The sequence below is a fragment of the Cellvibrio sp. UBA7671 genome (assembly GCA_002483145.1).
Classification (GTDB): Bacteria; Pseudomonadota; Gammaproteobacteria; order Pseudomonadales; family Cellvibrionaceae; genus Cellvibrio; species Cellvibrio fibrivorans.
Genome location: DLHJ01000012.1, coordinates 319134 through 376804 on the forward strand (window position 1 = coordinate 319134; position 57671 = coordinate 376804).

Annotated in this window: 46 protein-coding genes (2 of these 46 cut by a window edge); 38 read left to right on the forward strand and 8 right to left on the reverse strand. The window is 47.8% G+C overall.

All coding sequences use genetic code 11. The annotated features are described in order from the left end of the window. Position 1 carries a 1-nt sliver of a hypothetical protein gene (locus tag B4E62_RS09765; RefSeq protein ID WP_310068743.1) on the forward strand. It extends 896 nt beyond the left edge of the window, so a 1-nt sliver of its 897-nt coding sequence is all that appears in the window; its start codon lies off the left edge, out of view; its stop codon straddles the left edge of the window (only 1 of its three bases is visible, at position 1). A 503-nt stretch (positions 2 to 504) separates the two neighbouring features. On the opposite strand, the gene yihA is transcribed toward B4E62_RS09765, so the two are convergent. Further along, the gene (gene yihA / locus B4E62_RS09770; protein ID WP_331351918.1) at positions 505 to 1143 is read right to left on the reverse strand and encodes a ribosome biogenesis GTP-binding protein YihA/YsxC; all 639 of its coding nucleotides are present in this window, start codon (positions 1141 to 1143) and stop codon (positions 505 to 507) included. A gap of 235 nt (positions 1144 to 1378) precedes the next feature. On the opposite strand from yihA, the gene B4E62_RS09775 reads away from it, so the two are divergent. The 11 genes from B4E62_RS09775 to B4E62_RS09825 all read left to right on the forward strand — a co-directional run bounded on the left by B4E62_RS09775 (position 1379) and on the right by B4E62_RS09825 (position 18343). Beyond that, positions 1379 to 2062: a c-type cytochrome gene (locus B4E62_RS09775; RefSeq protein WP_310068736.1), complete on the forward strand. Its 684-nt coding sequence runs from the start codon at positions 1379 to 1381 to the stop codon at positions 2060 to 2062. 211 nt (positions 2063 to 2273) lie between these two features. After that, positions 2274 to 2924, forward strand: a complete 651-nt coding sequence (locus B4E62_RS09780) for a thiol:disulfide interchange protein DsbA/DsbL (RefSeq protein ID WP_331351919.1) — start codon at positions 2274 to 2276, stop codon at positions 2922 to 2924. A gap of 176 nt (positions 2925 to 3100) precedes the next feature. Next, positions 3101 to 4774 carry a diguanylate cyclase gene (locus B4E62_RS09785; RefSeq protein ID WP_331351920.1) on the forward strand — a complete coding sequence of 558 codons (1674 nt, stop codon included), beginning with the start codon at positions 3101 to 3103 and terminating at the stop codon, positions 4772 to 4774. A 38-nt stretch (positions 4775 to 4812) separates the two neighbouring features. Further along, complete coding sequence (locus tag B4E62_RS09790) at positions 4813 to 5457, forward strand: methylamine utilization protein (protein WP_331351921.1); 645 nt, start codon at positions 4813 to 4815, stop codon at positions 5455 to 5457. 12 nt (positions 5458 to 5469) lie between these two features. Next, a complete protein-coding gene (locus B4E62_RS09795) occupies positions 5470 to 7797 on the forward strand; it encodes a putative bifunctional diguanylate cyclase/phosphodiesterase (RefSeq protein ID WP_331351922.1) in 2328 nt (775 codons plus the stop codon). Beyond that, the gene (locus tag B4E62_RS09800) at positions 7794 to 8687 is read left to right on the forward strand and encodes a DUF3034 family protein (RefSeq protein WP_331351923.1); all 894 of its coding nucleotides are present in this window, start codon (positions 7794 to 7796) and stop codon (positions 8685 to 8687) included. Before B4E62_RS09795 ends, B4E62_RS09800 begins: the two co-directional genes overlap by 4 nt. Positions 8688 to 8689: 2 nt before the next feature. Next, a complete protein-coding gene (locus tag B4E62_RS09805) occupies positions 8690 to 9115 on the forward strand; it encodes a group 1 truncated hemoglobin (RefSeq protein WP_310068723.1) in 426 nt (141 codons plus the stop codon). A gap of 154 nt (positions 9116 to 9269) precedes the next feature. Continuing rightward, positions 9270 to 11804, forward strand: coding sequence for a glycoside hydrolase family 9 protein (locus B4E62_RS09810; protein WP_331351924.1), 2535 nt, complete (start codon positions 9270 to 9272; stop codon positions 11802 to 11804). A 325-nt stretch (positions 11805 to 12129) separates the two neighbouring features. Next, positions 12130 to 15165, forward strand: a complete 3036-nt coding sequence (locus B4E62_RS09815; RefSeq protein ID WP_310068718.1) for a TonB-dependent receptor — start codon at positions 12130 to 12132, stop codon at positions 15163 to 15165. A gap of 142 nt (positions 15166 to 15307) precedes the next feature. After that, complete coding sequence (locus tag B4E62_RS09820; RefSeq protein ID WP_331351925.1) at positions 15308 to 16822, forward strand: tryptophan halogenase family protein; 1515 nt, start codon at positions 15308 to 15310, stop codon at positions 16820 to 16822. A gap of 12 nt (positions 16823 to 16834) precedes the next feature. Further along, a complete protein-coding gene (locus tag B4E62_RS09825) occupies positions 16835 to 18343 on the forward strand; it encodes a tryptophan halogenase family protein (protein WP_331351926.1) in 1509 nt (502 codons plus the stop codon). A 16-nt stretch (positions 18344 to 18359) separates the two neighbouring features. Here the strand turns inward: B4E62_RS09825 and B4E62_RS09830 are convergent, their stop codons facing one another. From B4E62_RS09830 to B4E62_RS09850, 5 genes are all read right to left on the reverse strand, one after another. After that, a complete protein-coding gene (locus B4E62_RS09830) occupies positions 18360 to 19877 on the reverse strand; it encodes a tryptophan halogenase family protein (protein WP_331351927.1) in 1518 nt (505 codons plus the stop codon). A 162-nt stretch (positions 19878 to 20039) separates the two neighbouring features. Further along, on the reverse strand, positions 20040 to 21548 hold the full coding sequence (locus B4E62_RS09835; RefSeq protein ID WP_331351928.1) for a tryptophan halogenase family protein: 1509 nt from the start codon (positions 21546 to 21548) through the stop codon (positions 20040 to 20042). A 103-nt stretch (positions 21549 to 21651) separates the two neighbouring features. Beyond that, on the reverse strand, positions 21652 to 24663 hold the full coding sequence (locus B4E62_RS09840) for a TonB-dependent receptor (protein ID WP_331351929.1): 3012 nt from the start codon (positions 24661 to 24663) through the stop codon (positions 21652 to 21654). 449 nt (positions 24664 to 25112) lie between these two features. After that, on the reverse strand, positions 25113 to 26213 hold the full coding sequence (locus B4E62_RS09845; RefSeq protein ID WP_310068704.1) for an acyltransferase: 1101 nt from the start codon (positions 26211 to 26213) through the stop codon (positions 25113 to 25115). Between the two features lie 234 nt (positions 26214 to 26447). Beyond that, entirely contained in the window at positions 26448 to 27182 is a 735-nt protein-coding gene (locus B4E62_RS09850) for a tellurite resistance TerB family protein (protein WP_310068700.1), read from the reverse strand. Between the two features lie 177 nt (positions 27183 to 27359). On the opposite strand from B4E62_RS09850, the gene B4E62_RS09855 reads away from it, so the two are divergent. From B4E62_RS09855 to B4E62_RS09865, 3 genes are all read left to right on the forward strand, one after another. Further along, entirely contained in the window at positions 27360 to 27839 is a 480-nt protein-coding gene (locus tag B4E62_RS09855; RefSeq protein ID WP_310068697.1) for a type VI secretion system tube protein Hcp, read from the forward strand. A 70-nt stretch (positions 27840 to 27909) separates the two neighbouring features. Further along, the gene (locus B4E62_RS09860; RefSeq protein WP_331351930.1) at positions 27910 to 28980 is read left to right on the forward strand and encodes a GTP-binding protein; all 1071 of its coding nucleotides are present in this window, start codon (positions 27910 to 27912) and stop codon (positions 28978 to 28980) included. A gap of 142 nt (positions 28981 to 29122) precedes the next feature. Next, entirely contained in the window at positions 29123 to 31540 is a 2418-nt protein-coding gene (locus B4E62_RS09865; RefSeq protein WP_310068693.1) for an acyl-CoA dehydrogenase, read from the forward strand. Between the two features lie 142 nt (positions 31541 to 31682). Here the strand turns inward: B4E62_RS09865 and B4E62_RS09870 are convergent, their stop codons facing one another. Further along, the gene (locus B4E62_RS09870) at positions 31683 to 33017 is read right to left on the reverse strand and encodes a GGDEF domain-containing protein (protein WP_331351931.1); all 1335 of its coding nucleotides are present in this window, start codon (positions 33015 to 33017) and stop codon (positions 31683 to 31685) included. A 79-nt stretch (positions 33018 to 33096) separates the two neighbouring features. Further along, complete coding sequence (locus B4E62_RS09875) at positions 33097 to 33981, reverse strand: glycosyltransferase family 2 protein (protein WP_331351932.1); 885 nt, start codon at positions 33979 to 33981, stop codon at positions 33097 to 33099. Between the two features lie 187 nt (positions 33982 to 34168). Here B4E62_RS09875 and B4E62_RS09880 point away from each other — a divergent pair, with 187 nt between their 5' ends. From B4E62_RS09880 to B4E62_RS09990, 23 genes are all read left to right on the forward strand, one after another. Continuing rightward, on the forward strand, positions 34169 to 35857 hold the full coding sequence (locus tag B4E62_RS09880) for a type II/IV secretion system protein (protein WP_331351933.1): 1689 nt from the start codon (positions 34169 to 34171) through the stop codon (positions 35855 to 35857). 11 nt (positions 35858 to 35868) lie between these two features. Next, positions 35869 to 37059, forward strand: a complete 1191-nt coding sequence (locus tag B4E62_RS09885; protein ID WP_331351934.1) for a type II secretion system F family protein — start codon at positions 35869 to 35871, stop codon at positions 37057 to 37059. 30 nt (positions 37060 to 37089) lie between these two features. Further along, on the forward strand, positions 37090 to 37530 hold the full coding sequence (gene gspG / locus B4E62_RS09890) for a type II secretion system major pseudopilin GspG (protein WP_331351935.1): 441 nt from the start codon (positions 37090 to 37092) through the stop codon (positions 37528 to 37530). Between the two features lie 19 nt (positions 37531 to 37549). Then, the gene (locus B4E62_RS09895) at positions 37550 to 37927 is read left to right on the forward strand and encodes a type II secretion system protein (protein WP_331351936.1); all 378 of its coding nucleotides are present in this window, start codon (positions 37550 to 37552) and stop codon (positions 37925 to 37927) included. After that, positions 37927 to 38382, forward strand: a complete 456-nt coding sequence (locus tag B4E62_RS09900; protein WP_331351937.1) for a PulJ/GspJ family protein — start codon at positions 37927 to 37929, stop codon at positions 38380 to 38382. Before B4E62_RS09895 ends, B4E62_RS09900 begins: the two co-directional genes overlap by 1 nt. Then, the gene (locus B4E62_RS09905) at positions 38366 to 38974 is read left to right on the forward strand and encodes a prepilin-type N-terminal cleavage/methylation domain-containing protein (protein WP_331351938.1); all 609 of its coding nucleotides are present in this window, start codon (positions 38366 to 38368) and stop codon (positions 38972 to 38974) included. The genes B4E62_RS09900 and B4E62_RS09905 overlap by 17 nt, the downstream gene beginning before the upstream one ends. A gap of 22 nt (positions 38975 to 38996) precedes the next feature. Continuing rightward, the gene (locus B4E62_RS09910) at positions 38997 to 40010 is read left to right on the forward strand and encodes a type II secretion system protein GspK (protein ID WP_331351939.1); all 1014 of its coding nucleotides are present in this window, start codon (positions 38997 to 38999) and stop codon (positions 40008 to 40010) included. After that, entirely contained in the window at positions 39949 to 41040 is a 1092-nt protein-coding gene (locus B4E62_RS09915) for a hypothetical protein (protein WP_331351940.1), read from the forward strand. The genes B4E62_RS09910 and B4E62_RS09915 overlap by 62 nt, the downstream gene beginning before the upstream one ends. Then, positions 41033 to 41683, forward strand: a complete 651-nt coding sequence (locus B4E62_RS09920) for a hypothetical protein (RefSeq protein WP_331351941.1) — start codon at positions 41033 to 41035, stop codon at positions 41681 to 41683. The genes B4E62_RS09915 and B4E62_RS09920 overlap by 8 nt, the downstream gene beginning before the upstream one ends. Beyond that, on the forward strand, positions 41670 to 42215 hold the full coding sequence (locus B4E62_RS09925; RefSeq protein WP_331351942.1) for a hypothetical protein: 546 nt from the start codon (positions 41670 to 41672) through the stop codon (positions 42213 to 42215). The genes B4E62_RS09920 and B4E62_RS09925 overlap by 14 nt, the downstream gene beginning before the upstream one ends. Positions 42216 to 42390: 175 nt before the next feature. Beyond that, entirely contained in the window at positions 42391 to 44484 is a 2094-nt protein-coding gene (locus tag B4E62_RS09930; RefSeq protein ID WP_331351943.1) for a secretin N-terminal domain-containing protein, read from the forward strand. 219 nt (positions 44485 to 44703) lie between these two features. Beyond that, a complete protein-coding gene (locus tag B4E62_RS09935) occupies positions 44704 to 46059 on the forward strand; it encodes a hypothetical protein (RefSeq protein WP_331351944.1) in 1356 nt (451 codons plus the stop codon). A gap of 129 nt (positions 46060 to 46188) precedes the next feature. Then, a complete protein-coding gene (locus B4E62_RS09940; protein WP_331351945.1) occupies positions 46189 to 47754 on the forward strand; it encodes a phosphoethanolamine transferase in 1566 nt (521 codons plus the stop codon). 90 nt (positions 47755 to 47844) lie between these two features. Beyond that, the gene (locus B4E62_RS09945) at positions 47845 to 48810 is read left to right on the forward strand and encodes a glycosyltransferase (protein ID WP_331351946.1); all 966 of its coding nucleotides are present in this window, start codon (positions 47845 to 47847) and stop codon (positions 48808 to 48810) included. Between the two features lie 31 nt (positions 48811 to 48841). Next, on the forward strand, positions 48842 to 49696 hold the full coding sequence (locus B4E62_RS09950; RefSeq protein ID WP_331351947.1) for a hypothetical protein: 855 nt from the start codon (positions 48842 to 48844) through the stop codon (positions 49694 to 49696). Next, positions 49693 to 50463, forward strand: coding sequence for a sulfotransferase (locus B4E62_RS09955; RefSeq protein WP_331351948.1), 771 nt, complete (start codon positions 49693 to 49695; stop codon positions 50461 to 50463). Before B4E62_RS09950 ends, B4E62_RS09955 begins: the two co-directional genes overlap by 4 nt. Before the next feature lie 86 nt (positions 50464 to 50549). After that, entirely contained in the window at positions 50550 to 51461 is a 912-nt protein-coding gene (gene rfbA / locus B4E62_RS09960) for a glucose-1-phosphate thymidylyltransferase RfbA (protein ID WP_349681253.1), read from the forward strand. Next, positions 51461 to 52009, forward strand: a complete 549-nt coding sequence (gene rfbC / locus B4E62_RS09965) for a dTDP-4-dehydrorhamnose 3,5-epimerase (protein WP_310068647.1) — start codon at positions 51461 to 51463, stop codon at positions 52007 to 52009. The genes rfbA and rfbC overlap by 1 nt, the downstream gene beginning before the upstream one ends. Then, a complete protein-coding gene (rfbD, locus tag B4E62_RS09970; protein ID WP_331351949.1) occupies positions 52006 to 52920 on the forward strand; it encodes a dTDP-4-dehydrorhamnose reductase in 915 nt (304 codons plus the stop codon). Before rfbC ends, rfbD begins: the two co-directional genes overlap by 4 nt. A 60-nt stretch (positions 52921 to 52980) precedes the next feature. Further along, positions 52981 to 54039, forward strand: coding sequence for a dTDP-glucose 4,6-dehydratase (rfbB, locus tag B4E62_RS09975; protein ID WP_331351950.1), 1059 nt, complete (start codon positions 52981 to 52983; stop codon positions 54037 to 54039). Positions 54040 to 54042: 3 nt separating this feature from the next. After that, complete coding sequence (locus tag B4E62_RS09980) at positions 54043 to 54834, forward strand: ABC transporter permease (protein WP_331351951.1); 792 nt, start codon at positions 54043 to 54045, stop codon at positions 54832 to 54834. Between the two features lie 9 nt (positions 54835 to 54843). After that, positions 54844 to 56073: an ABC transporter ATP-binding protein gene (locus B4E62_RS09985; protein ID WP_331351952.1), complete on the forward strand. Its 1230-nt coding sequence runs from the start codon at positions 54844 to 54846 to the stop codon at positions 56071 to 56073. A gap of 35 nt (positions 56074 to 56108) precedes the next feature. Next, positions 56109 to 57671: the start of a glycosyltransferase gene (locus tag B4E62_RS09990; RefSeq protein ID WP_331351953.1), read on the forward strand. The gene runs 2187 nt beyond the window's last position; the window shows 1563 of its 3750 coding nt (coding positions 1-1563); the start codon lies at positions 56109 to 56111; the stop codon falls past the right edge of the window.

The following is a 57671-nucleotide window of genomic DNA, read 5'->3' on the forward strand; positions in this document are numbered from 1 at the left end:
AACAGATTCTTAACAGATTGGTGGTTGAACGCTAATTTGTGCCTATATATGCGCAATTTAAGATTCATAACTGATTGTTTTTAAAGGAGTTTTCTGAAGTAACAAAAAATTGTGCAAATTATTTAAAAATAGTTTGAACTAATTTGGAGAAGGCTGGGTCTCAGTTATGTGTGTTTTACGATCATGAGCTAACTCCTCCCCTAATGGCTTTTAAGCCAGCTGAGCGCGAAGTAATTTTAAAGCTAAGCCAACCCCGATTTTATCGGGGTTTTTTTTGCCTGTAATTTGGCCCGTCGTAATGGGAATTGTGCAAAAACTGTTGCAGTTACAAAGCTTTACGTTTTCTGCTGAACTTCATGGGACGCGCCAAGTCATAGCTACAACTTGTTTAATGGAGCCGTTTTTTCTCGTAGCACTTGTCTTGTCTCTCCGACCTAGCCCATCTGGCATCACCCCAAGGGTGCCAGTTCTTTTCCGATGATTTACTTAAATCATCGGATTTTTTTATTGGGATGCGCTTTCTTCGCTGCCTTGGTCCGGCACTGGCGCCAGCCAGGACTGCAATTTTGCTTTGAGCTCATCGAGCCCGGCATATTTCAGCGCAGAAAAACACTGGATGCTCACCAGCTCATCGAGCTTCGCCTGTTTTAGCTGCTTTTGCACCGCAAATAGCGCGTTGTTAGCCTGCATACGGCTGAGTTTGTCGGCCTTGGTCAGCAGAATATGCACGGGCATATTGCCGCGGATCGCCCAGTCGAGCATGGTGGTATCAAATTCTTGCAGGGGATGGCGAATGTCCATCAACAGTATCAAGCCTTTCAGGCACTGGCGTTTTTGCAGGTATTCCGACAAATCCCGTTGCCACTTTTCTTTTTGATCGCGCGATACCTTGGCGTAGCCATACCCGGGTAGATCAACCAGCCGCTGGTCGTTGCCCACATTAAAAAAGTTGATCAACTGGGTGCGGCCGGGTGTCTTACTGGTCCGCGCCAGCTTTTGGTTGGTTAATGCGTTGATAGCACTGGATTTGCCCGCGTTTGAGCGGCCGGCAAAAGCGACCTCGCAACCAGTCTCAGGTGGGCATTCGCGGATGCTGGGGGCACTCTTGGTAAAATAAGCCTTGGTAAATACGATCTCGGTCAAGATAATAACCCTTCAAAATAGTGTGTTATTAGCGCGTTGGTAATATAATGCCGCCGCTTTTACCGGCCGCCGTGCGCGCCAAAAGCAGGATTCATGCGGAATCAAGTGGAATTTAAGGTGCGATTGTAGCTTGTTGGCCTGCCATTAAGCGAACCGTCCGCCGAATTCCTACGTATACTTGCCTGTTAAAGACGCACGCATAACAATCAGATTCATCGATCAATCGGATTAGCCAATGAAACATATCGTAAGAAATGCACTTTTATCGCTGGGTTTGGTAGCAGTTGCGCAGGGCGCTATGGCTGCGGGAGATGCGGCAGCAGGCGCAACCAAGGCTGCTGTATGTGGCGCATGCCACGGTGCCGATGGCAATAGCCTCCTTGGTACCTTCCCAAAATTGGCTGGTTTGGGTGAGCGTTATCTGCTTAAGCAGCTGACTGATATCCAGGCTTGGGATCTGGAAAAAGATGCTGCCAAAAAAGCCACTACCGGCCGTGAAGTGCCAGAGATGACTGGGCAGCTTGTCAATATGAGCAAGCAAGATCTGGCCGATATAGCCGCGCACTTTGCCAGCCAAACCACTCAATTGTCTGGCTCCAAGAAAATCGAAGTACAAGTGAACTCGGGTATTAAAGTTGATGGCCTGGAATTGGGCGAGCGCATTTATCGCGCTGGCAACCCAACCACTGGTGTGCCCGCTTGTACTGGCTGCCATGCACCCGATGGCAAAGGCAACATCCCTGCCGGGTTCCCCCGGTTGAGTGGGCAGCACCCGGAATACATTGAGAAGCAACTACGTGCTTTCCGAGCGGGTGATCGTACTAACGATGGCGACCAAATGATCATGCGTTCAGTAGCCGACAAGCTGAGCGATGCTGAGATCATCGCCTTGGCCAACTTTATTGCTGGGTTAAATTAATCATCGCCAAAGGATGATTAATGAAGACGAAAAAGGCGACTTCGGTCGCCTTTTTTGTATCTTTGCTTTACAGATCTAACGGCGCGCTGGAGAATCCGGCTTCAGATTGGGAACTTGGATAACATTTACAGGACTAATGCCGCAGGCATTCAACCGAATTCATGATTCACACACATTATTTATTCACAATAAAAGTACTGAGGAGCGATTTATGCGTATTTTGGTAGCCCTGTTGGGTTTGGTTTTTTCCCTGAGTGCATGTGCTCAAGAGGCGTCAGGTGAGTATCAGGAAGGCAAGCATTACGAGGTATTAGAGCAGGCAGTGCGCACTACTGACCCGAGTAAAATCGAGGTGGCCGAGGTATTTGCTTATTCCTGTTCGCACTGCTTTGACTTTGAGCCGCTGTTACAAGCTTGGGAAAAGAAACAAGCTGTAGATGTTTATCTGGCTCAAACCCACGCTATGTGGAATCCGCAAATGGAACCATTGGTCCGCGGTTACTACACTTCGATTGCATTGAAAGTTAAAGAAAAAACCCATATGGCAATTTTTAATGCCCTTCATTTAGAGCGCAAACAAATCGTAACTGCCGAGCAATGGGCGGACTTCTTTGCTACCTACGGTGTGGATAAAGCCAAGGCATTGAGCACATTTAATTCCTTCGGTGTCACCAGCCAAATCAAACAAGCCGAAGCGCGCGCGCGCGGCTATAAAGTAGCTGGCACTCCTGAGATGGTTGTTGAAGGTAAATACCGTGTCAGCTCCCGTTTGGCTGGCGGCCACGCTGAAATGCTGAAAGTGGTCGATTTCCTGGTTGCCAAAACACGTGCAGAGCGCGGAACTAAAGCACCGGCACAGTAATCGATAGGATATCTGTCTAAAAAGCCCGCGCCGGGAATCCGGGGCGGGCTTTTTATTGGTGGCAGGTTTTGCGCTTGGGGTTATTTTGGGTCAGGGAAAAGGTGAATCAGCGATGACTGGCTATACTCAGGAATAGTTTTTTCCGACAGCCCTAGCCCATAGGTTACAAGCGCGTTATGACAGTCAATTCTGGTGATAAAAACAACTGGCGAGAGAAGTATCTCAATGCGCTGGATGAGCAGGAGCAACTAGAGAAGCAGTTTGCCAGCCAGCAGGAATTGCTGCGCAGTGCATTGGTGCGGCTCAGTATTGCTGCCGATGGTCAGGATGAAACACTAGACCAGATTATGGCCAAGCTGCGCGAACAGCTGCGCAGCAAAATGAGCGCGACAGAATTCAACAGTATTCTCGCCCAACTGGAAACGGCAGCACTGGCATTTGAGCAAAACCGCGAACAGGGTGCTCAGGATATTCGCCAGGCGATTATGGATGCAGCCAAACCGCTGCAACATTTCAAATTATCGCGCGGAGTTAAAAAAGAACTCAGTGATTATCTTGCGCAGTTGCCGCAGCGCAGTAAAAAAGTGCGCCTCTATCCTGCGCTCCTGCAACAACTCGCCAAAATCCAACAACAGGCGTTGGGCGAAATCGAGCAACCCAAAACCGGTTTGTTCGATAAAATTCTCGGCAGTAAAACCAATCCAAAAATGGCCGACGCTGGCGGCGAACAGGATGAATACGCAATCGCCGATTTACCGCCGATGATCGATTCCCCATCCGCTAGCGTAGAGCCTATCGTTAGTCATTTAACAGAAGAATATTCCGCGCAAATTATTCGCGTGCTCAACCAGTTTTTTACCAGCCTTGAAAATGAAACGGCGATTAAAAACAAAGTAGAGGTGATGCGCCGGAAACTGGAGCAAGGCGTGAGTGTGGACAGTTTGGTTCCGCTGCTCGACAGCGTACGCGATCTGGTGATGGAAGCCTACCTCGCAGCCAACCAAGCCTTTGCTACCTATTTAAAAAACGTTAATCAGGAACTGGCCGAAATTTATATGCTGCTCGGCGGCGCAGTAAAAAATACGCAAGACGAACGCGCTGCATCGCGCAAACTGCAAGATGACGTGATGCGCGAAATGAACGATCTGGAAGTCACCGCCACCAGTGCTACCGATATCAACCAACTCAAGGATACGGTGAAATCCCAGCTGGGTAATATTCGTCAGGTGATCGATCACTATCAGCAAACCGATCAGGCACAACAATTTTTAGCCGAGCAATTGCAAACACTCGGCGCAAAAATTAAAACGATGGAAGTCGAAGCGGAAAAAAATCGTACTACTCTTGAAGCGCATCGCCAAAAAGCCTTGCATGATCCGCTCACCGAGTTGCCTAACCGCGAAGCCTACAATGAGCGCGCCAGTGCGGAGGTGCAGCGCTGGCAACGCTACGGCCGCCCGCTGACCATTGCGATTTTTGATATCGACCACTTCAAACGCATCAACGATACCTACGGCCACCAGGCGGGGGACAGGGTTATTAAAGTGATTGGCCGCTCTATTGCCAAACGCTTACGCGAAGTGGATTTTTTCTGTCGCTATGGCGGCGAAGAATTTGTCGCGCTTATGCCGGAAACCGATAGTGCAACGGCCTTGACTGTATTGGAAAAAGTGCGCGATGCAATTGCCAACGCTGCGTTTAATTATAAAGAGCAACCTATGTCGATCACCTTATCGGTGGGCCTGACAGAATTTAAAACCAATGACAGTTTGGAATCTGCGTTTGAGCGCGCCGATCAAGCGCTTTACACCGCTAAATCCAATGGCCGCAATCGCTGCCAACTAAGCTAGCCGGGAATTGGGCAATGAAATCCATACAGGATAGGTTTATGAATAGTAAATTTACAGGTCAACTTCTGCTGGTGGCGGCGTTATTAATGTCGCCACCTGGTATATCGGCGCAATTGGAATTAAGTGTGGTGGATGACAAAGGCAATCCACTTAAAGATGCGGTTGCAGCCCTGGTGCCACAGCAAAAAATAGATTACACCGCTGTGCCGACCGCGATTATGGATCAGCGCCAAAATATGTTTGTGCCGGGAGTGTTGGCCATCCGCGTAAATACGCAGGTGCGCTTCCCCAATAGCGATGATGTGCGCCACCATGTCTATTCATTTTCTCCGGCAAAAAAATTCGAGTTGCGTTTGTATCACGGCATGACTGCTGAACCCGTGCTTTTCGATAAGCCGGGCACCGTAGTATTGGGCTGTAATATCCACGATTCCATGGTGGCATATATTTATGTTGTAGAGACAGAGTATTTTGCGGTTGCCGATGCGCAGGGAAATATTAGCCTTGCGGCGCCTGCGGGAAAATACCAAGTGCAAATTTATCATCCGCAGATGAGCGGAAATTTTCCTGAATCGACCATTACCTTGGATGATTCACAAACTCTGAATAACAAGATCACCGTGAATAATTTGTCGGCGGCGAAAACTGCTGAAACCGTTGACGAATTTTCCAACTTATTCTAAGCAGAATCCTGCATGCCAAAATTTAGTTACCTGCTCAAACTGCTTACCTTTCTTATTGGTCTGGTTGTGATACTGGAGGCTATCTCGTATGTAGCTACCCGCGTAGTGATCAACAAAGCAGTTACCCAAAATGCGCGCGCTGAACTGTTATCAGGCGGTGAATTATTTACGCGCATCATGCAAACAAAAGTTGAGCAGCTTGCACTCTCGGTAAAGGTGCTCACTGAAGATTTTGGTTTTAAAGATGCCGTTGCCACTAGCGATGAAAAAACCATTGCCTCTGCCCTAATCAATCACTCCGCACGGGTTAAAGCTGACGTAGGCATTCTGATTGCCAGCGATGGAAAATTAATTGCCAGCGATCAGACCTTTGGCCTGCAAATTGTCGATGAATTCAATAATCTCAAAGAGCAAGCACAAGTGCGCGGGCAGGCATACGACATTATTATTGTTGATGGTCGTGCTTATCAATTTGTAATGTTTTCCGTAAAAGCGCCCGTTGTTATCGGCCTTGCTGCAATGGGGTTTGAAATCAAACAGGATTTAAGTGTTGAGCTACAACGTTTGACTGGATTGGAAGTATCCTTTGTTATTCACGATGGCAAACAATACCAATATCTCAGTGGCACACAGGATGAAAAAAGCCGTGTAGATCTATTGCAACAAATGCAAACAGAAAACAAACAGGGTGAAGTATTTGTATACGATGAACTGATTTCATTGGCGGTGCCTGCCGCGCGTCAAAACAATGATTTACTGGCGGTATTGCAAGTGCCACTAAGCCAAGTACTGGCGCCTTTCTCGCGTTTAAATGTGCAGTTGTTTTTATTGGCGCTAGTATTTTCAGTATTGGCGGGAATTGCGGCGCTCTTTCTGGCGCGCAGTGTTACACATCCAGTGAGGGTGTTGGCCGATATCGCGCGCAAAATTGCCGGCGGTTTTTATAGCACACCCATTGCCGTTACCTCAAAGGACGAGCTGGGCGATCTGGCGCGTGCATTTATCAGCATGCAACAGGCGATTGGAGAGCGCGAACAGCAAGTGCTTTATCAATCGGAGCATGATCCGCTTACTGGCTTGCCTAACCGTTTACGCATTTTCCCTGAATTGGAAGATGCAATTTCCCGTTCGCGTCCGTTAAAAGAATCGGTCTTTTTGTTAGTGATCGATATCAAAAATTTTACCCAAATCAATGATGAACTCAGTCAGGAAATTGGCGATGCCGTATTGCGCGAAGTCGGCCAAAAAATTGCCCGCATCCTGACGCACGGCGAAGTCTTGCGTCTGGGTAGCGATGAATTTTTAGCGATTCTGATGGCTGCGCAGCGCGACAGCATTGCCGAACTTGCCGAACTGATTCACGCCGCATTTAAAACGCCGTTGTTGGTTAGCGGTTTGCAAGTGAGTGTCGAGGTAAACATTGGTTTGGCAACCTATCCGCAGGATGCTGAATCGGCCGAGTCGCTGTTGCGCCGCGCAAATTTGGCGTTGAATGAAGGGCGTGGCAGTGAACAGTGCACCTGTTGGTATGAGCAGGGGTGGGATGAAAAACATTTGCGCCGTTTGCATTTGTTCCGCGAATTTGAATCGTCGCTCAATGCAGGCCACATCAGTTTGTATTACCAACCAAAAATAAATCTGGAGCGTGCTGATACCTTGGGCGCTGAAGCCCTGGTGCGCTGGCGCCATCCAGAAATGGGTTTTGTCAGCCCGGATGAATTTATCGGTGTGATTGAAAGTTCGGGGCAGATAACGATTTTAACGCGCTGGGTATTAAAAACCGCTATTGCCCAGCTACGTGTGTTGCTTGATGAAAAAATTAAAATTACCTGTTCAGTGAATTTATCGGCGCTGGATTTACTGGTCGATGATTTGCCTGCTTACGTCGCGGAGTTGCTGCAATCTCATAAAGTTCCGGCAGAAAATTTGTATCTGGAAATTACCGAAAGTGCAATTATGCGCGAAGCGGATAAATGTCTGCACAATTTGCGTCGCCTGCGCGATTTGGGTGTGACCTTATCCATCGATGATTTCGGTACTGGTTATTCATCGCTGTCGCAATTAAAAAAATTACCTGTCTCTGAATTGAAAATCGACAAATCGTTTATTTTAAATTTGGATACCAGTGCTGACGATCAATTAATTGTGCGCTCGACTATCGACCTCGGCCATACCTTGGGTTTAAGCGTAACGGCTGAGGGTGTTGAATCCGAGGCGATTAAAGCCCTGCTGAAAAGCTACGGCTGTGATACGGCGCAGGGATACCTGTACAGCAAACCCTTACCGGCGAAAGAGTTTATCCAATGGGTTCACAAGTATTTAGCGGAATTAACATCATGACTATGAACCGATTGTTTTTGGCATTGATAACTGCTGTGCTCTGTTGCACTGGCCATGCAGCTACTTTAGATCTCAATAGCGACGACCGCATTTCACGCAGCCGCTTATTAGCGACTGGCGGTGCAAGCACAATTGAAGGTGCAGCTGGTGGCGGGATTGTTCCCATGGCGGTGCTTGCCGGTTATGGTGCGCAAGAGGAGCAGAGCGCTGTTGCGTTTGGCAGTTATGTGGATACCGGTGATTACCAATTGGAAGTAGTGGGTGGCGCCTGGAGTTGGCGCAATCGGATTGAGCTGTCTTTTGTGCAACAAAAATTGACTCACGATTCACTCACTGAGGCGTTAAGTTTGCCAACGGGGTCCATCAGTCAGCGTATTATTTCCGCCAAAGTGCGTGTGATTGGTGATTTGATTTATACACCAATGCCGCAAATCAGTGTTGGTGTGCAGCATAAAAAAAATCTGGATTTTTTTGTGCCGGGCGCAGTGGGCGCAAAAAAAGATTCAGGCACCGATGTGAATCTGACGGCGACCAAATTAATTCTCGGTGGTTTTTTCAGCCGCAATTTATTGCTCAATGCCAATTTGCGTTACACCAACGCCAACCAAACTGGCTTGGTGGGTTTTGGCGGTGATAAAAATGATGACAAAGAATTGTTGCCTGAAGTTTCCGCCGGTGTGCTGTTAAATCGCCATTGGTTAGTGGGCACCGAATATCGACAAAAACCAAATAATTTATCGTTTATTAAAGAAGATGATTGGCAAACAGCGTTTATTGGTTGGTTTCCCAATAAGCGTATTGCGTTAGTAGCGGCTTATGTTGATCTGGGTGAGGTGGCGACCTTTAAAGATCAAACCGGTTGGTACTTGTCTCTGCAGGGGAGTTTTTAATTATGAAACAATTATTTATCGGGCTTTGTGTAAGTTTTCTGTTGATGGCCTGTGCAAATCAATCGTCAACAGAGCAATCGCTTTACGATGCGCTGGGGCAATACGAAGGCATTACTAAAATTACCCACCAGCTTATTTTGGTAATCGCTAAAGATGAACGCGTCAAACATCGTTACAAAGGCGCAAATATGAGCAAGTTTAAAAAAGGCATGTCGGATTATGTCTGTGCGGCGGTGGGTGGCCCCTGTGAATACAAGGGCGATAACATGCAATTAGTGCACGCTGGCCACAACTATACCAACACCGAATTTAATGCGATTGTCGATGATTTGATTTTAGCGATGGAGCAGTGCGGGATTCCGGTGACCACCCAAAACCGGCTACTCGCCAAATTGGCACCAACCTATAAGGATGTGGTTTATCAGTAACGCCGTTACACGCTGCTTATCAATTAACATTATTTAACCTATATCGACAAATTTATTATCACCTCTGTGCCCGCATAGGTTTATGCTTTTGCGCTATCTGACAATAAGTGTTTCTTATTAACAGCTCGCACAAATAACAAAACGGCATTCACCTATGAAAAGTCCTCTGAAAAGCTCTATAAAAAACTCCACGAAAAAATCTTTTTTTACCTGGAGCCTGCTTACTTCTGCTATTGCATTTTCTTCCCTCAGCTTCGCTGATGAGTTGGCAATTAACGATAAAGATTATTTTGAAATGCAGGGGCTTAATGTCACTGTGTTTAGCGATATTTATCCCGATGGACACCAGACCGGTGTAACCGTTATTCAACATGGCAGCCGTATCGCTGCCAACGGCGATCTGCGCTTGGAAATTTCACCGGGGCAGTGGTCGCCGGTGCCCGTGGGCGGCAAACAAACGGTTGATAAAAAAACGCAGACGATCACCCAATCACTTTCCTATCCTGACCCGAGTAAAGATCGCAAAGGCTTTAATCCGATTATTTATCCCGATCTGAAATTTACCTATGAAGTAAAAGTAACTGCGCTGGATAACAACCAATTTAAAATCAGCGTGGATTTGGAAAAACCGCTACCGAAGGAATGGGTGGGGAAAATCGGATTTAATTTTGAATTATTTCCCGGTGAATTATTTGGAAAATCCTGGCTGATGGATAAAAACGCTGGAATTTTTCCGCAACAACCCAATGGTCCCTTGGTTAATCCACACGGCGAATTTTTAACAGCGCCACTTGCCGCTGGCAATAAATTAATTGTGGCGCCGGATAGCGACAAACAGCGCATGACCATTGAAAGTAAAACCGGCTCCTTGGAGTTATGGGATGGCCGCGCAAATCACAACAACGGTTGGTACATAGTGCGTGGTGTTATCCCCGCCGATAAAACTATTGCCGCATTGGAATGGATTGTCACTCCTCATGTAATAAAAAATTGGATTTACGAACCTGTTATTCAAGTATCGCAATTAGGCTATGGGTCGCAGCAGCTAAAAAAAGTCGTCATCGAACAGGACAAGCGCGATACTAAAGCCTCTGAAATAAAAATTTTCAAATTAAGTGAAACAGGTAAAACGCTGGTCAAAAAAACCAAGGTTGAACCTTGGGGAAATTTTCTGCGCTACCAATATATGACTCACGATTTCTCCAGCATCACCGAGCCGGGTATGTACCAAATTAGCTACCGCGATAAAACTTCGCACGCATTTAAAATTGGCGATGATGTGTTGTCGCGTCACGCATGGCAGCCTACGCTCGAATATTTTTTACCAGTGCAGATGTGCCATATGCGCGTGAATGAAAAATACCGCGTATGGCACGGCCTGGATCATCAGGACGATGCACTCATGATGCCGCTCAATTTTAACCATATCGACGGCTATATTTCTGATGGCACAACGCGCACCACATTCAAACCGGGTGAGCGGGTGCCGGGTTTAGATGCGGGCGGTTGGCACGATGCGGGCGATTACGATCTGCGCGTGGAATCACAAATGGGCACCATCTGGTTGCTCGCGAGTATGATTGAAGAGTTCGGGCTCAGTCACGATGCAACTTTAATCGACCAACAGAAAAAATTGGTAGAGATCCATGTCGCCGATGGCAAAAATGATGCGCTGCAACAAATTGAACACGGGTTGCTAAGTGTGCTTGGCGGGTACAAATCCATGGGGCGCTTGTATCGCGGTATTATCGAACCGACCATTCGCCAATATGTATTGCTGGGCGATGCCATGGTGCAAACCGATAATCTGCCATACGACGCATCGCTTAAAGATGGCGAAGTGAAAAATGGAAAATCCGGCACACCCGATGACCGCTGGGTATTTACCGAAAATAATCCCGAGCGTGAATTATATGTTGCCGGTGGTTTGGCCGCTGCTGCGCGTGTATTGCAAACCTACAATCCCACTATGGCAAAAGAAGCATTAGAAGCGGCAAAAAACATTTATCGTATAGCTGCGCCCAATACCAAAAAACAGGATGTGCGTATTTATGCACTCGCTGAATTGATTCTTGCAACGAATGACGATAGCTATCGCAAAGAATTAATTAGTTTGCAAACAGAAGTGGTAAAAGATATAGCCGAAACCGGTTGGGCGATTGGCCGTGTTATGCCGGGCATAAAGGACGAACAATTTACCCATGCGATAAATAAAGCCGTAGAAAAGTATCAACTGGAAGTGCGCGAGCGCGCCAAAACGGAATCGCCCTACGGCGTTCCTTACAAGCCGAATATTTGGGGCGCGGGTTGGAATATTCAGGAGTTCGGTGTTAAACAATATTTCTTCCACAAATCCTGGCCGCAGTTTGCGGGGACCGATTCCTTCGTGAATGCGCTCAATTTTATTTTGGGTGTTCACCCCGGCGATAACACTCAAAGTTTTGCCTCGGGTGTGGGCGCTAATTCAGCAACCGTTGCCTACGGGGTAAACCGCGCAGACTGGTCGTACATTCCTGGCGGCGTTATTTCTGGCACGGCACTGATTCGCCCCGACTTGCCGGAATTAAAAATCTGGCCCTTCTTCTGGCAACAAACTGAATATGTGATGGGTGGCGGTGAGGCCAATTACATGTTTTTGGCATTGGCGGTGGATCATTTAAACAATGCCAAAGGCAACAAAGCTGAATAGTTTTATTCGATGCCAAAAAGAAGGGCTTCCCTTCTTTTTGGCACTTAAGCGTCTATCCCTCGTTTGCGCTTTCCATATCCTCGTCCATATTTATCCTCGAGCCCTCAGCGCTGTAACTGTTTTTTTTTGTAAATAGATTCCGCGCATTGTTCAAAATATTTTATATCTATTTGAAAAATATAAATATTTTTTAAGTGTTTCGAATCTACCCGCCGTTGACAACGTTGTCCAGTTGGCCTTAAGGTTAGCAGCGACAACGTTGTCCATTTTTTGTTCCGTCGCGTTGTTGGGGTCTATCAACATTAAAATAGTTAGAGGGATAGTCATGACAAATACACTAAGAGATGCAATCCGCATGGTGAACCGCAAAGTCATACTTTGTGGCTCAGCAGCAACCTTGGCAATGCTTGCTTCAGGCGTTCAGGCGCAAGACGATATAGAGGAAGTAGTAGTGCAGGGCGTTCGCGCTGCGCAAGAGAGTGCCGTTAATACAAAACGCAATGCAGTTTCTGTAGTTGATGGTATATCGGCAGAAGATATTGGCAAATTGCCGGATGTAACCATCGCTGACTCTTTGCAACGTATTCCTGGTGTTCAAGTAACACGCACAGCAGGGGAAGGTGGTCCGGTTCAAATTCGCGGTCTGGGCAATGTTGGCACGATGCTTAATGGTGAAACTTTCCTGAGCGCTACCACTATCGATCAGTCTGCCGCGGATTTTGGAGATTTGCCTTCAACGCTCTTCTCTGGCGCAGACATCATGAAGTCTGCCGTTGCAACCGTAAACGCATCAGGTATTTCCGGTGTAATCGATCTGAAAACCCGCCGTCCTTTTGATATGGATGATGGATGGACTTTTGCTGCGACTGGCGAACTAGACCAAGGCTCTATTAGCAAAGAAAATGATCCAACAGTAACGGCATTGGTTAACTGGAAAAACGACCGTGTTGGTTTCCTGTTAGCTGGAGCTACCACCGAGAAAAACTTGGCCTCGGATTTCAATGGTTACTTCGATACTTCTGAAAATGGCGGCATTGGCGCTACCAATAATAGCCACACCTGGGGTGAGACACCGCTGGGTGATCCAAACATTCATCACTTGGTTCCACAGGGTTTCGCCGCTTTCCATAAAGCAGAAGAGCGGCACCGTGATGGCTTGAATGCATCGTTCCAAGCCGATTTAGGTGAAGGTTTTGAATTAGTTGCTGATTACTTCTACAGCGATCAGGAACGTTGGAATCGCCGCGCGGGCGTTTCACAAAATAACCGGTGGCAGACGTTTGCACAGTACGCTACAGCTACTGAATATGGCGGTGACAGCTTCACTTACGAAGGTGCGGAATGGCGCACAGCGACAGCGTTCAGTGCGCAACCTTATCGCTTACAATCTTTTGCTCAAACAAACTACAACCACGAAACTTCTCAAAATGCCAATCTGGAGTTGAATTACGACAACGATGGCGCCCTGAGTGGTCAAGTGCGTGTAACTCGTGCGGATGCTGATGCTTCTATGCGTCACGGATATGGCGAAGGCGACCTGCTGAGTATTGATAAGGGCTCAATCGTGACTGGCCCTGGTGGATTGATTCCTGCCAGTCAATGCGATACCTCTCGTGGTGACATAGTGGTGGGTGCAAATGGTGGTTGTTTTGCCGCATACGCACCTGGCGGTATTGAAAGCCGTTTCCGTATTGGTTACGACGTGGCGGGTGATCACCCAACCTTCTCCGGTTTTGATCAGGTTGTGAATGGAGGAAAAGGTCAGCGTACCGTTGCCGAATATATGGCTGATGTGGACTCCTACCATATTGGTGCATTCTCGTCTGAAAATAACACTGACGACGTGGGAGCAATGGATACCTTCAGCACCCGTTGGAATTACGAGTTCACTGATACTCCCTTTATTTCCAGTGTTGATTTTGGTTTCCGCGATAGCAAGCGCACTGTTGAAACTGCGCAGTTCTCTTATTTCGGTAAGTTAAACGGTGGTTGTGCGGCGCAGTGGAAAGCAGTTGACCAGTTTGCAGGTTCCGCCGTTGCCTGTGATCCAGACTTGGCGCAAGGCGAGCTGGTTACCGGGGTTGATCAAACTGGCAAAGTTTACAACAACCAATTTGTCAACTACACGTTGTTACAGCCAACTCGTTTGGACGAACACAATAAAGTGATGTGGGTAGATGATTTCGGTGGTGTGAAAGGTTTACCGGGTGCGTGGGTAATTGATCCGCGTACATTTGACAACTCGCTCGCATTTCAAGAAAAAGTGTTCGGTGCTCAAGAAAAGTTCATCAATCCTGGTCAGTCATTTGGCGTTGAATTGGGTGAGTCCAGTTACTTCTTGCAAGCCAACATTGAGCAAGGAATTGTTAGTGGTAACTTCGGCTTGAAAGTGGTTGAAACTGATCTCAGCATCAAGGCCAATGAAGTGGGTGAGCAATTACCGCATTCCGGGACCAACGTTGACCTAGGTGATGTAGTAACCAATCGTAAATATACCGACTATTTGCCGTCCTTAAACTTGGCTGCTGATCTGACCGACGATGTAAAAGTTCGCGCTGCTTACAGCAAAAGGATGCAACCACTTAATCTTTTGCAATGGGGCGGCGGTAAATCGGTAGGTCGTGTGTTCAATAACGATTGTGGTTGTATGCGTGTTAACGGCGGTAACCTAAATGGTAACCCTAATCTTGATCCAACCCGCTCCGAGAACTTTGATATTTCAGCGGAATGGTATTTGGGTAGCGCTTCAATGCTAAGTGCCGGTTTATTCCTGATCGAGATTGATAGTTTTGTTGAGGGCGGTACTGTAATGCTCGACGAGCCGGATGCTGACGGTATTCGTCGTGGTCCATGGCAGTTCACCTCTTTAGTTCAGGGTAAAGGCGGCGAAGTAAAAGGCCTTGAACTTGCTGCAAAAGTGGCATTGAGTGATGTGACTGACGCGCCTGTACTGACCAACATGGGTTTCGATGTTAACTACACTATGTCTGAAAGCTCGCAGGAAGCTAAAGGTTTTGGCGGTAAAGAGTTGCCATTTAACGACAACTCTAAAAACACCTATAACCTTGTTGCCTGGTACGAAAATGAAGTGGTTTCAGCGCGTGTTGCTTACAACTTCCGCTCATCTCGTTTGATGACTGCGGGTAGTCCGGCGACTGCAATGCAATCCCTTTATCAAGATGATTACGGCCAAATGGACGTTAATGTGACCTATAACGTGAACGACCAATGGTCTGTTTACCTGAATGGTTCAAACGTGCTGGAAGAAATTCAACAAACTTACGTCGAATTTGAAGACCAAAAAGCCTTCCAAAATATCTATGAAGCCCGTTGGGCGTTAGGCGCGCGTTTCAAATTCTAAGTGGTTGTTAAAACGAATTAGCTAAATGAAACGGCGTTGAGGTAGATAAAGCCACGGTGATAACACACCGTGGCTTTGTTTTTTCCGCTAAAGTGACTTATAAGAAAGTTATCAACAGTAGAATGTTGTTGTGGAGCGTCTCGTGATCGAAAACCATCAAGTCAAATCAATCATCATTGCGGGCGGTGGTACTGCCGGGTGGATGGCCGCGGCAAAATTGAGCCAACATTTTGCAAAAACCGATATAAAAATTACTGTAGTCGAATCGACTGCGATCGGCACTGTCGGTGTGGGTGAAGCAACTATTCCAACCCTGCGTCGTTTTTATCAAGCGCTTGGCATGACCGATATGGATGTAATGCGCAAAACCAGCGCCACTATAAAACTCGGTATTGAATTTAAAAATTGGCATCAGTCCAATACATCTTTCATCCATCCATTTGGTTTGTTTGGTCACGAGGCTAACGGCATTCGCTTTCATCACTACTGGCTTAAGCTCCAGCAGTTGGGTGAGCAGAGTAAACTGGAAGAATATTCACTCGGCATAGCTCTGGCACGTGCGAACAGATTTACCTTTCCGGCAGAGAAACCTTCATCGCCGCTTTCTGTATTTGATTGGGCCTTGCATTTTGATGCGGGCTTGTTTGCAAAATTAATGCGCGATTACGCTCTTGCACAAGGTGTTGCGCATATAGATGCAAAAATAGAATCCATTAGGCTCAATTCCGATAACGGATTTATTGAATCGCTCTCGCTCGATAACCAACAAAAAATTGCGGGTGATTTATTTATCGATTGCACCGGTTTTAATGGGCTATTAATTTCAGGTGCATTGAAAACCGGATATGTTGATTGGAGCCAATGGCTGCTGTGCGACCGCGCATTGGCAGTGCAGTCGGAATTGGTGGGTGAGCCAACGGCGCGTACCGTTTCCACTGCGCACAGTGCAGGATGGCAATGGAAAATTCCATTGCAGCATAGGCAGGGGAATGGCTATGTGTATTCCAGCCAACAGATAAGTGATGAGCAAGCGCAAGATACTTTGTTGCAACATATTGATGGCAAGGTTTTACATCAACCGCGTAAGTTTTCGTTTACTGCAGGACGGCGTGCGCAAGCCTGGAATAAAAACTGTATTGCGATTGGTTTGGCCGCAGGATTTTTGGAACCCTTGGAAAGTACCAGCATTGCGCTAATTGAAACCGGGATTGAAAAAATTTGTGGCTCTTTTCCGATACCTTATTTTAACGAGGAGCGAGTGGATTATTTTAATCAAGTGACGGCGGCTGAATGGGAGCGTATCCGCGATTTTATTATCCTGCATTACAAGGCCAACCAGCGCACGGATACGGAATTCTGGCAGCATTGCCGTAATATGCCCGTACCGGACTCACTGCAACAAAAAATAAATGCCTATCAAGAGCGCGGCGATCTATTACATTTCCCTTGGGAAATTTTTCACCCGGATTCCTGGCTGGCCATTTACAGCGGTTTTGGCGTTTATCCTAAAATGTACAACCAAAATGTAGATCGTTTGAATACCGATTATTTGCGCGAGAGTTTAGCGGCTATGCGTAAATCCATTGCCGATGCGGTTGCCGGTTTGCCAACGCACCAGGAATTTATTAATGAGCACTGCAAAGTGCAACCGGCTTAAGGTAATGAGTTTATGCAAGTGACGCCAAACCCAATTCAATCGCTGTGTATTGTCGGCGGCGGTACCGCTGGTTGGATGGCGGCAGCATTGTTATCCAATATTTATAAAGGTACTGCGATTAAAATTACGCTGGTGGAGTCACCGGATATCGCCACCATCGGTGTAGGTGAAGCGACTGTTCCCTCATTTATGGCATTTCTATCCAGTGCAAAAATAAATCCCAAAGAGTTTATTGAAGCAACCGCTGGTACCTTTAAATTAGGTATCCGTTTTGAAAATTGGTACCAAAAAGATCATGCATTTTTACACCCCTTCGGAAAAATAGGGCGTTCGCTGGATGGGCATGATTTTTATCAGCTCTGGCTAAAAACGCTGGCGCAAGGTAGTACAAGCCGACTAATGGATCATTCGCCCGCTGCAATTATGGCTGAGCAACATCGGTTTATGGTGGAGGCCCAGCTACAAAATACTCCGCTTGCTAATTATGGCTATGCATTACATTTAGATGCAGTGATGGCTGCGCGCTATTTGCGAAAAATTGCCCAGCTCAATGGTGTGTTGCGAATTGAATCTACTGTCGATTCTGTTGCGCTAGATCAGTGTGAATACATTGAATCGATTACTTTGGCAGAGGGACAAAAAGTTGCAGCCGATTTTTTTATCGATTGCACCGGTTTTAAAGGGCTGCTAATCGAAGAAACACTTAACGTAGGTTATGAGGATTGGTCGAACTATTTACCGTGCGATCGCGCAGTTGCAGTGCAAACCGAAAATGCGGGTGAGCCTGCCCCTTATACCGTCGCCTGTGCGCGCGCTGCTGGTTGGACTTGGCGAATTCCGTTGCAGCATCGCACCGGCAATGGTTATGTCTTTGCGAGTGACTACTGTTCTGATGATGAAGCAACACAAACGTTACTTAACGCAGTGGAAGGCAAATTAGTAAACGAGCCGCGCATCATTCCGTTTGTTACTGGTAAACGCAAAAAAATCTGGCACAAGAACTGTTTGGCCCTGGGCTTGGCATCGGGATTTTTAGAGCCATTAGAGTCCACGGCGATTCATCTCGTCTATAAAGGTCTGGTTAATTTTATTCGCCAGTTTCCCGATAAGGATTTTGATCCCTTGTTGGAGCAGCAATTTAATGCACGTATGGATAAAGATTATTTGGAGGTGCGTGATTTTATTATTCTGCACTATTGCACTACCTTGCGCGATGACACGGATTTTTGGCGTCGCTGTAAAACTATGGAGATACCAAAATCACTCACAGAAAAACTTGCGATGTTCCGTCAGCGCGGCCAATTGTTGGTGAATGAAGAAGATTTGTTTGGTGCGTCAAGTTGGTATTCGATTTTAGAGGGTATGAATATCCGGCCGCAAAAATATCATCCGTTAGTGGACGCATTGGATGGCGCAAAATTGGCGCTCTCGTTGAATCAAGGCGCCAAGGCTATTCGTGAGGCGACTATGCGTTTACCGACACATGGTGAGTTCATTAAACACCATTGCGCGGTTAAATAAGTAACGCATTACTGCGTTACTGTTCAAAATCCGGTGCTACACAATGCTTCCGGATAAATTCTCCGTGACTCATTGCATTCCTGCCGGCCTGATCCAGCACATTTTTTATTTTGGTGAGTTGGTTAGCGATGTCCCCATCACTGACATGATCGATGCGATTGTCAGTGCGTGTGGGCACAAGGCCAAAACCGTGATAAATACTTAACCAGCTCGATTTCTCAAAGGCTTCGGGTTCGTGCTGTAATATATGGCCACTGCTTTTATATAAATCCATTTTGTGTTGCAGACTAGGTGGAACTTCCATGGCTTGGCAGTAACGCCAAAATTCAGTGTCATCGCGTTGGGTGAGTTTGTAATGCAGGATAATAAAATCGCGGATGCGTTCCATTTCATGTTGATGGCGGCGATTCACTTCGTTAATCATCGCCTGATCAAATGACATATCCGGGAAAAAGGTCAGTAAGTGGGTAATGCCGGTTTGGATCAGTGAAATACTGGTGCTCTCCAGCGGCTCTAAAAATCCTGACGCAAGTCCCAAGGCATAACAATTTTTATTCCAGACTTTTTTGCGGCGCCCTGCTTGGAACGAAAACGGCTTTGGAGTGGTAAGCGGTTTGCCGGTAATTTTTTCAAGCAGGGTTTCAGTAGCGGATTCTTTACTCAGAAAGCGACTGCTAAATACATAGCCATTACCCATGCGATGTTGCAGCGGAATTTGCCACATCCAACCAGCATCGAGTGCCGTTACGCGAGTGTAAGGTGTTGGCTCTTGGGTATTTTCACATTGCACGGCAACTGCCGCATCACACAGTAACCAGTCTTGCCAATTTTCGTAGCCGGTTTTTAATGTCTCTTCGATCAGCATTCCTTTGAAACCGGTACAATCAATAAATAAATCGCCTTCTATTATTTCTCCATTGGCGAGCAGCAGTGATTCGATAAACCCATCCGGCTCACGCTGGTGAACAGACTCCACTTTTTCATCGATATGAATTACCCCACGACCAATCGCTAATTCGCGCAGCACCTTGGCGTAAAGCGTTGCATCAAAGTGGTAGGCATAAGAGTAATCTGCCAGAGGGTTATTAGGCGTTTCCCGTGGTTGGGCAAAGTGATTATGTTTAGCTAATTGGCAGGCAATTGAATAGTCATGCAAGTTTTCGGCGGGATGATTTTTTTTCAGACGATAAAAATAGTGCTGAAATTCTATACCGTTAAAGTTAACTCCGTAATCCGCAAAGGGATGGAAAAAGCTTGTGCCCTGTTTATGCCAATTTTCAAATTGAATACCCAGTTTGAAACTGGCGCGCGTCGCGCGGATAAATTCCAGCTCATCGAGACCGATAGTATGGTTGTAATGCACTATGCTCGGTATGGTTGCCTCGCCCACACCAACAGTGCCAATCACCGTGGATTCAACCAGGGTAATGCTCATCGCTTTGCCTGCGCCAAAGCGCGATAAGCTGGCGGCGGCCATCCAACCGGCGGTACCACCACCGACAATAACAATTTTTTTAATCGGTTGATGCGACATGCGTGAAATTTCCTGCTGTTTTTATTGCTGTCGTTATGCTGTTGTAGTTACTGGTCCGTGCTTATTTTTGTGATGATTGTTGTTGCACGTTTTCTATTAGACATCATATACGATCTTGCCGCCCGCAGGGATGGGGCGGCGGCAGGGATTGATTGGAATTAACTATTGCGCTGCGGTGATATTGCGTTGAATAAACGCCAGATGGTCGGGTAGATCTTTAACCGTATTGGAGATGCTCGCCGCTATCGCCTTTAATTCCTTTTCGACTAATTGCTCATCAAAATCATCGACCACTGGGTGATAGTAGTTTGGTTGGATATTAAAGCCGGAAAACATTGCCAGCCAACTGTTGGTGCTAAAGAAATCCATGTCGTCAATTTGTGGTTGGCAGGTTTGCTTGAAGTGTTCGATACGTGCGCTGAGCGTGTCGGGAATCGCCATGGTGCGACATTCATCCCAAAAGGCTTGACTGTGACGCTGGTTGGCGTAGTAGTGCAGGATCAAGAAATCGCGCAACTTTTCCTGGCGAATACGCAGATTGTTATTCACCGTATTGACGAGCTGTTGGTTGTATTGGTTATTGGGGAAATGATTAAGCAGTAACGTCAAGCTCGATTGGATTAAATAAATACTGGTGGATTCGAGTGGTTCCATAAAACCACTGGCTAGACCTAAGCAAAAGACATTTTTATTCCATGCCTGTTTGCGCATACCAGTCGTAAACCGAATAAATTTTGGTTCGGCTAGCGCATCGCCTTCCAGATTTGTAAGCAGTTTTTCAGCAGCAAGCTCATCGGAAATAAAATCACTGCAGTACACATAGCCATTGCCTACGCGATGTTGCAGCGGAATACGCCACTGCCAACCGGCTTCCATCGCCAGTGAGCGGGTAGCAGATGCTGGAGCGAATTTGCTCGCGCAGGGCATAGCCACTGCGCGATCACAGCGCAGCCATTGATTCCAGGTTTCGTAACCGGTTTTTAATGTCTGCTCAATAAGTAATCCTTTAAATCCTGAACAGTCGATAAAAAATTCTCCTTCAATTATTTCGCCGTTATCCAATTCAAGTGATTGGATAAATCCGGTATCAGGATGTTGATTGACGTGTTGGACATTGGCCTGGATTCGTTTAACCCCGAGCTGTTGTGCTATACCACTCAGGTAGTTCGCAAACAATCCCGCATCAAAATGAAACGCATAGTTAAAGCTGGATAATTCAACATCGTTGTTTGCTTTAGGTAGGGCAAATTTATTGTGCCGCGCCATTTGTACCGCAAGACAGTAGGCATCTAACTCTTGTGCTTTATTTTGCTGGCGCATTTTGGCCCAGTAATGATGAAAGGGTATGCGTGCGATTCGCGCGCCGTAACCGGCAAAAGGGTGGATAAATTTTTCGTTGGGTTTATACCAACCATCAAAGTCGATGCCGAGTTTATAGGTCGCGTTGGTCGCGCGCATAAAATCGACTTCATTGATATTCAGGTCTTGCAGGAATTCTTTGATATAGGGAACGGTCGCTTCGCCAACGCCGATAATACCTATATCTGCAGATTCTACCAGGGTAATTTTTGTAACGCCCTGTTTAAAGCGATTGGCCAGTGCTGCCGCAGCCATCCAGCCGGCAGTGCCGCCACCGAGAATCACAATTGAGCGAATGCGCGAATCCGTCATAGCTGTACCTGGAAAATTTTTATAAAAATCGGTTTATTCATTTAGCAAAAAAAGGAGCAGATTTGCATCTGCTCCTTTCTCTTTACGGCGAGTGTAGCTTCAATTAAAACTTGTAGTTAACACCGGCGGTAATACGACGCTCAAATATATTGTAAGAATCAACAAAATCTTCCCATTGGGTGTAAGTGATGTTGTCTTCTTCCGTTAAGTTATTTACCGCCAGAGTGATTTGCAAATCTTCCGAGAGGTTGTAGGCGGTGGTCACATCAACAAACAAGGTTTCTTTTAAGTAGCGTGGCATACCTTTGTCTTTATTGGTTGGGTTCCACATCCAGCCAGAGGTTTTGCCTTGGTATTGATCGCCCAGATAGTTGGCGGCAACACGCGCTTCAAATTTGTCGTCTTGATACCAGAGCACCAGGTTCGCTTGGTCTTCTGCGGTATTGTTGAACGGTGCTACGTCGCCATTCGGTAACAATTCGCTCGAAGGGCTCTTGGTGGGTGAATAGGTATAGTTAAAGGTCATACCGGTATTAGCCAACATGCCCGGCAGGAAATCAAAACTTTGTTGGTAAGAAAATTCCCAACCTTTTACGGTTCCACCTGAGCCATTCGATACGGTTTGTTCTTCACCGCCGCGACGCACTACGCCATCGCTATCTGCCAGTGTCGGATTTTTTTCAACTTTGGTGTAAGTGAAGCTTTTCACATCAATGTTGAAATAGCCGATTGACACAATCGCGTTTTCACTTGGATACCATTCACCGGCGATATTAAATACGTTGGCCGACCAGGGCTTCAGATAAGGGTTACCGTTGTTTTGACGCGAGCTTACGCGTTGGAACGGCTCTTTAACGGATTCACCGGTCACTGGATCAACTACGGTTTCTTCTGAACTCAGATAGGTGATTGAGCCTTGTCCCAAACGATCAAGATCTTGCAATGTCATGCGCTTATCAAACGCCAACTTCACTTTAAAATCATCTGCGATGCCGAGGTTCAGGTTCAAACTGGGCAGGAAATCATTGTAAGTAATGTTGGTAATTTTATCGCCCAGATCCATGTAGGTGGTGTGGTTTGGATCGGTGCCGGCCAGGATTAATGGATTGAGTTTTTTCGGGTCGGTAATATTTTGCGTTACGGTCAAATCGGTTTTTACGTAGCGCACGCCGGTGTTACCACTAACGGTGAAAGTATCATTCAGCGCTTTATCGAAGTTAGCCTGGAAGTGGAAACTTTGTTTGCTATCGGTAATTGCGTAGGAGCGATCCGGGTTAACGATGCGTTGGCCTTTGCCGTAAATCATATCGTTAAACGCAATCGGGTCATCAATTTTGCGCGTATCGATCATCGGAATGTTAACGTTAAAACCTTTCAGTGCATCACCAAAATTGCTGACGTTACCAATGTAGCCGTTGAGTTTTGCATCAGTAATTTCGACCACTGGTAGTGGATCATAAGTCAAACCTGCCGCTGTACCTGTGCTACCCGCTTGGCCAGTGGCATAACCCACTTCATGATATTTATTTAATAATTCAACGCCATCTTTTATTACACCGGAAGGTGAGAAAAACGACATGTTGTTGAAGGTAGTGCTGCGGTCAGCAAAGCGGTAGCCGAAATCAACCGAAGTCAGACCTTCATCGGCAAATTTATAATTGCCATCAAAACGCAATACATCAAAATCAGATTCAGCGTAAGTACTTTCAATCCAACCTGAGTGTAAATACCAGGCTTCAGGATTGGCCAGTTTGGTAATCATCGCCGGATCAAGTTCCGCCAACACACTACCGCTGTTTACTTTTACGTGCATGGGATAAATCAACCCATCGTCAATTGCACCTGGATTAATATTGACGGGATCAGTTGTCGGTGAGCGCTTGACCATCATCGCATTGCTGACTTGTGCGAGCGTGAGATTGTTGTTGTCGTTATCAGCGTTACCCGATACCCAACGCGCGCTACCGGTGAAGGCATCGCCATTGTCGTATTTCAATTCCACATTGGAATTGAGTGCAGAACTTTCGCGGTAATCACCCAGTACACCGGCGCGGAAACCAGACACCATCATGTTCATATCGGTAGCGTAGAAAGGCTGGCCGCCGAGTGTGCCATCGCCGGGATTTACGATCGCCGGTTTGCCAGTGACCAAGGTGTATTCATGGAAGCCGGCGCGGCCGCCAATTTGGTTGCCCAAATAAATAAATTGGCCTGCCGCTTTTTCATCCATCGAGGTGTAAAAAATATCTGCATTTAATTCGAGTGCATCGCTCACGGCCAAATTAAAATTGTAGGCCAACCCCAAACGCTCGCGCTCAATTTCGCGCGCGGAAAATTCCGGGCTGTTCCAGCTCATGGGGTTGATAAAATCGCCATTGGTATTGCCGTTGCCATCGAGATCAGCACAGCTGCTGCTGCAACCCCAGCCTTCAGCAACGCGGTCAGCGCGCAGACGGCCCTGGTTTTCTGCGAGGGTAGATTCGCCGTAAGAAAACGCCAGCGACATCGCTGCCGTATCTTCAAAGTTCCAGCCGACCAATCCACTTAATTCCGGATCAGTGGTTTCGGTGATGCTCCCGCTACTGCCTTGCAACCGCACTGAACCGCTGAGACCTTCATCCAGTTCCAATGAGCGGCGGGTCAACACATCGATGCTGCCGCCGATACCGCCTTCCAACTGCGCTGCTGATTGCGACTTGGATACGTTCAGGCCTGATACCAGGCTCGCCGGTACATCGGTAAAGTTCACGCCGTTAGTGGTCATGCTCGCGGGCGTTAAGAAATATTCTCCGTTCATGGTGCTCAACACCTGGCCCATACCGCGCACGCTTACCACACTGCCTTGGCCACCGCTGCGCTGGATCTGAATACCGGTGATCCGCTGCAAGGAGTCGGCGATGGTGGTGTCGGGCAATTTGCCGATATCTTCAGCGGCCACTGAATCGACGATTTGCGCTGAATTGCGTTTTACATCGATGGCTTTTTCCTGCGCGCCGCGCACGCCGGTAACGATAACTTCCTCAACAGAATCGCCCTGCGCATAAGCACCGGTGGCAATGCAGGCGGCGATCATGGTGGAAAGCAATTTCCGATTAAAACTTGCAGAACTGTTCATGTGTGCGTCCTCTAGTTTTGACTTTTTATGTGGTGGTCTATGTGATGTAGATCCCTGCATTTTTGGGGTTGGCAGGTACTCAGGTAGAACAGCGGCGCGTTGGTGTTATGCCCTTGCCATCCCATGAGATGGCGGAATCCTAGATGTAATCGTTTACATTTTCAAACAATTTATGACACTTAAAACACTGGGATTGTTTTTTTATCAATCAAAAAAAGATTATTTATACGTCAAGTAAAGAAGAGTTTTAACTGGAATATGACTATATCTATATGATTAAAATAGTTTTTTTAGGCCGGTATTAGCGCGGAGCGATCTTTTTATAGGCAAGGTGATAGTTTTTGTTAGCATTTGTTTACGGCGTAAAAAAATTGTAAACGGTTACAAAATGTTACTTAAGGTGACAAGCATAAGCATGCTCGCCACCTGATTGGGGGGCGTTCCAGGGGTTAACGAATTTTCGCGAGTGCGTAGCGATATAAGCTACCCGCTGCTGCCGATGCACGTATTTGCACTGCATTGCCTGCAGTGCCCAGTGTGCGCGAAAACAAATGTTCCCAGTAGGAGGCTGGCTTTTTCTCGGCAAAAATATGGATCAGGTAGGCAGTGGCTAATACGCTTGCCAAGCACAGCAGGTAGACCAGTATTTTATTTTGTTCAGTCGCAAAATGATTGAGCACCATGTAGCCAAAATGCGCATGAATCAGATAGACCGGGTAGGTCAATCCGCCCGCCAGACGCGAGCCTGGCAATTTGAGCGATGCCCCTCTGACAGAGTTGATAAATGTAAATAATGCAAAAAAACTGACAATCACGGTGGCAATGACAGTTAGCGAGTAGTCCACATTTTTAGTGGTTTCCAGTACCAGGGCTTTTTCGAGCGTAAAAGAAATACATAGATACCCGCAGAGCAGCAGTGACCCCATTGTTGGCCAGCTCTTCTGCTCCTTGAGCATGGCAAATAGGCAGCCTGCTGCAAAATAGCAGTAATAATCACCCATATAGGGGAGGGCGGTCAGACCGGTAATTTTGGCAAGCACCATTCCCACTGGCCACAGCATAAAAATAAAGCGCAGCTGTTCCTGCAGGCCAAGAGCGAGGACAGCAAAGACTGCGAAATAAAATTTCCATTCATATTGCAATGTCCAATAAACACCATCCACAAAGGCATAGCCGAAGACGTTAGGAAACATGGTTAAGTTGGTGACAACCTGCGGTGCGGTGACTGACATCATCGCGCCGCCAATAAAAAATGCGATGGCGCTGGTAAACAATACCGCGACCCAAAAAGCGGGAAACAAACGCACCGCGCGTGAGGTAAGAAAATCACCGGCAGATTTGCGGTTGGCAGAGAAAAAGATCACATAGCCGCTGATCATGAAGAAAAATTCAACACCCAGATAGCCGTACTTTGCTATATCGATAATGGCGGGAATATGTGTGATAGAGGAGACTTTGCCATTGTTTATGCCATTGAACAGGTAGTGATAGCCCAGTACACACAGTGCGGCAATAAACCTTCCGTAATCAAGTAATTCCAAGCGTTTCATGACGGTTACTCCTTGTGGATTTCTGTGCAGCATCATGGCGCTATATGCATCAGAGTGCGGCGATTTGCGTTGGTGGCCAACCCGGAGGAATTTTTTTGGCTAAGTACGCTGAACCGGATAGCTTCGTGAATTAAGCAAGTATCTCGCCAAGCGTCATGTCCAACCCACAAATAAAAAATCGGCAATCGCCGTGAAGCGATTGCCGATTTTTTTAAGCATTTACAACGGGAATATTTAGTTACACAGCTGGATCGCTTGTTTCGCCTGAGTGGATAATTCAGTTTGCAATTCAGGCGCCAAACGCATTTGTTTTGCCAGTTCCTGCAAGTAGGCGCGCTCCATAAAATTTTCTTCATCCACCACCAAAATACTCGCCAGATACATCTCCGCGGCCATCTCTGGAGTAGTGGCAACTGCAGCAATCGCACTTGGGTCGAGCGGTTTCTTCAACTCCTGATCAACCCAAGTAATCAGTTCGTGATCCTGCGTGAGCTTACCAATTTCACCATCTATTAACTGGCGCTCGCGGTCATCCACATGACCATCGGCTTTGGCGGCAGCAATCAGTGCAATAAGGATTGCACGGCTATGCTGTTCGGCTTGCGCAGGCGGAATGCGATCAATGGTCTGCGGGCCGGCGGCGGTGGTTGCGTGATTTTGCGCTTGCCAATTACCGTAGGCTTTGTAGGCGATGGCGCCGAGTGCAGCCAAGCCACCGTAGGTCAGCACAGCGCCACCCATTTTGCGGCCCTGCTTGCTGCCGAGTAATAAACCCAATGCGCCGCCGGCGAGTGCAGCGCCGCCTTTCCCGGATAGCAACCCGGCCAAACTGCCGAGTGGAGAATTGTTCGCAGGTTGTTGCGTGTTGTTTGATTGCGGCCAGCTGCCAGATTGCTGCGTACCGCCCTTGTTTTGCAGTAAATCCGTGCCTGCTTTCAACAACTGGTTTAATAAATTGGTTGTATTCATTCCTGCTTCCTCTGTGACTTTTTCACGTTGTCTATTCAGATTGAATTCATGGGGTTGGCGTAGCCTGAAAACAAGCCTCAGGACTGTTAAGTTTTGTGGCCAGCACTACTGATTGCTACTTACCGCTGCTCCAGGTTTGCAGTCCCGCGACAGCACTCATCACCCGAGGAGATCATCATGAATAAGCACATTCGTATAATTGTTGGCAGCTTTTTGTTGAGCGCTTTTGCACCATTGGCTGCGGTTGCCGCATCTGATATGCATATAAAATTGAACGATATAAAAGGTGAATCAAAAATTGTGCATTGCCCTGGTGGTACCTGTACGGTAACGGGGTTGGCAGCAGGTACTTATCAAGTACAGGTGTGCGATAAAAATGGTGCAGCGGTAATTTCGAGCACTGCCTTGAGCCATTCAATCAAAAGCCCGCGCGATGCGGCGAGTGGACTGGCGACCGGAAAACGTCAACATAAACCCATGATTATTACCCAGCAATTGGATAAAAGCTCACCGCAATTATTCAGCTTGGTGGTGACTGAACCAGGTTCCAGTGTGACTATTCAACCGCAAGCGGTGGCAACTGATGGGGCGGCGCCGGTATCCAGCGGCGGAGGTGCAGGCAAAGTGAATGTGCAGGATATTAGTATGACTCGCTAAAGATCCTGGTTGGTCGCGCGCAACAGCTGTGTAAAATGCCCGCACTCTGTTGACCAAGGCCAGCCTGATCATGACTGACAATATTTCCGCGTCCGACGCCCCTGCCGGGCGCAAACTTATCCTCACTAATATCATTACCGGCTTTTTAGGTGTGGGGAAAACCACTGCCATAACCCACCTCCTCAATAGCAAACCTGTCGATGAAGTTTGGTCGGTACTAGTGAATGAATTTGGTGAGATAGGTATCGATGGCGCGCTGCTAAAAAATACCAACGCTCACGTGCGCGAAGTGCCGGGCGGTTGTATCTGCTGTGTAGCGGGGTTGCCGATGAAAATCGCGCTCAATATGTTGATCGCCAAAACCAGACCGGACCGCATTATTATCGAGCCCACTGGCCTCGGTCATCCCGAAGAAATCATCAACACACTGACTGGCGAATACTACGATACGGTGCTGGATTTGCGCGCGACTATCACGCTGGTTGACCCGCGCAAATTGGCTGAGAGCCGCTACGCGGACAACGCCAATTTCAAAGACCAAATCGCAGTGGCCGATGTGTTAGTCGCCAATAAAGCCGATTTGTGTTCACCGGTTGATCGCGCCAATTTTGATGATCTGGTTGCGGGATTTAGCCCGCCTAAACACGCGGCCTTTGCCGTGCAGCAGGGCCAATTGGAATTGGGCTGGCTGGATTATCCGCGCCGCACACACGTTCTGAATAATCCGGAGCATCACAGCGCCCAGCGCAACCGTCTCAATCCCCAGCGCGAACTTTACAATGCTGCGATTCAATTGCCGGACGGGCAGGATTATCTGCGCCGCGAAAATCAGGGGCAGGGTTACTACTCCTGCGGCTGGCTGTTTCAACCGGCAATCCAATTTGATTTCAACCAGATCTTCGGCTGGATGACCGGCCTGAATCTGGTGCGCGCCAAAGCGGTGATGAATACGGATCAGGGGGTGTATATGTTCAATGCGGAAAACGGCGTACTCAGCGTCAAGCCGCTTATGTTAGGCGGCGAGCAGGATGGTGAGCCAGAGCTGCTCGATAGCCGTATTGAATTAATAAACGACGATGTAATGGCAACAGATGAGTTGGAGGCGGCGCTGTTTGGTTGCCGTTTAACCATTGAGGATTAAATGAATCTTTGTGGTGCATAAAAGGCTGAATCAGAACCAATAGGACGCAGGAAATCTCACCAACTTAACGGTATTGAGCTAAGGTTAAGGGTAGAGTTCTCAACGGAAACTCACAAAAACAAAACCTTTCAGGGGTCAAAAAATGATGTTACTGCTCTCTCTGCTGGCGATATGGGTGTTGGTCGCCCTGTTAACCTATCGCCAAGTGGCGCTCGCCGCCGCCTCATCCATAGTGATTATTGCCTGGCTGGTATTGGGCGCAGTTACCCCGGCGATGTTATCGCCCTGGCTGGTTGTGCCTCTAGCGCTGGTCTTGGTGGTGTTGAATGTGGGCAGTGTGCGCCGCGCAATCCTCACCAAACCTGTGTTCGCGATGCTGAAAAAATCCATGCCGCCGATCAGCGCTACCGAGCGCGACGCGCTGGAAGCCGGTACTACCTGGTGGGAAAAAGAGCTGTTTAGCGGCCGTCCGGATTGGAATGAATTTGCGCAAATCAGCTTGCCGCAACTCACGGCGGAAGAGCAGTCATTTATTGATAACGAAGTGAGTGAACTCTGCTCACTGCTCGATGAGTGGAAAATCCAGAACGATCTTAAAGACCTGCCGCCAGAGGCCTGGCAGTACCTCAAAGATAAAAACTTTTTTGGCCTGATCATCCCCAAAGAATACGGCGGGCGCGATTTCAGCCCCTACGCACAAAGCCGCATTATGAGCAAAATCGCCAGCCGCTCCGGCACTGCGGCAGTGACCGCAATGGTGCCCAACTCCCTCGGCCCAGGTGAATTGCTGGTCAAATACGGTACCGAAGAACAGCGCCAACGCTGGTTGCCGGGTTTGGCAAACGGTACTGAAATCCCCTGTTTTGGTTTGACTGGCCCGGAAGCGGGTTCCGATGCAGGCTCGATTCCCGATACCGGTATCGTCTGTAAAGGTATGCATGACGGTCATGAAGTCATCGGCTTGAAGCTGACCTTCAGCAAGCGCTGGATCACTCTCGCGCCAGTTGCAACGGTGGTCGGTTTGGCATTCAAGGTGTATGACCCCGAAGGCCTGCTCGGCGACCCTAACAAAAAAGAATACGGGATTACCTGTGCGCTGATCCCGGCTAATCACCCGGGTGTTGAAATCGGTAAACGCCATAACCCCGGCTCACCGTTTATGAACGGGCCGATTTTTGGTACCGATGTCTTTATCCCCGCCGATTGGATTATTGGTGGTGCCGCTATGGCTGGTAAAGGCTGGCGCATGTTGATCGAATGCCTCGGCGCCGGTCGCGGTGTTTCCCTGCCTGCACTCTCAACCGCCAGCGGTGAAATGAACTACCGCATGGTGGGTGCTTATGCGCGCATCCGTCGCCAATTCAATATGGAAGTGGGCAAGTTTGAAGGCGTTCAAGAGGCCTCGGCTGATATCGCCGCGAGCGGTTATGCGCTCGAAGCCATGCGTCAATTTGTCACCAAAGGTTTGGAAACCGGTGCGCCCGCAGTAATGACTGCTATGGCGAAATACCACGCAACGGAAATGATGCGTAAATCAGTTGAGCATTCGATGGACATCGTCGGTGGCCGCGCAATTCAAAAAGGTCCACGCAACTTCCTCGTAGCTTCCTATCATTCAGTGCCGGTGGCGATCACGGTCGAAGGTGCCAATATTTTAACTCGCTCGCTGATGATTTTTGGTCAGGGCGCTATGCGTTGCCATCCTTTCCTGTTTGAAGAAATGCTCGCCATGCAGTTGGAAGATGGCAATGAAGGCCTGAAAAAATTTGACAAGTTGTTTACCAGTCATCTCGGCCACATTTGCAACAATATGCTACGCACAAAATTGCTCGGTTTCCTCGGTGGTCGCATGAGCAGCGTGCCTGCCAATGCTGATGATTTCAGCAAGCGCTGGTATCAACGTATCAACTTATTGAGCGCGGCGCTCGCTTCAATGTCTGATATCGCCTTGGGTGTGTTGGGTGGAAATCTAAAACGCCGTGAATTATTGTCGGCGCGTTTGGGTGATGTGCATAGCCAATTGTTTATTGCCAGCTCAATTTTGAAATTCCACTCAGCCCACGCGCGTACTCGCGCAGAAGACGCCCACGCCGAGTATGCATTAACTCGCTCGCTGTTTATTGCACAGGAAGCACTGCGCGATTTTTCCGATAACTTCCCGCTGAAATGGCTGGCGAAGATCGTTCGTTTTATTGCGATGCCATACGGAAAAATCGTCAACAAACCCAATGACAATTTGATCCGCGAATTGGGTGATTTGATTATGGAAGAAAATCCTGTGCGGCTAATGCTCGGCCAATATCTCTATGTAAGTCACGACCCGCAAGATGCAATGGGTCGTGTGGAAAGCACTTATCAACTGCTGTTGTCTCTGGGGCCTGTCTGGCACGCTTTCCTAAAGGCAAAAAACAGCGGCAAAATTTCCGGTGCAACGACGGAAGCGCTGGCCAAAGATGCAGCAGAAAAAAATATTATCCAACCGCACGATGTTGCGCGTGTAGTGGAATACGATGCGCGTCGCTTCGATTGTCTGTTAACGGATGCGTTTGATAAGTTGTAATGTTGCGACCTTAAACAAGCAATAAAAAACCCGCTGCGGCGGGTTTTTTATTAGGTGCTAAGCGGAAATGCAAAATTAAAAAACTGGACGTCCGGCCGCGCGAGTGACGAGCTGGATATGGGACTGACGCAAAGCAATAAACCTATAAAGTCATATTATCATCCGCAGTTACGCAGCAATTTCTTCCCTGGGCTTTGGCTTCATAAAGCGCTTTGTCGGCGCGTTTAAAGGTAGTGGCAAAATCTTCTTCATCCAGTTTGTCGCTCACTCCAAAACTGGCTGTCACTGACAGTGGGTTATCTGGTTCAAAAATGGTGTCGTAAATCATCAGGCGAATTTTTTCCGCCAATGCAATCGCAAATTCTTTGCGTGTGCTGGGCATAATGACGATGAACTCTTCACCGCCCCAGCGCCCGAGAAAATCCTGCGCGCGTATGCCCTTGCTAATAATCGCCGAAATATTTTGCAGCACGCGATCACCGGCGTCGTGGCCGCGCCGGTCGTTGATGCGCTTGAAGTGATCTATATCGATAATCATCAGCGCAAAATCCGGTGCGTTTTTATGTTCATCTTTTTCTTTGTTAAAAATCATTAGCGTAGCAACAATTTGATCGATACCAAAGCGATTGTAGGCCTGGGTAAGGGGATCAACTGTGGACAAACGACGGAATTTATCAGTCTCCAATTTGAGTTGTTGGTTGTCGCTGCTCAGTTCATTAATGATTTGTACATCGTGTTTGGTTTGTTGGCGCAATTGGATTAATTTAGTGATGGCGTAAGTAAAAATCCCCAGCATCCAGATGGCAAGAATAATTAAATACCAACGCTCCGCACTGATCCACTCGCCCACAAACTCAATTTTTTCGATCTGCACATCGTGAATACCTGGTTGCAGGCCTTCTAAAAAATCGATCCCCACCGAGACACTTTGGGTAAATTCCGGGCGCGATAAGCTGCGCGGAATGTCGTATTGCCCGAGCCACCAGTCAGCAACAAAAAACTCATCCAGATTAAGTTGAATTTCCTGGTTTAAATCTTTGGTGTGCAGGGTTACGGCATGGAATTTAGTACTGTTTGAATCATCCGGCTTGGAATACGCCGGGTTGAAATTACGGATGTACATCCGCAACTTGGTGGCGCTACCCTTGTAATTAAGCTTCAGATTAATGTGCGTGAACCCAGATAAATCCGCAGTACCAGCTTTCTCCAATGTGCCAAACAAAAAATTAAAACTGCATGCAAAGTATTCACTTTTGTCATCTTCAGGATAAACACAGCGCCATAGATTTTGCTCCTGTTGCAACCAATAGGCTGCTGGGGTCCCATCAGCCTGATTGGATGAATAAAAATAGGAGATGAAGTTGGCGTTAGGCCACGCCAGCAGGCGTTTTTTGGGGAAATACTGCTGTCCGAAAACAGCTATAAGGGTTGCTAAAATTGCCAGCAACAATATGGAGTTGAAACTCTTGTCATTCATAGGGGGGCATCATCTGCACTGGCGAAAGCTGCCCCTAAGTATTGGTCAAATCTGGAGTATTTCCATATTTATCCACGAGTTAGTTGCGCTGGATGAGACGCCGGAGCACGTTGGCGGTGGCGATAAGTCCAAATCTGCTCCAGATAGCCATAATTACCAACCAGAGTAACGGCAGCGAATAGGATGTGCGGAAGAATTTGCGGTAAAAGCGCGTCATGCCTTTGTGTTTATGCCATTCCACAAACAGTGGGCGGGATTTGCTGCACACACCCTGCGCATGAGTGATGGGGGCGGAGGGTACAAATAAGATGTCCCAACCGGCGCGGACAAAACGCATACACCAATCGAGATCTTCACAGTGTAAGAAGTATTCATCGTCCCAGAGGCCGACCTCTGTCACCGCTGCCGGTTTGACCAGCATGCAAGCGCCGGAGATGGCTTCCACACGGATGGGGGTATCGGGCAGTGGTTGTTGGTGCAAATTAAAATCTACCAGTAATTCGGGCCAACGTTTGGCGAAGTGTCGCAAACCAAGAGCGCTGACCAGGGTGCGGCCAGGTGTGGGTGTCAAACGGCGCCCACCCGCCTGCTCACTGCCATCGAGGTTGAGCAGCAATCCACCGACCATGCCGGCTTTAGGGTTAGCGGTGAGTACACGATATAACTCGGCCACACTGGCATCAGCACAAATGCAATCGGGGTTGAGAAAAAACCAGTAGGGATAGTGCGCCGCGCGCGCGCCTATATTGCAGGCAGCGGCAAAACCGAGATTGGTGTCGTTACGGATAACACGCAGGCGCCCATCGCCCGCGAATTGGGTTTCAGCCAGGGCGACGCTGTTATCGTGCGAGGCGTTGTCTACCAGAATGACTTCGCTGACTTGGTTGATAACCGATTGGATGCAGCTCACCAATCCGGCGCCGGCGTTGTAATTGACAATAATAGTGGAGATAGCGGGAGTCACAAACGAACCTGCGGCGCAATTAAACGGTGAGCGAGCATAGCCGATCAGTAGCGAGTGTGCATTAGCGCTGCATGGGCAAGTGTCGCGTTTTGCAGTAGTATGCCAAGCCGCTGCGCGGTCTCTGCGCGCCTGCAAGAAGCGCAATGATTGCCGTATAAGAGTCGCAACAGAAGAGTGAAGTGAACGCGTGAATAAACTGATCGGGGAAATGCTCATCGAGCGCGGGCTGGTGCAGCCGGACGACATCAAAAAGGCGCTGCAATTGCAGCAGTCGGTTGGTGGCCGTATAGGTGCAGGCCTGGTGCGCATGGGGTCGATATCCGAAGAGTCGCTGCTGGAGGTGCTTGCGCAGCAGTTGGAAATGCCGGTGGTGCAAGCCGGCAAAGACATGCCCGATGCCAGCGCCCTGTTCACATTCATCAAACACTCGTTGCTCGATATCAACTGGTGTATCGACAACCGTGTGCTTATCTGGAGCCCGGCCGAGCAAGTGCTGCAATACACCGGACGCGATCCACTCTCGCCCTTTGTGCGCGATGTGATCAGTTACCATTATCCCGAGCATGAAATCAAACCCTGTTTAGTCTCCGGTCACAGCCTCGATATCATCATCGACTACCTGCGCAAAGAGCTCACTGCCGAGCGTTTTTTCGCCGAGGGAAGCGAGACTAAAGGCCTGCGCGAGATGGCGGAAGAGGCACCGGTCGTCGAGCTGGTCAACAACATCTTTTCCAAAGCCGTTGCCTTTAACGCCTCGGATATCCACCTCGACCCGCAAGTGGAAGTCTTCCGCGTGCGCTTGCGTGTGGACGGTGTGCTGCAAACCCATTTGGAGCAGCCGATCGACCGCTATCCTGCAGTTGCCTCGCGGGTAAAACTTATTTCTGAAATTGATATCGCCGAGCGTCGCCTGCCCCAGGATGGCCGTATCACCACGCGCGTCAATGGCCGCGAAATGGATGTGCGTGTCTCGACCCTGCCGGGTGTGCACGGCGAATCTATTGTGATGCGTCTGTTGCCTAAAGATCGCAAAGAATTATCCCTGCAAACCCTCGGGTTGGAGCAGGATCATATGGATCTGGTCCGCGCCCTGATGCAGGAATCCAATGGCATAGTGCTGGTGACCGGCCCGACCGGCTCTGGTAAATCCACCACCCTCTATGCGGCACTGCAAGAAGCCACTGACGGCACGCGCAAAATTCTCACGGTGGAAGATCCGGTCGAATACCAATTGCCCGGCATCACCCAAGTCCAAGCGCACGCTGAAATTGGCTACACCTTTGCCAAAGCCTTGCGTGCGTTTTTGCGGCAAGATCCGGATGTGATCATGGTGGGCGAGATCCGCGATGTGGAAACCGCGCAGATTGCCATCCAGTCAGCGTTGACCGGCCACTTGGTGTTATCCACCCTGCACACCAATGATTCGCTCTCCGCCTTTACCCGTTTGATTGATATGGGCGTAGAGCCATTTCTGGTCGCTGCACCGATTAAGGCAGTACAGGCTCAGCGCCTGGTGCGCAAAGTCTGTAAACACTGCGCCAAACCTGCTCATGTACCTGAATCCATTAGCGTCGAATTCGCCAAACTCGGGCGCAACTTTCTTGGCAAGGACTTTGAGCCGAAATGGGTTGATGCAGTTGGCTGCGCGCTGTGTAACAACACCGGTTATTCGGGCAGGATGGGCGTTTACGAAATCGTGCCTATCTCCACTGAACTTCACGACATGATTATCGCCAATACCCCAGTGACCGAAATGCGCAAGTTAGCACGCCGTCAGGGGCACAGGTCGATGTATCAGGATGGCCTGATCAAAGCAGCCAAAGGTCTGACCACAGTGGAAGAAGTGATGCGCGCCACCAATATTGATGCGGAATAAGGAAGCGACCAGTGCAATTTAGCTACAAGGCACTTGATCAAAACCAAGCCGTGATCGTCGGGGTAATAGACGCCAGCGACGAGCGCGAAGCCGCGCGCCTGATTCGCGAGAAAAACCTGCAACCGCTCACAGTCACCCCGCGCGAGGAAGATCAGGCCGGTCTGCGAAAAAAGCTCAGCCGCGAAGACATTACTATTTCGCTGTTTGAATTGACCACTATGTTGGAGTCCGGTGTGTCGATTGCTGAGGCGCTGCAATCTCTGCATGAAGCCGATTCACATCCCCAGTTGCGCCGTTTTTATAAATCCGCGTCCGAACAATTGCAGCGCGGTTCCAGTTTTGGCAATGCGCTGCGCGCCGCCGACCTGAAATTACCCGCCTACTTTATCCAGTTAGTGGAAGCGGGCGAGGCCTCCGGCCAATTGGGTGCGACCATGCGTCGCGGAGTGGAGCAGATGGAGTACGATCTCTCGGTCGTCAACGAACTGCGCAATGCACTGATTTACCCGGCGATTCTGGTGCTCTCCGGCCTGAGCGCTGTGGCACTTATTTTTATTTTTGTAGTCCCAAAGTTTGCCAATTTGATGGATGGAAAACAGGAGCTGCCGATGCTTGCGACGGCAGTGCTGTCTACTGGTCTCTGGTTAAACGAAAACTTTTACTGGGTCGCGGCGCTGGTAATGGTGTTAGCGGTGATGGCGGCGATGCAATTTGCCAAACCTATTGTGCGTCAGGCGCTGCTCGATAAACTCGCCGGTTTTCCGATTTTTGGCCGCTGGTTGGCGGAATCGGATATCGCGCGCTGGTCATCGGTGATGGCAGCCATGCTCGCCAGCCATATCGAGCTAACCAAAGCCTTGGATCTGGCACGCTCCAGCGTTAAAAATACGCGCCGCAGCAAAGCCCTTTTGTCAGCGCTCAACGCGGTTCAGTCGGGCGGAACCTTGTCCAAGGCGCTGCAAGACAACCAGATCCTCAATGCCACCGCGTACAACCTGATCCGTGCCGGTGAAAAAACCGGACGCTTGGCGGAAATGCTGCAGGCAGTGGCGAAAATCTACGAGAATTCAGGCAAAAACCGCATGAAGCGATTGTTGTTAATGATCGAGCCCCTCGCCATTGTCTTTATTGGTATCGCTGTGGGGGTGATTATTTTGGGCCTTATCCAGGCTATTACCAGCGTCAACGACGTTGCGATTTAATGTTTAACTCACTTGTTACAGAGGAATAGGATGCGTACAGCTTCAGTATTAAAACAAAAAGGCTTCACCATGATCGAGCTGCTGGTGGTGCTAGTGATCCTCGGCCTGCTTGCCGGCCTCGTCGGCCCAAAAATGTTTGGCAAGGTCGATAGCGCCAAGACTAAAACCGTGGAAACCCAGATCAAGCTGCTTAAGTCAGCGCTGCAAACCTACCGCTTGGATATGGGGGAATACCCAAGCACGCAAGAAGGTTTGGGGGCGATTATCCGTTCTCCCGACAGCGCCCGCGCCCAGCAAAACTGGAAAGGCCCCTATCTGGATGAAGAGCTCCCGCTGGATCCATGGGGCACCGCGTATCAATATCGCCGTGAACCCAATGGTATGCAGGATTTCACCCTTTATTCACTGGGTGCCGACACCAAGCCCGGCGGTGAAGGTTTGGATGCCGACATAGGTCTGGCGACCAAATAAGTTCTGTTGCGAGGCACTCATGAACCCGCGCGCCGGTTTTACCCTGATTGAATTATTGGTGGTACTGATGATTCTCGGGCTCACCAGCGCGCTGGTGCTGCCGCGCTTGCCTGCAATTTACGAGCGGTTTCAGGATAAATCCAAGCAGGAGGAGCTGATCCAATCCCTTTCCACCCTCAGTCTCAAAGCCTACACGCGCCAGCAAACCCTCGCCCTCACCCAAGAATCAGCACCTAAAATATTGAGTTTGACGAATGATCTAAATATCCGCATCGATCAACCTATCGTCTACCAAGCTAACGGCGTCTGTCTTGGCGGCCAGCTGAGTTTTGAGTTGGATGGCGTAACCAGGCAGTTGGAATTACTGCCACCCTATTGTGAACCGAGACCACTCTGATGGATCTTCCTCGTTCCCACTTTGCCCGCATATCCGGCTTCACCCTGGTCGAGGCCATGGTCGCACTGGTGATTTTCTCTGCCGCAGCCATGGGTATTTATAGCTGGATCAACACCAACCTTATCTCTCTTAACCGCCTTGCGGCTGTGGCGGAGTCTGAGTTTGTGGTGGATTCAGCGGTAGAGCGGTTGAAGTTAGTGGATTTGCGTAACGAAGCGGAAGGTGTTTTTGATGTCTCCGGTTACGACGTGCATTGGCGAGCGAGCTTAGTCGAGCCATGGAAGCCGGGGCGTACACCTCGCGGTGTAATCAGTTTGTATGACCTTGCCCTTTTTGAGATCAGTCTTGAGCTAATCAAGGATGAGCGATCTGTAGGGGCTTACGAGTTTCGGCAAGTGAGTTGGTATAAGGCGCGAAAATCACAAGCAGAGGATGACGATGCGCCTGTTTTCTAAGTCAATACATCGACAACGAGCATTCACTCTTATTGAGATGTTAGTGGTGATGATTATTGTCGCCCTGGTAGTTACTCTTATTGTGCAGGGGTTTGGTTACACGCTTGGCGTTTACCAGCGGGTGGTCAAATCTCAGAACTCGGCTTATGAACAGGTTTTTGCGTATCAATGGTTTACCCGTAGTTTGCAAGCCCAGGTTGCCAAGCGACCCAAAGACCGCGCATTGGAGGGCGACGCGGCAGCGCTTTCCACTTATAGTTTTCGTCCGCTCCTAGGGCAGCAAGGTGTCAAAACATTGATCCGCTGGGAGTTACAAAATACGGCTGGTGAATTAACGCTGTCATATGTAGAGGCAGATACGAATTTTGTTGTGCAGCGCTGGTCGCAGGCGATTGGAACATTTGAGTACCTCAATGACAATAATAAATGGCAAACGCTGTGGCCGATTGAGCAAAGCGAGGAGTCACCTTTACCTCAAGCGGTGAGATTGGTGGTTAATGTCGGCGGCGATACCCTGAACTATGTGGTAAAGGTAGAAACCCGAAAGGTTGCGCATGTGACACTGGAGGAGTCGGTTTATGGTCGCGAATAGCGCATTTAGGCAGCAAGGTTTTGTGCTCGCAGCTACGCTCTGGGTGCTCGCCATCATGTTCGTCGCCGTGGGCATTTTTCACACCTATGTACAGAAAAAGCTGGCGGTCGGTATTCAGGCCAAAGCAAATTTGGAATATCGGCTTGATGCGCACTCAACACAAAGTACGCTGCTTTATCTTTTGTCCAGCTCGCGGATGACGCGCGCGGGATTAACATTTGCGCAACAAGCCGACCATGAGTTTCGTGATCAGGACGGTCAGATCAGTAGTGAGCCTATCGGCGATGAGATGCTATTGGATGGGACATCATATAGAGGCATTAATGAAGTGCATTTTTCAGTACAGGATTTTTCCGGGCTTATCTCGGTCAATGTTCAGAGTGCAGGACATTTCGCCACCCTTCTTGAACGGTATGAGTCAGACGTAGCGGAGCGCACGCGCTTATTGAGCGCGATTAATGATTATATTGACCAAAACGAACTGTTAAATCTTTCGGGTGCAGAAGCAAATGACTATTTGCAGAAAGGCTTATCACCTCCTACCAATGATTTGCTGCGCTCTGAACCGGAGTTAATACGGGTATTTGGTTGGACAGAGTGGCTCTCCCAGCATCCAGAGTTTAAAACCGAAAAATGGCTTAGTCTTAGTCGCAATCCTGCTATTAATCTCAATACGATGCCGGCTGATTTGTTGCAAAACTATTTTGCATTCAGTGACGAACTAACCAATCAGTTAGTCTTGGAGCGCAAAGCAAACCCATTTTTGTCAGTCGAAGATTTTTCTTTGCGAGCTAATTATTCGGTGAGTCTTGAAGAAGTTAAATTTCGCTTTTTTCCCGGCAATGAATACCGCCTTAAGCTTTGGGGTAGGGGGGGACAAGCTGAAGTGATTAGCCTACAATTGACTCCCAACGGGCTCGATGGGCCGTGGCTAATTAATTATGGGTACAGTGTTGAGCGTAGTGAACAAAATAATGAAGCTGTGGCGCTTGCGCAACCCCGCCTCTTTGGTGACGCCATGGATACTAACCGCTGATGGGTGTCACCCATTCAGCGATCTTTCTGACGATAGCTTAGCGTCCATCCAATTGGATTCCGCTTGCCTTGTCATCCCTCGCCACTACCTGTTCTATATATATATCGATCTTGCAGCAGTTCCTCATGCCCAGCGCAGCCTGCTAATTCAGCAGCGGATGCGGCAGGCGAGTCCATTCACTAATCCGGCAAGTTGGATTGTGCAGGAACAGGATAGTGCTCAAATCTGGTTTTGGGATGCAGAAATAATTAACTGGCGCCGCCAACAGTTTCCAGATATGCCGGTATCAGTTGTTCCCGAGTCTCTGCTCTGTGAACCGTTTGTTCAGGGATTTCGTTTGCAGCAGTGCCTCAATGGTTGGGAGCTGCAGTATTGGGCTGTCTCCCGATTACGGCATACTCGCTGGCTGCCGGATCGACCCAATAGCCGTGCACAAACTGATTTTGCCCGCACCTGTGGCTTTGGTTCTGACCAACAGCATTGGGTAGAGGTTGGCATTCAGCTATTACCTCGCCCTTGGAATGAAAAACCTTTTTGGAGCAAGGAAACTCTGATAAGTGAACCAGTTGCGACGCGGTTACTGGCTGGATTATTACTTGCTTGGGTGACGCTAGAGCTGGGAATGAATCTTGGCACTTGGATTAAGGGATCCTATTTGTCCTCTGCAGTTGCCGCTCAGAGTTCAGCCATGATGGATGTGGTGAACCAGCGCGACGGAGCCTTGCGCCAAAAAGAATTTAATCAGGCGATTAGCGATTTAACCAAGACACCTACACCGCTCTTTTTAGCGGCGCAGGTACACCAGTGCTTGGCCGGGTTGGAGTTTGTGATTCTGGACTGGCAATACCAGCGAGGTCAGCTGACCATAATCCTCCAGAAAGAAGGGCTTGATACCCGGGCACTAATTGAATCCTGTTCTGCGAACCCATCTTTTGCCAATGTGCGTGTTGAGCCTGGCATCACCCCCGAACAGACGCGGGTGTTATTTAGCCTACCTGTTGCAACTTCTGAGGTGGGTTCCGATGCTTGAAAATCTGCAAAAAACACTGCTTCCCTATTGGTTTCAATTGCAACAACAAACCAATGGTAATCCGCGTTTAAGGTGGATGCTTTGGGGCGTGCTCTATATCTTTTTAATCTATTTTGCGCTGAGTTTGGGTGAATGGCGTGCCGGGCAAGTACAGTCAATTAATCAGTTGCAGCGCACGGCTGCAAAGCTTGATCAGCTCAAATCCCAAACCGATTGGCCGCAGCGTTGGACCGCTGAGAAAGCAGTAACAACACAGCTTCGCCAGCGTTTGTGGCAAGCAGCTACTCCAGCACTGGCAGAGGCTGATTTGCAAAATTATCTGCGCAATTTAGCTAATAGCCACAGTGGTGATGCCCTTCGCTTGCGTCTCGCGCCAACTGAAATGGTTGAAGTGGGTGGTGAGACCTTGTTTAAAGTCAGTGCAGAGGTTTCAGTGATGATTCTACCTGCGCAAATCAATTCCTTTATTCGATCCATGGCAGATAATCCTCGCATGTTAGTTGTCGAGCGTTTTGGCTATGGCGCAGAGCGCTCCGGACAGTTGAATCTGTTGGTAGTCGCCTATTTTTCTGCGATTAAGCTTGAGGTAAACGACTCGGCTGAAGTCGACGTGTCAGCGGAGGCGAACAATGTTGCGCCTTAATTTCAGCACCCTGCCCTTGCATCAGCAAAAGCTTTACCTGACGATTGTACTGTTGGCTGGTGTTAGTTTTCTGTTAGGTTTGCTTTGGGTTTTGCTTGGTTTTAGCGATGATGCGCCCGTGTCAGATGATGCATGGTCAACAACCGCAATAGTTGCTCCGCCCGATACGGCGGCTCTGTACGGTCTAATTGCCACCCAGCCTCGTTGGTATCAAGGCCTGGGTAAAAAAGCAGGCGGTAACAATACAGACAATCAGTTAGTGCAAGGGACACCTGAAAGTTTCCGCTTGGCTGGGCTGGCGACCAAAGGCGGTAAACCCTACGCTCTCTTTTTGCCCTTGATTAAGTCGGGTGGGAGCAAAGATAAGCCCTATCTGATTCAGCTCTCCGAGGGTGAGGCTTTAGTGGGTGACTGGATTCTGAAAACGATTGGGGTAAATCAAGTCGAGCTCCAGCAGGGTAAAGAAAACCGAATTTTGAAAATGTATGAACCTACAGCGGCACCGAAGGTTAAATCCAAACGGTCGCGCTAAAACTACCCAAACCCTTGCGCGCGGCAGGTGACTTAATCACACTACCTGCCCATTCAAGATTGACACCTTCGTACGTCGGGAAATCACCATAATGATCAGCACTCTCACGCAGAGCAGCAGACTTAACGTTTTTGCACGAACTTATTCAAAGTATGCTGCCTTGGTGGTAGCAATAATGGCAGTTTCGGGCTGCAGTAACTTCTGGCACAAATCCACCGACGCAGAGCGCGGGCAGGAGTTGTCCCGTTTCGAGCCGCTGCGCGAAGCCAAACGCTTTGACGGAGAGCAGCAGCCTATCTCTCAAACCCAACAGCAAAATCAGAAGACCCGCATTATTCAGGGACCCGGCGTGATTATCGGGCGCCAAATTGCTGATGCACAGAGCCAGCGATTGTCCCTTAATTTGGAAGGCGAGCCGATCAGCGGTAATTATCACAATATTCCTTTGCCTGGTTTTATCAATGAGGTCTTTGGTGAACAGTTAGGATTATCGTTTACGCTCGACCCGCAGATAGAAAAGCAGCAAGACTTGGTCACTTTGCGCCTTGCTGAAGCAGTTTCTCCTAACGAGCTTTTTCAAATTGCCATCAGTGCCTTGGCAGATTACGGGGTTGTTGTATCCCAAAAGGACGGCGTATTGAGTTTTGTAATTAACAAAAATAGTGCTGCTGGCGAAACGCCGCTTCTAGTAAGTGGCCGCACCTTGCCTGAGGTTCCCCAATCTCATCGCCCTGTTTATATGTTTGTTCCGCTCAAGGTGGTTTCTAATAATAAGGTGGCTCGCTGGGTAACTGATGCGCTGACGGGTAAAGATATACAAGTAAAAGAAGATTCTTCTCGCAACGCGGTGCTGATCAAGGGCAAGCCTGATTTGGTGCAGCAAGCACTTGCGATTATTGAGGTGCTTGACCAACCATTTATGCGGGGCAAATTTTCTGCCAGCATCGAACCGGCTTACGTCAAAGTGGGGGCGCTTAGCAAAAACCTGAAAGAAGTGCTTAATGCTGAGGGATACGATGCCAGTCTTAACGCGTCAGCGGGCTCAATCATCCTGATTCCGCTGGAGGGTGCCAACCAATTGGTGGTGTTCGCCGCATCCCAGTCAATTCTTGATCACGTTAAAGAGTGGGTTGAGCAGCTAGACCGTCGCCAACAGTTGAGTATTGATCAAGGGATATTTACCTACGAAGTACGCAATACTGATGCAGCCCACATAGTCGAGTTGATGAATGCCGTAGAAAATGGCGGGCAGAGTCGAAGTGCTCGCAAAAATCAGGGGTTAGGGGATCAATCGCAGGCAGTCAGCGATACCACAAGCAATAAAACCCAGCCTGCAAATGAAGTCACCAGCGCAGGCAATTTTGTTGTCGATACCAACCGCAATACCATTATTTTTAAAGGAAGCGGTCAGTCCTGGTTAGAAATGTTGCCTGTTATTCAGTCGCTGGATAAGGCTGCACCATCAGTATTAATCGAAGTTTTGTTAGCCGAAGTGACCTTGAATGATTCTGAGCAGACCGGCTTTGAGTTTTTGGCACATGGCTCACAAACGATTAATGGAAAAAGCTACGGTACCAAAATCGGCACTCTCGATGGTCTTGGTTTGGGAGCCTCAGGATTAAGCGCCGTGCTTGATAGCGCTGGTGAAACTCGCGCGGTACTCAACTTGTTTTATGAAAATAAGCGCGCCGAAATACGTTCGCGCCCGCGTTTAATGGTTAAAAGCGGGCAGGAGGCTACTATAGATGTTGGCACGGAAGTGCCTACTATTACCTCCAGTGCCCAATCAACCGATACTGTGAATGCACCTGTGTTGCAGGATGTCGCATACCGTAAAACTGGTGTACGCCTGACTGTGCTGCCTGTAGTCCATGCCTCTGGCCATGTGGATATTCAAATTGACCAGCAGTTAAGTGAAGCGCAAAGCAACCAGAGTAGCGGCATAGACTCGCCTAGTATTTTTAACCGCCAAATCCAAACAGTAGTCACCCTTCAGGATGGTGGATCTATATTGCTCGGCGGGTTAATCTCCAGTTCAAAATCGAACGGCGATAATGGTGTACCACTACTCGGAAAGTTGCCTATACTGGGTAGGTTGTTCAAGGCGGACAATAAATCAGCTGCCCGCACTGAACTGATGGTGATGATTATTCCTTATGTAATAAATTCACCTTCGGAGGGTCAGGCTATTACCAAAAGTATCCAGCAAGCCTTTCAGAAGGTCGGTGTTGCTGAGGGTTCTGGTGTAGAGCCTGCGCTACCTGAATGAAATTCCACCAAAACCGGTGTGATTTAAGTTCAAATCGAGGCAAGTCGCTTTGCTTTTAATAACTTAGGCTTGATCTATAGGTTTGATGCAGTATATTCTTGGGCGGTCTTTAAATCATGGGATTGCTCTTGCAGACCCAAGGAACCAAGACCAATCAAAATCAACGTTGATTATAAATTCATGAAATAGGAGTTAAACCATATGGTTTCCAAGAAACTTTTGAGCGCTGCGATCGCTGCCGCTTTTATCTCTGCCCCAACGTTTGCACAAATTAATGTGACTGACGACACTGGTGCATTGGCATACGCAAAAGAAGCTTTGTTGACTACTGATGAAATCGGCACCACTGGTTACTACGCTGTATCGGATGCTGGTACTGATCTGAATGTTGAAGCTGAACTGGGCTTCGGTGTTTCTGCTGCAGACCAAGTATGGGTTCGTGTAGAACTGACCAACGCTGTATTTACTGCTGACTTGCTGGACACTGATCTGGACCTGGGTGGCGGTGTTAGTGACATCGAAATCGCACAAGGTGGTTTGGAAGAAGGTTCTTTCGTTGTATACGCAATCACCACCGATGCTAACTATGCACAAGATGCATTAGTCACCTTGGCTTTAACTAGTCTTGGTATCAAAGCAAATGCACCTGTTTCTGTGACCTATAGCCTGTACGAAAGCGGTTCTGGTGCAGCAGCTGGCGGTGCAACCGACCGTTTGGCAACTGCTTCTTATGCTTCTGCTATTACTGTAGGCAATGCGTTGGTTGTAGAATTCACTCCAGAAGATGCTACTGCTGACGTAGAAACATCTTTTCTCGAATTCACCGCAGCTAACGGTACTTTGACTGCTAATTTGGGAACTGTAGAAGTGTCTGCAGACACTGACTTCTTGGCTGTTAACAGTGACCCAGTAACTTTGGCTGACATTCTTGATGATGCCACTTCAACTGTTAGCCCAGCTGGTAACTTCTCTTTCGGTCTTGATGGCGGCGCTACTTTCTACTTTGATGCTGACGCAGCGTGCGACAGCCAAGACTTCTTAGTATTGGATGTTAACGATGAAGTTGTTGATCAGGCACTGGCTGACGTGAATGGCGCTGCACTTTGCGTTGACGTAACTGGTGATGAAGCAGATGCTTACTCAATCCCAGAGTCTACCTACACTGCTGGTCTTGATTTTGAACCAGTTGCTGATGCTGTATACCCAGTAACTACCGCTACTGGTGCTTTCGGTTCAATCGACCGTAATGGTACTGTGGTAGAAGTTCCGTTCCTCAGCACCTACGCTCCATACAATCAACGTCTGGTTATGGTTAACCGTGGTAGCTCTTCTGCAGCTTACTCTATCACCTTCACTGAAGAAGCTGGTAACGTAGCGACTGGTTTGACTGCCGCAACTGGCACTTTGGCTCCAATGGAAACCAAAATTATCAAAGCAACTGACGTAGTTTCTTTGACCGGTGCTACCCGCACTGCTGCTACTATCACTGTAGTAGCTCCAGAGAACGAAATCGACGTAGCTACCACTATCCTGAATAACGATACTGGTTCTGCTGATGTTACTGTTCATAACTAATTATCTAGTTATTTCCATGTAAAAGAATAAGGGGGCTTAGGCTCCCTTATTTTTTTGGTAAATTTTGTTGTTAGTGTATCTCTGGGAAATCTGTTTCCCAGTTCAACCTCGTACAATGGCCATTGGTTAATGTTCTCTCCCCTCCTGCTTAAATCCCTTTTGCTTCCGCTGCTAGTGCTTTTGCTTGCGGGGGTATTCGCTAGCGATCGAGAGCATGGGTTTGATTTGTTGCATATTGCATCAGTTTTATTATCTGCTTGTTTTATTTATGGCATTTTTCTTTATATCGGCGATAGAAAAATTCTGCGTCTATTCTTTTCATTTTTTCTCTGCATTGAACTCTTCACTCGGCTTGCTTACGAGAGCTCCGTCTCTATTAGCATGATCATAAGCAGTGTTAACACTTCTCCGCGTGAAACCTATGAATTTATTAATTTTCATTTTAAATATCTGTTAATCGTGTTGGTGTGTTGGTGTGCATTATCCTATTTTCCTGCACACTTATTTCGCAATTACAAAAGTGCGATTACAGTTGTCGGGGTGTTCTATCTTATTTTGCCTGCTGTTCCGGTTGCATATGCAACAGTTGCTTCCAATCAATTTGAGCAGCAAATGCGTGCCGCGCGCGCGCGTGGGCTTCCTGTAGGTTTTGCTAAAGTTGAAATAGTAATTGAAAACATCTCCGAACGCTTCTCGCCTTTGCACATGGTGAAAGGTTTTGTCGACCTCTATTTAATAACCAGCAGTAAAGTCAGTACTGATTCAACTTGGACAAATGTAACAGCTGCCACAACCCCCAGGTTACTCATATTGGCCATTGGTGAGTCCCAGCGTGCGGCTAATATGTCGCTTTACGGTTACCCAAGAGACACCACTCCGCGCCTGCTTGCACACTATAAAAATAATATTATTAATCATATTCCCCAAGCCTATGCTGCTGGCCCAACAACTTGGACCGCACTGCCCGCGACTTTAACTATGGGTGCCACAACCCCCGATTTTTCCAAATCTATTATCAATCTTGCAAAAGATGCTGGTTATAAAACCTATTGGTTATCTAATCAGGGGCGTTATGGTGCAACGGATAGATCAGTTGCAGCACTTGCCCATCAAGCAGATGTTGAATTTTTCTATAAGTCGCAAGGTTTTGAGGCGGGGTTCGATTCGGTACTTATTGATGAGCTCAATCGTGTTCTTGCGCGTGATAGTGGCGTGAAGAAAAAATTAATAGTGCTTCATCTTTATGGATCACATATGCAATTTAATCAGCGTTATCCACAAGAGTTTGATTCTTTCAAAAGTGCCAATTCACTTGTTGACCACTACGACAATAGTATTTTGTACGGCGATTTTATTTTGGATCAGGTGATAAATATTGCACGAAAAAATCATGGAGAATTTTTGTATTTTGCAGACCATGGTCTTCGTCATGCTGATCTACCCAATCCGTTGACTCATGATAATGTTGATAATCCCAATCTCGATTCTCTGCACGTGCCTCTAATTTATTCCGTGCCTTCAGCAATAAAACAGCGCACAGTATTCTCTCTATTCTATTTTGAATGCCTGTTCTCCGAATGGGCACAGGTAACAGCGGATCAATTGGCTGAAAATAATTACTGCAGTAATGAGGATGCAGCGAGCATTCATTTTTTTGATGTAAAACTCATGCTCAGAGAAGTGAAATTACAGTAAGGGATCTGCTTACGTGCCAAATGGTTACAATAGCTACAAATATCAGTAGTGCGATTGCGGAATGGCGCAATTAAATAATAGGGGGGAATTATGTTTGGTCTGTTCAAAAAATCTCCTGCTCAAAAATCCATTCTGTTCTACCGCGATCTCACCGAATACACCGGTGGTCAACAAAAAGTCATGGATTATTTTTCGCACTTGCGTACAGTTCCGGAATTTTGTGTCGATATTGCTTTTTCTGCCGCGACTCGGTGGGATAGTTGCAATCCCTGGTTTCCAGAGTATCAATCCACAGCAGTCAACTACGTCCCCGCACATTATGATTATGCGTTTGTTGCTGGCATGGACTGGCTGGTTTACCTCCCCTTGCGGCCAGAAGGGCAGCCGGTAATCAATTTGATCCAGCATGTGCGTCATGCTGACCCTGCGCACCCACTCTGTGAATTTTTAACCGAACCAGCTGTGCGCATTTGTGTTTCGCGGGAGGTTGCGGACGCGATTCGCTCAACTGGTCGAGTGAATGGCCCAGTAGTTGTTATTGATAATGGTTTGGCAATTCCCAATATTCCCACACAGCAAAAACAATATCCGCTATTTATTTTCGGCCCCAAAAATCCTGCAGTAGCGCAGGAATTAACCGATTTGATTCGGGCACAGGGCAAGGATGTTTACTGCATTGATCACTGGCTTCCGCGTTTGGATTTGCTGCACACTTTGGCAGCAAGCCGGATTTCACTGCTATTGCCTAGTGCTACGGAAGGTTTTTATTTGCCTGCGTTAGAATCCATGCGCTATAGCGAGCTCACAATAGTGCCTGATTGTGTTGGCAATCGCAGTTTTTGTCGCAATCGCGAAAATTGTTTATTTCCTGAGTACAATAGCGCTGCATTGATGAGTGCAGTGAAAGAGGCTATGGAAATTATTGAGCAGCCTGCAAAGCTCAACACTTTTAAACAGCATTGTGAATCCACACTGGCTTATCATTCGTTAGCGCGTGAGCGCGATGAGTTTTTAAAGCTCATGCAGCAATTGGATACCTTGTGGGAGCAAATGTAATTTGTTTCCGCTCTGATAAATGGAAACTGTTTTGAACCCCACAAATACTATTTTGTTAACCGGTCTTCCGCGTGCAGGCACGACTCTCTGCTGCCATATTCTGAACACCTACCCGAATGTACTTGCGCTACATGAGCCGTTGACACCAAGTGATTTTGATCCCACCTTGGGGCGTAATGCAGCGGTTTCACAAATTTCCCGTTTCGCGCAGCAAAGTCGGGTTAGCGCCTGGGTTGATGGTGTGGTAGTCAGCCGCCAGAAGGATGGGAAAGTGCCTGAAAATCCGGTGGCGCAGGTGGCGGGACGCGATGGTTTGCGCCCAATTGATGTGAGTATGGGACAAATTGATGTGCGCCATCAGCTGCAGGATGAGCACTTTACTTTGGTGATCAAACACAACGCACTATTCACTGCCTTATTGCCAGAGTTGAATAACACATTGCCAGTGTACGGCATAGTGCGCAACCCACTCGCAGTATTGGCAAGCTGGAATCAAGTGGATTTACCGGTTAACCAAGGCCACATTCCAGCGGGAGAAATGTTTGATCCTGCGCTAAAGTCGCAGCTTGCACAAATAGGCGATCGGCTGCAGCGCCAACTGCATATTCTCGAATGGTTTTGTCGCCAATATGCCGATCATTTAGCCGGGCGCATTTTGCGCTACGAGGATTTTGTTATCAATCCCCATTCTGTGGGTAACCTGTTGCAGTTATCTTCCAGCTTTCCCATAAGTCATGGGCAGCGCAGCAGCCGCAATACTGGCTACGATCTCGCACAAATGGAAGTGTTTTATCAGAATCTGCGTGGATTTGGAGATGCGTTGCCCTATTTCTACCCGCCAGCACAACTGGATGAATTGATGGATAACATCAGGGGCTCGATGTGAAGTCCCTCGCTTTTATGATTATCGGTGTGCAAAAAGGCGGCACCACTGCCCTTAGCCATTTTTTGGCGCAGCATCCCGATATCGGCATGGCGACAACAAAAGAGGTGCATCTCTTTGATGCGCCTGACTTTGATCCTGCATGGTCTGTGGCGGAGATAAACGAGCGCTATCAGCCCTATTTTTTGGGTATGGAGCAGCGTGCCATTCTCGGTGAGGCGACACCGATCTATATCGCTTGGCAGGAAATCATTCCTGAATTAAAACGCTACAACCCGCAACTAAAAGTTATTGTGTTGCTGCGCGATCCGGTAGAGCGCGCGCTTTCTCAGTACGCAATGGAGTTTGTGCGCAATAAAGAGGCTCGGCCACTATGGCTTGCTCTCTTGTTGGAAGGCGCGCGCCTGCTTCGCGATAAGTCGCGCGCACCTTTGGGGGCACGCCGCTGCCATTCCTATCGTACCAGGGGTGAGTATGTTGAGCAGTTGGAGCACTTGCGTCGCTACTTCCCCGATAGCCAGATATTGGTTATAGACAATAGCGAGCTTATCGGCCAGCACGACCAGACGCTGGTGCGAGTCTATGATTTTCTTGGCGTTCCGGTAGTGGATCTGCCCGCATCCGAGCGGGTATTTAGCGGTGATTATGATAGAGCTCGCTATCCAATGTGCCGTTGGTTGCTGGGATGTTGGTATCGTTTTGCTAATCGCCGCTTAAAAAGTCTATTAAGCGACATGGGCTATAGCCCCAACTGGCCATGGCTGCGATAATCCCAGTCCTTGTGGAGGGGAGCTGTATGGCACCCCTGTTAGTATTGCCTGACTAAGGGTAATAGTTTTTCAAAAGGTTTGAATCTATGTCGCAAGACACCCTCAATACAAAGCTGCCGCGTCGCAAAGGTATAGTGCTCGCTGGTGGCTCGGGAACACGTTTGTATCCCCTCACCAAAGCGATCAGTAAACAAATCGTGCCTATTTACGACAAGCCGATGATTTATTATCCACTTACCACCCTGATGTTGGCAGGTATTCGCGATATATTAATTATTTCCACGCCGCGCGATCTTCCTACCTACCGCGAATTGCTTGGAGACGGTGCTGATTGGGGCTTGACGATTTCCTACGCTGAACAACCTTCACCCGATGGCCTCGCGCAGGCGTTCATCATTGGCGAAGAATTTATCGGTACAGATAATTGCGCGCTGGTATTGGGCGATAACATTTATTACTCCCACGATTTTTCATCATTATTACAAAAGGCCGATGCGCGCACAGCGGGCGCCACCGTTTTTGGCTATCACGTCGATGATGCGCGTGCTTACGGCGTAGTGGAATTTGCCGATGATGGCACTGTGTTGTCGATTGAAGAAAAACCGCACAAACCAAAATCCAAATATGCCGTCACTGGTTTGTATTTTTACGATAACCGTGTCATCGACATCGCAAAATCCATTAAGCCATCTGCGCGTGGTGAATTGGAAATTACCGACGTCAATAAAAAATATTTGGAGTTAGGTGAATTAACGGTTGAACTGCTTGGGCGCGGCGCCGCTTGGTTGGATACGGGTACGCACGATAATTTGCTCGCCGCCAGCCAATTTATCCAAACTATCGAAAAGCGTCAGGGTTTAAAAGTGGCATGCCCGGAAGAAATCGCGTTTCGCATGGGATATATCGACAAAGACCAGTTAATCAATCTCGCAAAGCCCTTGCTCAAAAGCGGTTACGGTGAGTACTTGATGAATATTCTTGAAGACCGGGTGTTTTAATGGAAGTAATAGTAACAGCGATTCCCGATGTGCTCTTATTTAAGCCGAAAGTGTTTGGTGATGAGCGCGGCTTTTTTATGGAAACGTTTCGCGCAAGCTGGTTTAGCGAGCGCGATATCAACGCTCACTTTGTGCAAGATAATCACAGCTCGTCAGCGCGCGGTGTGTTGCGTGGCCTGCATTATCAGATAAAAAATCCGCAGGGGAAGCTCGTACGTGTGACAGCGGGTGAAGTTTACGACGTGGCTGTTGATTTGCGCAAAAGCTCGCCGACTTTTGGTCAATCAGTCGGTGTCTATTTATCAGCCCAAAACAAAAATATTTTTTGGATACCACCTGGTTTTGCGCATGGTTTTTTAGTGCTCAGCGAACACGCTGAATTTAATTATAAATGCACAGAATATTATGCGCCCGAACACGATAGATCACTTTTGTGGAATGATCCGGCTCTGGGAATTGAATGGCCGCTCGGCGAAATCAGTGCGCCAGTTTTGTCGGCAAAAGATCAGGCGGCGTTGCCACTTGTTCAGGCTGAGGTGTTTGCATGAGCCTGAGCGATAAGCACATGAAGGTATTGATTACCGGTGCAAACGGCCAGTTGGGTTACGCACTACAAAAAACAGCGCCCGCTGTTATCGGTGCAGAAAAAATGCTCCTGCAATTAATTCCTGTTGCACGTACAGAATTTGATTTGGCGCAACCAGAATCTTTGCTGGCAAGATTGGATACCTATCAGCCTGACGCCATTATCAACGCTGCAGCCTATACGGCGGTTGATAAAGCTGAAGCAAATCAAGAGTTGGCGCAGTGCATTAATGCCACTGCGGTAAGTGCTATTGCGCAATGGTGCGAGCAGAAAAAAATTCCACTCATTCAAGTCTCTACCGATTTTGTTTTTGATGGGAAAAAATCGTCGCCATATCAGCCAGACGACAAAACTAATCCACTTGGTGTCTACGCACAGACCAAGCTTGCTGGCGAGCTTGCTGCCTTGGAGAATTGCTCCACGAGCTATATCGTTCGCACCGGTTGGGTCTATTGTGAACATGGTGCCAATTTTGTAAAAACCATGTTGCGGTTAGCTGCAGAGCGGGAAACTTTGGGTGTGGTCGCTGATCAAGTCGGCACACCTACCTATGCGATCCATCTTGCACAAATGATATGGCAATTATTGGTGCAGCGCCCCACGCAAAAAATATTTCATTGTTCCGATGCAGGTGTTGCCAGTTGGTATGACTTTGCAGTGGCAATTTTTGCCGAAGCTAAAGCGGTGGGACTGCTGGAAAAGGTTCCCCATGTGAAACCTATTGCTACCAGCGATTATCCAACACCTGCGCAGCGCCCATTTTATAGTGTGTTAGATAAACAAATCACTTGGAGCATTTTAGGCATATCTCCCTGTCACTGGCAGAGCGCTGTAGCCTCTATGTTGGCTGCCTACAAAAAACAACAGAGATAACAGGTATAGTGGACTAACCTAATCATTTTTTAATACGAACGGCACTTAATACTGAAACCTATGAAAAATATTCTGATCACCGGCGGTGCCGGGTTTATTGGCAGTAATTTTTGCCATTACTGGGCTACACGGTATCCCGATGACAAGTTAGTCGTATTAGATCTTTTGACTTACGCTGGGCATCGTGAGCATTTGGCATCACTTGAAAAAAATAACGGGCTTGTGTTTATTCAGGGTGACATTGGTGACAAAGCGTTAGTAGAAAAATTATTTAGCAATTATATGATCAACTGTGTTGTGCATTTCGCTGCCGAGTCGCATGTGGATCGGTCTATTGATGGGCCTGACGCGTTTATCCAAACCAATATTGTGGGTACGCATAACTTACTCAAAGCAGCCAAAAAGTATTGGTTGGACGCAGGTATTACTGAGCACCACTTTCACCACGTCTCTACCGATGAAGTCTATGGTTCACTTGAGACGGATGCGCCCGCATTTACTGAATCGACACCCTTTGCTCCCAATTCGCCATACTCAGCGTCCAAGGCTGCTTCAGATCATCTGGTGCGCGCCTATCACCATACCTATGGGTTAAAGGTTACCACCAGTAATTGCTCCAATAATTATGGGCCTTATCAAGACAGTGAAAAATTGATTCCGCTTATTATCCAAAATATTTTATTGGGTAAATCTTTGCCGATTTATGGTGATGGCAAAAATATTCGTGATTGGTTATATGTTGAAGATCACTGCCGTGCTATTGATTTGATTCTGACTAAAGGTGTTGTGGGTGAGGTCTACAATGTGGGTGGTGAAAATGAGTGGCGCAACATTGATATAGTGAATTTAATTTGTGAGCAAGTCGATGCCGCTTTACTGGCAGAGCCGCAGTTACTGACGGCTTATCCCAATACACCTTGTGCCTCAGGCGGTCTCGCAAAAAGCCTAATTACCTTTGTTAAAGATCGCCCTGGACATGACCGACGCTATGCGATTGATCCAAGTAAGTGCCATGCCCAGCTTGGTTATCACCCGCAGGAAAGTTTTGAAACCGGCATTGTCAAAACAATTCTCTGGATGCTGCACAATCAAAAAAAAATTCAAGGTACATTGGGCTGATCTATGTTTACTCAGGCATGGAAACATAAGACGCTAATTTGGCAATTGCTACGGCGCGATATTCAATCGCGTTATCGCGGTTCGGTATTGGGTTTACTTTGGTCATTGGGTACACCAATGATTATGTTGGCGATTTATACGTTTGTTTTTCAGTACATTTTTAAATCGCGCTGGAATGATTCGGCAGGCGATACCACACTCAGTTTTGCGATAGTGCTATTTCTCGGCTTAAGTATTCATGGCTTGCTAGCGGAGATACTAACCAAATCGCCAGTGCTTATTACTGGGAACCCAAATTTTGTTAAGAAAATTGTTTTCCCATTAGAACTGCTCTCCTGGATTACATTGTTCGGTGCAATTTTTACCTTCCTTATTAGTTTTGGTTTGTTGCTGTTATTTATTTTGATTGAATTGCGGTCAATTCCGCTGACCGCACTATTGTTGCCCATTATATTGCTTCCTTATTTATTGCTGTTGTTGGGGCTCTCTTGGATACTCGCGGCGCTGGGCGTTTACTTGCGTGATATACAGCAAATCACAGGCACACTGGCTACGCTCATGCTGTTTTTAAGTCCGATATTTTATTCAGTTAATATTTTGCCAGAAAATATGCAGATGCTTATTTTTATTAATCCCTTGTCATTTGTGGTTGAGTCTGCTCGTGCAGTGTTGATTTATGGCAAGTTGCCTGATTTTGTTGGGCTCGCGATCTATTCTTTTGTCTCGATGGGTGTGGCTGCCTTGGGTTATGTTTTCTTTCGCAAGGTCCGCCCCGGCTTTGCAGATGTACTGTAGGTTGCGATTATGATTAGGGTGAGCAACATTTCAAAAACCTATCTTGTCTGGCGCACCCCGTTTAGCCGTTTGTTTGTGCCCTTGGTAATTCGCCTATTGCGATTATTTTTTCCTGCCTATTGTGATGCGTTATTGCAGCGCGCTTGCCAATCTATTCGCGCTTTGGAGCAAGTGGATTTTTGTGTGCAGGAAGGCGAGAGCCTCGGTATTATCGGTTTAAATGGCAGCGGCAAAAGTACCCTTCTACAAATTATCGCGGGCACTCTACAGCCTACTACCGGCAGTGTAGAGGTGAAAGGACGAATTGCTGCCCTATTGGAATTAGGTAGCGGTTTTGATCCGGAGTTTACCGGGCGTGAAAATGTATATATCAATGCTTCCATCCTTGGGCTGACGCGCCGTGAAATTGATGCGCGTTACGATGCGATTGTAGCATTTGCGGATATCGGTGATTTTATTGATCGTCCGGTCAAAACCTATAGTTCCGGTATGATGGTGCGTCTAGCGTTTGCAGTGCAAGTCCATGTAGAGCCTGATGTATTAATTGTCGATGAGGCCTTGTCGGTAGGTGATGCTCGTTTTCAAGCAAAGGCGCTCACTAAAATTGAAGAAATTTTAAGGCGTGGCACCACATTATTATTTGTGGGACACGATCTCAGTGCGGTTCGTTCTTTTTGCAATCAGGCCATGTTATTAGATAAAGGGCGAGTTATTAAGTCTGGCATTCCAGATGATGTTATCGCTGATTATTTATATATTGTACAAAAAGATCGTGTTGCAGAACTGGGCAATGGCTTGGAACTTAAGCGCAAAGGAAAAGGTTTTGTGCTGCAGGGCTTTGATATTGTTGACGCGTACTTTGTGGGTAAGGAGCAGCACGCCACGTTGGGTTTTGGTATGCAGTTGACTCTGCTGGTTGATATCCAGATGACCGCCATTATGGCGGCGCCATTTTTGATTGTCGATATTATCGACAATCGTGGCATGCAGCTCACGGGTAAGCGCATTGCTGTTCCCCAATTTGAAGGCGTGCGACAAGTTGCGATAAATATGCATTGTAGTTTTCAAAAAGGTATTTATCGCGTGCGTCTGCGTTTGGTAAATGCGCCAAGCCTTGAGCAAACATTGTTAATAGGCCGTTACGAAGATTTGTTGTCGATTGAAATGATTGAAGATGTGCGCGATCAATTTACTGGATTATTCCCCATACCGATGGATGTCGTTTGGGTAACACGTTAACCTGATATCATCGTTTTTTATTGCCGAGATTGCTTGTGATTAAAGCCAAGAGATTAATTGTTTTGTTAGGCATGCATCGCAGTGGCACCAGTGCTGTGATGAATGCATTGGCCTGCATGGGTGTAAGTCTAGGCGATAATTTATTGCCAGCAGGAAAAGACAACCCAAAAGGTTTTTTTGAAGACAAATCTATTAATGATTTGAATATCGAAATGCTTGATGTAATTGGGCAGGACTGGTTCAGTCTATCGCTGGTGACAGATGCTCAGGTGGAGCAATTAGTTAATGCAGGCTATTTAGAAAAGGCCGTAGATTTATTGCGTGCAAAAATGGTTGGGCATGAGCTGTTCGGCTTTAAGGATCCGCGTGTTTCTAAATTGTTAAAGTTTTGGGTGAAGGTATTTGCATTGCTGGAATGTGAAACCCAATATGTGCTTTGCTTGCGTCATCCATTGAGTGTTGCCAATTCAATTCTAAAACGTAATAAAACTCCCATACGCAAGGGCTATCTACTCTGGCTGAGTTATAATCTGGCGATACTCACCCAGCACTTATCTACGTCGCTTGTTGCACTTGATTATGATCAGCTAATGGAGTCGCCGGAAGCGCAACTGGAGTACCTTGCACAGCAACTGAACCTGAACATTCAACCAGATTTGGCTGCTCGCTTTGTTGAAGAGTTCCTGGACGATAATTTACGCCATACCACTTTTTCAGCTCTTGATTTAAAACATGATTGGCAATGCCCACCTGCTGTGATTTCCGCTTATGACATAAGCCATGGTTTGCTGTTGGTAGATAATCAACCAGCGATTGCCCGTTTTAATGAATTGTATTTCGCGCAAAAACAGCAATTGGATGAAGAGTTTTTATTGCTCGATCAAATTGAAAAAGCCGCGATAGATTATGTTTATGCCAATGAAAACGTTTCCGGTTTAAAGCAGCTGGTTGAAGAGCGCACGCAGTGGGCAAGGTCATTAGAGCAGCAAGTTAATGAAAGAACCGAATGGGCTAAATCTTTAGAGGAACAGGTGGAGGTGCGTACACTCTGGGCAAAATCCTTAGAAGAGCAGGTGGATGAACGTACGCGCTGGGCAATCAACCTCGAACAGCAGGTTGAGGAAAGAACCCGATGGGCTAAATCGCTCGAATTGCAGGCTGAAGAGCGAACCCGCTGGGCAAAAGATCTTGAGCAGCAAGTGGAGGAGCGAACCCGCTGGGCAAAAGATCTTGAGCAGCAAGTGGAGGAGCGAACCCAATGGGCCAAATCTTTGGATCAGCAGTTAGCGCTTATGCGCAGCAGTGAATCTCGTTTGCGTGAAGACATAATATCGGCGCAAGAAAATATTGCACAGCTGAACGATAAAAACAGTCAGTTACATCAACGCTTGCAGGATACAAACGAGCAATTACTTATCACGCAACAAAAACTGGATTTACAAATCCAACATTTAGATTCGCAAATTTCTGTTAATAAAAATCTGGAGTATCAACTGAAGGACTTACAATCGGATTACAAACGGGTCATCAATTCGCGCTCGTGGAAAATCACTCGCCCCTTGCGTGTTGTCGGACGCCTGTTGCGTGGGGAGACCGGC

Bases quoted from the DNA above. Each gene is read 5' to 3' on its own strand.
- rfbC (WP_310068647.1), top strand. From the start codon at position 51,461: ATGGAAGTAATAGTAACAGCGATTCCCGATGTGCTCTTATTTAAGCCG.
- B4E62_RS09835 (WP_331351928.1), bottom strand. From the start codon at position 21,548: ATGACGGATTCGCGCATTCGCTCAATTGTGATTCTCGGTGGCGGCACT.
- B4E62_RS09810 (WP_331351924.1), top strand. From the start codon at position 9,270: ATGAAAAGTCCTCTGAAAAGCTCTATAAAAAACTCCACGAAAAAATCT.
- rfbB (WP_331351950.1), top strand. From the start codon at position 52,981: ATGAAAAATATTCTGATCACCGGCGGTGCCGGGTTTATTGGCAGTAAT.
- B4E62_RS09940 (WP_331351945.1), top strand. From the start codon at position 46,189: ATGTTCTCTCCCCTCCTGCTTAAATCCCTTTTGCTTCCGCTGCTAGTG.
- B4E62_RS09850 (WP_310068700.1), bottom strand. From the start codon at position 27,182: ATGAATACAACCAATTTATTAAACCAGTTGTTGAAAGCAGGCACGGAT.
- B4E62_RS09790 (WP_331351921.1), top strand. From the start codon at position 4,813: ATGAATAGTAAATTTACAGGTCAACTTCTGCTGGTGGCGGCGTTATTA.
- B4E62_RS09840 (WP_331351929.1), bottom strand. From the start codon at position 24,663: ATGAACAGTTCTGCAAGTTTTAATCGGAAATTGCTTTCCACCATGATC.
- B4E62_RS09895 (WP_331351936.1), top strand. From the start codon at position 37,550: ATGAACCCGCGCGCCGGTTTTACCCTGATTGAATTATTGGTGGTACTG.
- B4E62_RS09775 (WP_310068736.1), top strand. From the start codon at position 1,379: ATGAAACATATCGTAAGAAATGCACTTTTATCGCTGGGTTTGGTAGCA.
- B4E62_RS09785 (WP_331351920.1), top strand. From the start codon at position 3,101: ATGACAGTCAATTCTGGTGATAAAAACAACTGGCGAGAGAAGTATCTC.
- B4E62_RS09915 (WP_331351940.1), top strand. From the start codon at position 39,949: ATGAAGCTGTGGCGCTTGCGCAACCCCGCCTCTTTGGTGACGCCATGG.
- B4E62_RS09830 (WP_331351927.1), bottom strand. From the start codon at position 19,877: ATGTCGCATCAACCGATTAAAAAAATTGTTATTGTCGGTGGTGGTACC.
- B4E62_RS09800 (WP_331351923.1), top strand. From the start codon at position 7,794: ATGACTATGAACCGATTGTTTTTGGCATTGATAACTGCTGTGCTCTGT.
- rfbD (WP_331351949.1), top strand. From the start codon at position 52,006: ATGAGCCTGAGCGATAAGCACATGAAGGTATTGATTACCGGTGCAAAC.
- B4E62_RS09845 (WP_310068704.1), bottom strand. From the start codon at position 26,213: ATGAAACGCTTGGAATTACTTGATTACGGAAGGTTTATTGCCGCACTG.
- B4E62_RS09980 (WP_331351951.1), top strand. From the start codon at position 54,043: ATGTTTACTCAGGCATGGAAACATAAGACGCTAATTTGGCAATTGCTA.
- rfbA (WP_349681253.1), top strand. From the start codon at position 50,550: ATGTCGCAAGACACCCTCAATACAAAGCTGCCGCGTCGCAAAGGTATA.
- B4E62_RS09945 (WP_331351946.1), top strand. From the start codon at position 47,845: ATGTTTGGTCTGTTCAAAAAATCTCCTGCTCAAAAATCCATTCTGTTC.
- B4E62_RS09865 (WP_310068693.1), top strand. From the start codon at position 29,123: ATGATGTTACTGCTCTCTCTGCTGGCGATATGGGTGTTGGTCGCCCTG.
- B4E62_RS09985 (WP_331351952.1), top strand. From the start codon at position 54,844: ATGATTAGGGTGAGCAACATTTCAAAAACCTATCTTGTCTGGCGCACC.
- B4E62_RS09815 (WP_310068718.1), top strand. From the start codon at position 12,130: ATGACAAATACACTAAGAGATGCAATCCGCATGGTGAACCGCAAAGTC.
- B4E62_RS09825 (WP_331351926.1), top strand. From the start codon at position 16,835: ATGCAAGTGACGCCAAACCCAATTCAATCGCTGTGTATTGTCGGCGGC.
- B4E62_RS09930 (WP_331351943.1), top strand. From the start codon at position 42,391: ATGGCAGTTTCGGGCTGCAGTAACTTCTGGCACAAATCCACCGACGCA.
- B4E62_RS09870 (WP_331351931.1), bottom strand. From the start codon at position 33,017: ATGAATGACAAGAGTTTCAACTCCATATTGTTGCTGGCAATTTTAGCA.
- B4E62_RS09925 (WP_331351942.1), top strand. From the start codon at position 41,670: ATGTTGCGCCTTAATTTCAGCACCCTGCCCTTGCATCAGCAAAAGCTT.
- B4E62_RS09860 (WP_331351930.1), top strand. From the start codon at position 27,910: ATGACTGACAATATTTCCGCGTCCGACGCCCCTGCCGGGCGCAAACTT.
- B4E62_RS09900 (WP_331351937.1), top strand. From the start codon at position 37,927: ATGGATCTTCCTCGTTCCCACTTTGCCCGCATATCCGGCTTCACCCTG.
- B4E62_RS09905 (WP_331351938.1), top strand. From the start codon at position 38,366: ATGCGCCTGTTTTCTAAGTCAATACATCGACAACGAGCATTCACTCTT.
- B4E62_RS09795 (WP_331351922.1), top strand. From the start codon at position 5,470: ATGCCAAAATTTAGTTACCTGCTCAAACTGCTTACCTTTCTTATTGGT.
- B4E62_RS09780 (WP_331351919.1), top strand. From the start codon at position 2,274: ATGCGTATTTTGGTAGCCCTGTTGGGTTTGGTTTTTTCCCTGAGTGCA.
- gspG (WP_331351935.1), top strand. From the start codon at position 37,090: ATGCGTACAGCTTCAGTATTAAAACAAAAAGGCTTCACCATGATCGAG.
- B4E62_RS09920 (WP_331351941.1), top strand. From the start codon at position 41,033: ATGCTTGAAAATCTGCAAAAAACACTGCTTCCCTATTGGTTTCAATTG.
- B4E62_RS09855 (WP_310068697.1), top strand. From the start codon at position 27,360: ATGAATAAGCACATTCGTATAATTGTTGGCAGCTTTTTGTTGAGCGCT.
- B4E62_RS09805 (WP_310068723.1), top strand. From the start codon at position 8,690: ATGAAACAATTATTTATCGGGCTTTGTGTAAGTTTTCTGTTGATGGCC.